Source organism: Chromobacterium sinusclupearum, assembly GCF_002902845.1.
GTDB classification, from domain to species: domain Bacteria; phylum Pseudomonadota; class Gammaproteobacteria; order Burkholderiales; family Chromobacteriaceae; genus Chromobacterium; species Chromobacterium sinusclupearum.
The window spans coordinates 394,673-445,097 of the sequence record NZ_PPTF01000073.1 but is presented as its reverse complement, the minus strand read 5'-3'; the positions used below and the strand labels follow the sequence as shown (position 1 = coordinate 445,097).

Annotated in this window: 49 protein-coding genes, 1 other RNA gene and 1 riboswitch; of the genes, 34 read left to right on the top strand and 16 right to left on the bottom strand. The window is 64.4% G+C overall.

Translation table 11 applies throughout. From position 1 onward, the window contains the following. Positions 1–224: 224 nt before the first annotated feature. The 7 genes from rfaE2 (at position 225) to C2134_RS17795 (ending at position 6,512) form a co-directional block, all read left to right on the top strand. The gene (gene rfaE2, locus C2134_RS17825; protein WP_071109711.1) at positions 225–725 is read left to right on the top strand and encodes a D-glycero-beta-D-manno-heptose 1-phosphate adenylyltransferase; all 501 of its coding nucleotides are present in this window, start codon (positions 225–227) and stop codon (positions 723–725) included. Next, positions 722–1,687, top strand: coding sequence for a biotin--[acetyl-CoA-carboxylase] ligase (locus C2134_RS17820; RefSeq protein WP_103321418.1), 966 nt, complete (start codon positions 722–724; stop codon positions 1,685–1,687). The genes rfaE2 and C2134_RS17820 overlap by 4 nt, the downstream gene beginning before the upstream one ends. Continuing rightward, on the top strand, positions 1,684–2,397 hold the full coding sequence (locus C2134_RS17815) for a type III pantothenate kinase (protein ID WP_103321417.1): 714 nt from the start codon (positions 1,684–1,686) through the stop codon (positions 2,395–2,397). Before C2134_RS17820 ends, C2134_RS17815 begins: the two co-directional genes overlap by 4 nt. Further along, positions 2,397–3,188, top strand: coding sequence for an SPOR domain-containing protein (locus C2134_RS17810; protein ID WP_103321416.1), 792 nt, complete (start codon positions 2,397–2,399; stop codon positions 3,186–3,188). The genes C2134_RS17815 and C2134_RS17810 overlap by 1 nt, the downstream gene beginning before the upstream one ends. A gap of 112 nt (positions 3,189–3,300) precedes the next feature. Next, the gene (locus tag C2134_RS17805) at positions 3,301–4,107 is read left to right on the top strand and encodes a YoaK family protein (RefSeq protein ID WP_103321415.1); all 807 of its coding nucleotides are present in this window, start codon (positions 3,301–3,303) and stop codon (positions 4,105–4,107) included. 232 nt (positions 4,108–4,339) lie between these two features. After that, the gene (gene speB, locus C2134_RS17800; protein WP_043628956.1) at positions 4,340–5,308 is read left to right on the top strand and encodes an agmatinase; all 969 of its coding nucleotides are present in this window, start codon (positions 4,340–4,342) and stop codon (positions 5,306–5,308) included. Positions 5,309–5,384: 76 nt separating this feature from the next. Beyond that, positions 5,385–6,512 (top strand): hypothetical protein, encoded by a 1,128-nt coding sequence (locus tag C2134_RS17795; RefSeq protein WP_103321414.1) that lies wholly within the window; start codon positions 5,385–5,387, stop codon positions 6,510–6,512. 12 nt (positions 6,513–6,524) lie between these two features. On the opposite strand, the gene cobS is transcribed toward C2134_RS17795, so the two are convergent. Genes cobS through cobT form a run of 3 tightly spaced genes read right to left on the bottom strand, consistent with a single transcriptional unit; the run spans position 6,525 to position 8,883 of the window. After that, a complete protein-coding gene (gene cobS, locus C2134_RS17790; protein WP_103321413.1) occupies positions 6,525–7,262 on the bottom strand; it encodes an adenosylcobinamide-GDP ribazoletransferase in 738 nt (245 codons plus the stop codon). Next, positions 7,250–7,852 (bottom strand): histidine phosphatase family protein, encoded by a 603-nt coding sequence (locus tag C2134_RS17785; protein WP_103321412.1) that lies wholly within the window; start codon positions 7,850–7,852, stop codon positions 7,250–7,252. The genes cobS and C2134_RS17785 overlap by 13 nt, the downstream gene beginning before the upstream one ends. Next, complete coding sequence (cobT, locus tag C2134_RS17780; protein WP_103321411.1) at positions 7,849–8,883, bottom strand: nicotinate-nucleotide--dimethylbenzimidazole phosphoribosyltransferase; 1,035 nt, start codon at positions 8,881–8,883, stop codon at positions 7,849–7,851. Before cobT ends, C2134_RS17785 begins: the two co-directional genes overlap by 4 nt. Before the next feature lie 379 nt (positions 8,884–9,262). Beyond that, positions 9,263–9,476: riboswitch (cobalamin riboswitch) on the top strand. 138 nt (positions 9,477–9,614) lie between these two features. On the opposite strand from cobT, the gene C2134_RS17775 reads away from it, so the two are divergent. From C2134_RS17775 to C2134_RS17745, 7 genes are all read left to right on the top strand, one after another. Continuing rightward, positions 9,615–11,468 carry a TonB-dependent receptor domain-containing protein gene (locus tag C2134_RS17775; protein ID WP_158248805.1) on the top strand — a complete coding sequence of 618 codons (1,854 nt, stop codon included), beginning with the start codon at positions 9,615–9,617 and terminating at the stop codon, positions 11,466–11,468. Positions 11,469–11,476: 8 nt separating this feature from the next. Then, the gene (gene cobU, locus C2134_RS17770; protein ID WP_103321410.1) at positions 11,477–12,004 is read left to right on the top strand and encodes a bifunctional adenosylcobinamide kinase/adenosylcobinamide-phosphate guanylyltransferase; all 528 of its coding nucleotides are present in this window, start codon (positions 11,477–11,479) and stop codon (positions 12,002–12,004) included. Continuing rightward, positions 12,001–12,873: a cobalamin-binding protein gene (locus C2134_RS17765; RefSeq protein ID WP_103321409.1), complete on the top strand. Its 873-nt coding sequence runs from the start codon at positions 12,001–12,003 to the stop codon at positions 12,871–12,873. Before cobU ends, C2134_RS17765 begins: the two co-directional genes overlap by 4 nt. Before the next feature lie 21 nt (positions 12,874–12,894). Then, positions 12,895–13,104, top strand: a complete 210-nt coding sequence (locus C2134_RS17760; protein WP_043622343.1) for a hypothetical protein — start codon at positions 12,895–12,897, stop codon at positions 13,102–13,104. Then, a complete protein-coding gene (locus C2134_RS17755) occupies positions 13,101–13,412 on the top strand; it encodes a cell division protein ZapA (protein ID WP_043622345.1) in 312 nt (103 codons plus the stop codon). Before C2134_RS17760 ends, C2134_RS17755 begins: the two co-directional genes overlap by 4 nt. 25 nt (positions 13,413–13,437) lie before the next feature. Beyond that, positions 13,438–13,620: non-coding RNA, 6S RNA (gene ssrS / locus C2134_RS17750), on the top strand. Positions 13,621–13,626: 6 nt separating this feature from the next. Then, entirely contained in the window at positions 13,627–14,238 is a 612-nt protein-coding gene (locus tag C2134_RS17745; RefSeq protein ID WP_233196496.1) for a 5-formyltetrahydrofolate cyclo-ligase, read from the top strand. 10 nt (positions 14,239–14,248) lie between these two features. On the opposite strand, the gene C2134_RS17740 is transcribed toward C2134_RS17745, so the two are convergent. Then, positions 14,249–15,802 carry a POT-type proton-dependent oligopeptide transporter gene (locus tag C2134_RS17740; protein WP_103321408.1) on the bottom strand — a complete coding sequence of 518 codons (1,554 nt, stop codon included), beginning with the start codon at positions 15,800–15,802 and terminating at the stop codon, positions 14,249–14,251. A gap of 183 nt (positions 15,803–15,985) precedes the next feature. Here C2134_RS17740 and C2134_RS17735 point away from each other — a divergent pair, with 183 nt between their 5' ends. After that, on the top strand, positions 15,986–16,258 hold the full coding sequence (locus C2134_RS17735; protein ID WP_103321407.1) for a DUF1294 domain-containing protein: 273 nt from the start codon (positions 15,986–15,988) through the stop codon (positions 16,256–16,258). A gap of 9 nt (positions 16,259–16,267) precedes the next feature. Here the strand turns inward: C2134_RS17735 and C2134_RS21595 are convergent, their stop codons facing one another. Next, complete coding sequence (locus C2134_RS21595; RefSeq protein WP_158248804.1) at positions 16,268–16,420, bottom strand: hypothetical protein; 153 nt, start codon at positions 16,418–16,420, stop codon at positions 16,268–16,270. Positions 16,421–16,549: 129 nt separating this feature from the next. On the opposite strand from C2134_RS21595, the gene C2134_RS17730 reads away from it, so the two are divergent. The 6 genes from C2134_RS17730 (at position 16,550) to holA (ending at position 22,672) form a co-directional block, all read left to right on the top strand. Next, on the top strand, positions 16,550–17,008 hold the full coding sequence (locus C2134_RS17730) for an EVE domain-containing protein (RefSeq protein WP_103321443.1): 459 nt from the start codon (positions 16,550–16,552) through the stop codon (positions 17,006–17,008). Then, positions 17,008–17,817 (top strand): sulfite exporter TauE/SafE family protein, encoded by an 810-nt coding sequence (locus C2134_RS17725; protein ID WP_103321406.1) that lies wholly within the window; start codon positions 17,008–17,010, stop codon positions 17,815–17,817. Before C2134_RS17730 ends, C2134_RS17725 begins: the two co-directional genes overlap by 1 nt. Before the next feature lie 64 nt (positions 17,818–17,881). After that, positions 17,882–18,271 (top strand): hypothetical protein, encoded by a 390-nt coding sequence (locus tag C2134_RS17720; protein ID WP_103321405.1) that lies wholly within the window; start codon positions 17,882–17,884, stop codon positions 18,269–18,271. 162 nt (positions 18,272–18,433) lie between these two features. Then, positions 18,434–21,052 (top strand): leucine--tRNA ligase, encoded by a 2,619-nt coding sequence (gene leuS / locus C2134_RS17715; protein ID WP_103321404.1) that lies wholly within the window; start codon positions 18,434–18,436, stop codon positions 21,050–21,052. An 80-nt stretch (positions 21,053–21,132) separates the two neighbouring features. Further along, entirely contained in the window at positions 21,133–21,687 is a 555-nt protein-coding gene (locus tag C2134_RS17710) for an LPS-assembly lipoprotein LptE (protein WP_103321403.1), read from the top strand. Continuing rightward, positions 21,668–22,672, top strand: coding sequence for a DNA polymerase III subunit delta (gene holA / locus C2134_RS17705; protein ID WP_103321402.1), 1,005 nt, complete (start codon positions 21,668–21,670; stop codon positions 22,670–22,672). Before C2134_RS17710 ends, holA begins: the two co-directional genes overlap by 20 nt. A gap of 44 nt (positions 22,673–22,716) precedes the next feature. Here holA and C2134_RS17700 read toward each other — a convergent pair whose 3' ends face one another. Beyond that, the gene (locus C2134_RS17700) at positions 22,717–23,892 is read right to left on the bottom strand and encodes an MFS transporter (protein ID WP_103321401.1); all 1,176 of its coding nucleotides are present in this window, start codon (positions 23,890–23,892) and stop codon (positions 22,717–22,719) included. A gap of 139 nt (positions 23,893–24,031) precedes the next feature. Between C2134_RS17700 and C2134_RS17695 the strand changes: the two genes are divergently transcribed. Beyond that, a complete protein-coding gene (locus C2134_RS17695; protein WP_103321442.1) occupies positions 24,032–24,907 on the top strand; it encodes a LysR family transcriptional regulator in 876 nt (291 codons plus the stop codon). A gap of 170 nt (positions 24,908–25,077) precedes the next feature. Beyond that, positions 25,078–26,361, top strand: a complete 1,284-nt coding sequence (locus C2134_RS17690; protein ID WP_103321400.1) for an MFS transporter — start codon at positions 25,078–25,080, stop codon at positions 26,359–26,361. Between the two features lie 26 nt (positions 26,362–26,387). Here C2134_RS17690 and rlmH read toward each other — a convergent pair whose 3' ends face one another. The 4 genes from rlmH to C2134_RS17670 form a co-directional block, all read right to left on the bottom strand. Then, entirely contained in the window at positions 26,388–26,858 is a 471-nt protein-coding gene (gene rlmH, locus C2134_RS17685; RefSeq protein WP_103321399.1) for a 23S rRNA (pseudouridine(1915)-N(3))-methyltransferase RlmH, read from the bottom strand. Positions 26,859–26,920: 62 nt separating this feature from the next. Beyond that, positions 26,921–27,289 carry a ribosome silencing factor gene (rsfS, locus tag C2134_RS17680; protein ID WP_011134073.1) on the bottom strand — a complete coding sequence of 123 codons (369 nt, stop codon included), beginning with the start codon at positions 27,287–27,289 and terminating at the stop codon, positions 26,921–26,923. Between the two features lie 76 nt (positions 27,290–27,365). Then, positions 27,366–28,004, bottom strand: a complete 639-nt coding sequence (gene nadD / locus C2134_RS17675) for a nicotinate-nucleotide adenylyltransferase (RefSeq protein ID WP_103321398.1) — start codon at positions 28,002–28,004, stop codon at positions 27,366–27,368. Next, the gene (locus tag C2134_RS17670) at positions 28,001–28,588 is read right to left on the bottom strand and encodes a beta-class carbonic anhydrase (RefSeq protein ID WP_103321397.1); all 588 of its coding nucleotides are present in this window, start codon (positions 28,586–28,588) and stop codon (positions 28,001–28,003) included. Before C2134_RS17670 ends, nadD begins: the two co-directional genes overlap by 4 nt. 311 nt (positions 28,589–28,899) lie before the next feature. Between C2134_RS17670 and C2134_RS17665 the strand changes: the two genes are divergently transcribed. Then, entirely contained in the window at positions 28,900–29,460 is a 561-nt protein-coding gene (locus C2134_RS17665; protein WP_043622392.1) for an acetate uptake transporter, read from the top strand. Between the two features lie 56 nt (positions 29,461–29,516). Here the strand turns inward: C2134_RS17665 and C2134_RS17660 are convergent, their stop codons facing one another. Together C2134_RS17660 and C2134_RS17655 are read right to left on the bottom strand one after the other, a co-directional pair. Beyond that, positions 29,517–30,275 (bottom strand): hypothetical protein, encoded by a 759-nt coding sequence (locus tag C2134_RS17660; protein ID WP_103321396.1) that lies wholly within the window; start codon positions 30,273–30,275, stop codon positions 29,517–29,519. Between the two features lie 25 nt (positions 30,276–30,300). After that, on the bottom strand, positions 30,301–31,287 hold the full coding sequence (locus C2134_RS17655; protein ID WP_103321395.1) for a DUF2804 domain-containing protein: 987 nt from the start codon (positions 31,285–31,287) through the stop codon (positions 30,301–30,303). Between the two features lie 138 nt (positions 31,288–31,425). Here C2134_RS17655 and C2134_RS17650 point away from each other — a divergent pair, with 138 nt between their 5' ends. The 6 genes from C2134_RS17650 (at position 31,426) to C2134_RS17625 (ending at position 41,218) form a co-directional block, all read left to right on the top strand. Continuing rightward, on the top strand, positions 31,426–32,871 hold the full coding sequence (locus C2134_RS17650) for a beta-barrel assembly-enhancing protease (RefSeq protein ID WP_233196495.1): 1,446 nt from the start codon (positions 31,426–31,428) through the stop codon (positions 32,869–32,871). 296 nt (positions 32,872–33,167) lie between these two features. Then, on the top strand, positions 33,168–35,831 hold the full coding sequence (gene aceE, locus C2134_RS17645; RefSeq protein WP_103321394.1) for a pyruvate dehydrogenase (acetyl-transferring), homodimeric type: 2,664 nt from the start codon (positions 33,168–33,170) through the stop codon (positions 35,829–35,831). Between the two features lie 146 nt (positions 35,832–35,977). After that, positions 35,978–37,639, top strand: a complete 1,662-nt coding sequence (aceF, locus tag C2134_RS17640; RefSeq protein WP_103321393.1) for a dihydrolipoyllysine-residue acetyltransferase — start codon at positions 35,978–35,980, stop codon at positions 37,637–37,639. Positions 37,640–37,790: 151 nt separating this feature from the next. Beyond that, positions 37,791–39,590, top strand: a complete 1,800-nt coding sequence (gene lpdA, locus C2134_RS17635; protein WP_103321392.1) for a dihydrolipoyl dehydrogenase — start codon at positions 37,791–37,793, stop codon at positions 39,588–39,590. A gap of 153 nt (positions 39,591–39,743) precedes the next feature. Further along, a complete protein-coding gene (locus C2134_RS17630) occupies positions 39,744–40,292 on the top strand; it encodes an NADPH-dependent FMN reductase (protein WP_103321391.1) in 549 nt (182 codons plus the stop codon). 140 nt (positions 40,293–40,432) lie between these two features. Next, the gene (locus C2134_RS17625; protein WP_146042198.1) at positions 40,433–41,218 is read left to right on the top strand and encodes an HAD family hydrolase; all 786 of its coding nucleotides are present in this window, start codon (positions 40,433–40,435) and stop codon (positions 41,216–41,218) included. Positions 41,219–41,284: 66 nt separating this feature from the next. Here the strand turns inward: C2134_RS17625 and C2134_RS17620 are convergent, their stop codons facing one another. Beyond that, positions 41,285–42,169: a LysR family transcriptional regulator gene (locus C2134_RS17620; RefSeq protein WP_103321389.1), complete on the bottom strand. Its 885-nt coding sequence runs from the start codon at positions 42,167–42,169 to the stop codon at positions 41,285–41,287. Positions 42,170–42,270: 101 nt separating this feature from the next. Here C2134_RS17620 and C2134_RS17615 point away from each other — a divergent pair, with 101 nt between their 5' ends. Beyond that, on the top strand, positions 42,271–43,257 hold the full coding sequence (locus C2134_RS17615) for a zinc-binding dehydrogenase (protein ID WP_199179971.1): 987 nt from the start codon (positions 42,271–42,273) through the stop codon (positions 43,255–43,257). 254 nt (positions 43,258–43,511) lie between these two features. Here C2134_RS17615 and C2134_RS17610 read toward each other — a convergent pair whose 3' ends face one another. Further along, the gene (locus C2134_RS17610; protein WP_103321388.1) at positions 43,512–44,705 is read right to left on the bottom strand and encodes a GGDEF domain-containing protein; all 1,194 of its coding nucleotides are present in this window, start codon (positions 44,703–44,705) and stop codon (positions 43,512–43,514) included. A gap of 217 nt (positions 44,706–44,922) precedes the next feature. Between C2134_RS17610 and C2134_RS17605 the strand changes: the two genes are divergently transcribed. After that, on the top strand, positions 44,923–45,567 hold the full coding sequence (locus C2134_RS17605) for an HAD family hydrolase (RefSeq protein ID WP_103321439.1): 645 nt from the start codon (positions 44,923–44,925) through the stop codon (positions 45,565–45,567). A gap of 58 nt (positions 45,568–45,625) precedes the next feature. On the opposite strand, the gene C2134_RS17600 is transcribed toward C2134_RS17605, so the two are convergent. Then, positions 45,626–45,889, bottom strand: coding sequence for a hypothetical protein (locus tag C2134_RS17600; protein WP_146042197.1), 264 nt, complete (start codon positions 45,887–45,889; stop codon positions 45,626–45,628). Between the two features lie 68 nt (positions 45,890–45,957). Further along, complete coding sequence (locus tag C2134_RS17595) at positions 45,958–46,581, bottom strand: GNAT family N-acetyltransferase (protein WP_103321386.1); 624 nt, start codon at positions 46,579–46,581, stop codon at positions 45,958–45,960. A 289-nt stretch (positions 46,582–46,870) separates the two neighbouring features. On the opposite strand from C2134_RS17595, the gene C2134_RS17590 reads away from it, so the two are divergent. After that, on the top strand, positions 46,871–48,619 hold the full coding sequence (locus tag C2134_RS17590) for an autotransporter assembly complex protein TamA (protein ID WP_233196494.1): 1,749 nt from the start codon (positions 46,871–46,873) through the stop codon (positions 48,617–48,619). A gap of 7 nt (positions 48,620–48,626) precedes the next feature. Next, the coding region (locus tag C2134_RS21590) for a translocation/assembly module TamB domain-containing protein (RefSeq protein WP_500778651.1) at positions 48,627–50,425 on the top strand (1,799 nt) is incomplete at its 3' end.

Genomic DNA, 50,425 nt, shown 5'->3' with positions numbered 1-50,425 from the left:
GACGCCCCATAAGACAAAGCCCAGCTCACACGAGCTGGGCTTTGCGCATTGTGCGCGCAGAATGCGCGAAACCCGCCCCGACAGACCCTGTCGGGGCTTTGGCGTTTCTGGGTGTTGGGCGGGAGCGGCTACGGTGGTATGCTTCGCAACTTACCCGTTTGGCGGCCAGGCGATTGATGGGGCGGTAATCTGCCGCGCCGGCCGGCTTTTACGCAAGGACATGCATGACTTATCCGTTGCCGTCGTTTGAAGACAAGATTTGCCCGCCGGAGCAGTTGGCCGACAAGCTGGCGGCCCTGCCGCGCCCCTTGGTATTCACCAATGGCTGCTTCGACATCCTGCACCGCGGCCACGTGACTTATCTGGCGCAAGCCCGCGCCCTGGGCGCCAGCCTGGTGCTGGGCTTGAATACCGATGCTTCGGTGAAGCGACTGGGCAAAGGCGATGACCGGCCGATCAACAACGAATACGACCGCGCGGCCGTGCTGGCGGCGCTGGAGAGCGTCAGCCTAGTGACTTGGTTCGATGCCGATACGCCGGCCGAGTTGATCGAGCAGGTCCAGCCCGACGTGCTGGTCAAGGGCGGCGACTGGAGCGTAGACAAGATCGTGGGCAGCGCACAGACGCTGGCGCGCGGCGGGCAGGTGCATTCCATCCCTTTTCTGTTCGATACTTCCACCACCAAGACGCTGAACAAGATCCGCGCCGCCGAGGACAAGGCGTGAGCGAGCACGCCTTCGCGGTGCTGCGCCACTTGTCGGACGGCCGTTTCCACTCCGGCGAGGACATCGCCCAGGCGCTGGGCTGTTCCCGCACGCTGGTATGGCAGGCGGTGCACGCCATCGAGAGCGAGCTGGGGCTGACGGTGTTCAGCGTGCGTGGCCAGGGTTATAAGCTGGCGCAACCGTTCGCCTGGCTGGACGTGGCGGCGGTGCGCGCCGGTTTGAACGAGGCGGCGGCCGAGACTTTCACGCTGGCGGTGGCGGAGCGGACCGACTCCACCAATAGCCAGTTGATGGCGCGCGCCGGCAATGGCGGCTTGCATGGTTTGGTGCTGGCGTGCGAATTGCAGACGGCTGGCCGTGGCCGCTTGGGTCGCCGCTGGCAAGCGCGTCTGGGCGCGGGATTGACGTTCTCGCTGCTGTGGCGCTTCAATCGCGGCATGGCCGAGCTGGCCGGGTTGTCTCTGGCGGTGGGCGTGGCCTTGGCGCGCGCCTTGCGCAGCTTGGGCGCGCCGGTGCAGTTGAAATGGCCCAACGATGTGCTGCTGGATGGCCGCAAGCTGGCTGGAATTTTGATCGAACTGTCTGGCGACGCGCTGGGGCCGGCCGCAGTCGTGATCGGCATAGGGGTCAATGTGGCCGATCCGGGCGAGGTGGATCAGCCGATTGCCACGCTGGAGCAGGCCGGCATCGCGCCTGAGCGCAACCGCGTATTGGCGGCCTTACTCAATGAGCTGGAGCCGGTGCTGATGGATTTTGACCGCCATGGCTTTGCGCCGCTGCGCGAAGAATGGTGGCAGCTGTCCGCCCATCAGGGCGCGGCGGTGAGGCTGGGCTTCTCGCATGGCGAGCCGGTGGACGGCATCGCCAGCGGTGTGGCGGACAACGGCGCCTTGCAGCTGGAGACGGCGCAGGGCTTGCGGACTTTCCATATCGGCGAAGTCAGTTTAAGGGAACGCCGATGAAATTACTGATAGACGCCGGCAATAGCCGGGTCAAATGGGCGGTATACCAGGGCGCGGATTGTGTCGCCCAGGGCGCGGCCGCGCATCATGAGCTGGCTGGCCTGGCCGACGTCTGGCGCGATTTGCCGCTGGAAGGCGCCTGGATGTCGTCGGTGGCGCGCGGCGAAGTGGCCGACGGCCTGGCGGCGGCCGTGCCATGCGCGCTGCATCGCGTTCATTCGGAACGTCGTTTTGGCGAGGTCTGTAACCATTATCGCAACACCGCGGAGCAAGGCGCCGACCGCTGGCTGGCTGTATTGGCCGCCCGCGAGATCTGCCGCGGCGATGTCATCGTCGCCTGTGCCGGCACCGCGCTGACGGTGGAGACGCTGACGGCCGAGGGCGACTACCTGGGCGGGCTGATCCTGCCGGGTCATGGCTTGATGCTGCACAGCCTGGCGCAAGGCACCGCCAATCTGAACCGGCAGGCCGGCGAAGTGGTGGCATTCCCGCAGGGCACGCCGGACGCGCTGGCCAGCGGCGCGATGGCGGCTTTGGTGGGCGCGATAGAAGGGCAGCGGCGCAAGCTGGCCGAGCGTACCGGCCGCGAGCCGGCAACGGTGATTCTGACCGGCGGCGACGCGGCGCGCATCGCGCCGTGGCTCGCGGCGCCGTTGCAGATCGTGGATAATCTGGTATTGATGGGTCTACTCAAGGTGGCGAACTCGTGATGAAGTGGTTTGTGGCGCTGGTGGTGGTGCTCAATCTGGTGGTGGCAATGTACGGCACGCTGAAGCAGCGTCCGCCGTTGGACGTGCACGCCCAGGAGGTAAGCCCCGGCCAAGTGAAGCTGTTGCCGCCAAGCTGGAAGCCCGACGCCTCCGCCGCGCAGGCAAGCGCCCCCGTGGCCGCCGTGATCAAGGCCGCCTCCGCGCCGGAAGCCAAGCCGATGGCCAGCGCGGCCAAGGCGCAAGCCAAGCCTGCTGCCAAGGCCGAGGCATCCAAACCCGCCCCAGCCAAGCCAGCGGAAAAGGCGGCGGAGCCAGCCAAAGGCAAGGCCGTGGCCTGCTACAGCTGGGGCGGCTTGAGCGACAGCCTGCTGGCCCGAGTGAAGGGCGGCGTGCCGCAGCTGAAACTGAAGTCCGGCCAGCTGGAGGAAGACAGCAAGGAGGAGAGCAAGGGTTCCGGCCGCTTCTGGGTGTACTATCCGCCGCTGGCTACCCAGGCCGAAACCAAGACGCTGTCGGCGGAGCTGAAAGACAAGGGCTTTACCAATTACATCGTCAGCAACGACGAGTTCAAGGGTAATCTGTCGCTGGGCCTGTTCAGCAAGGAAGACGCGGCCAAAACGCTGGTGGCGCGGCTGAAGGCGGCTGGTTACGACAAGGCGATGGTCAAGTCCAAGGAGCAGACCAGCAAGCAGACCACGCTGACCTTCAAGGACCTGGACGCGGCCCAAGCGGAACAGCTGAAAGCGCTGCAGAAGAAGCTGACCCCAGGCATCGCGCTGAAGGGTTGCTGAGCCAGGCAGGCTTTGTGCGCAAAGTTTGATCCGGCGGCTTGCCAACCCTTCGTGTTGCGGCGCAATATCGATAACGGCGACAACAAGTCGCCGTTTTCTTTGTCACACACATATGGCCCGACACATCCACATCACGCGGTTGCTTGACCGCGGCCGTTTCAACGACAGGGTATTGCGCCAGCTGGGCTGGGCGATGGCCTTCATTGCAGGCGCCATCAACGCCGGCGGCTTCCTGGCGGTGCATCGCTACACTTCGCACATCTCCGGCATTGTTTCCGGCATGGCCGACGCCTGGGCTACTGGCGAAATCCGGCTGGCCCTATCGCTGCTGGTGATGTTGTGTTGCTTCGTCGGCGGCGCCATGCACAGCACCTGGCTGATACTGTGGGCGCGGCGGCAGCGGTTGCGCGGCGGTTACGGCGTGTCGATGATGGAGGAGGCGCTGCTGCTCCTGGTATTCGGCCTGTTGGGCGCGGGCTTGTCGCTGCACAAGGGCTTGTTCACGCCGCCTACAGTGATGCTGCTGTGCTTCATCATGGGCATGCACAACACCATTGTGACCAAGCTGTCCGGCGGCCTGCTGCGCAGCACCCACATGACCGGCATCGCCACCGACCTGGGCATAGAACTGGCCAAGATGAGCTATTACAACCGCGAGGGACGCACGCGGGTGGCGGCGGTGCGTTCCAATCGGACCAAATTCCGCATCTATGGGCTGATTCTGCTGTCGTTCTTCCTCGGCGGCGTGGTGGGAGCGCTCGGCTTCAAGCATCTGGGCTTCGGCTTCACTTTGCCGCTGGCGCTGTTCTTGTTTCTGCTGGGGCTGCGGCCGGCCTGGTACGACGTCAAGCTGCGCTGGCGCTGGTGGCGCAGCCGCCAGTTCGCGCGCCGCATGAACACGGTGGAGCAGGGCGGCTGACGGAAATCGCCGTCGAAGCCGGAGTGCCGCCGTGGCGGCGGCGACAAATTTTCACCGTCGCGCCACGTCTTCACTTGAACGTATTGTCCTGGCACGGCACACTTCGGGTTTCCGCGCCGCGGGGCGCGGCAGCCTCAAGCCGTCGGCTGTGCAAGATGGACGGCAATCGTCGCAAAATCATGCGGAATCAATACATTGACCGCTGGCGGCGTACTCTCGCCTGGAGAGTGGCATGAGTGATGAAATGATCTACGGCGACGGCGCCATTCGCCGTCAGGGCCTGTACGGCTCCTCCATCGAAAACACCTACGCGGGCGTGCTGTCCTTCATGCGCCGCAACTACAGCCGCAACCTGGAAGGCGTAGACGTGGTGGTGTCCGGCATTCCGCTGGATCTGTCCGTAACCTTCCGTTCCGGCGCGCGCATGGGCCCGCAGGCCATCCGCGCCGCCAGCGTGCAGCTGGCCGAGCTGAAGCCGTATCCGTGGGGCTTCGACCCGTTTGACGACCTGGCCGTGGTCGACTACGGCGACTGCTGGTTCGACGCGCACAACCCGCTGACCATCAAGCCGTCCATCATCGAGCACGCCCGCACCATCCTGGCCTCCGGCGCCAAGATGCTGACTTTCGGCGGCGACCACTACGTCACCTATCCGCTGCTGATCGCGCACGCCGAGAAATACGGCAAGCCGCTGGCGCTGCTGCACTTCGACGCCCACTGCGACACCTGGCCGGACGACAGCCCGGACAGCCTGAATCATGGCACCATGTTCTACAAGGCGGTGAAGGAAGGCCTGATCGATCCGAAGAAATCGGTGCAGGTCGGCATCCGCACCTGGAACGACGACTTCATGGGCCTGAACGTGCTGGGTGCGCCGTGGGTGCACGACAACGGCGTGGATGCCACCATCGCCGAAATCAAGAAGACCATAGGCGACGCGCCGGTGTACGTGACCTTCGACATCGACTGTCTGGACCCGTCCGCCGCCCCGGGCACCGGCACCCCGGTGCCGGGCGGCCTGAGCACCGCGCAGGCGCTGAAGATCATCCGCAACCTGGGCGATCTGAACATCGTCGGCATGGACGTGGTGGAAGTGGCGCCTAGCTACGACCAGAGCGAAATCACCGCTCTGGCCGCCGCCCACATCGCCTGTGACATGCTGTGCCTGATGCGCAACAAGAAGGTGGAAGGCAAGCTGTAAGCAACCTTCGCCTTGGCTGAACCAGCGCCAGCTCCTTTGCGGGGGCGGCGCTGTTTTTTTGAATGAAAGGGAATGCATGAGGGTGTGGAAAGCGGTGGGTTTGCTTGCCGGCGGAATGTTGGCGCTGCAGGCGCATGCCGATGTGTGGCAAGGCGAAGTGGGCGGCGCGCCAGTGGTGATGGAATGGAGCGTCAATGATGATGGCACGGTGGATGGTCGCTATTTTTATCGAAAATACCACAGCGATATCGCGCTGACGGGCACGCGGGATAAGCAGGGTGCGCTGCGTTTGGGCGAGAACCTCGGCTATGACGAGAGCCGGGTCGATCTGGTCTTGCGTCCTGAAGGCAATGGGTGGGTGGGCGAATGGCGCGGGCCGAAAGCCAAGCGCGCGCAGCCGGTCAAGCTGAGTTTGCTGGCTAAATCCAAAAGATCTGGCTACGGTGCCGAAGAAGGCGCTGATGGACTCAGCGCCTACAATCGCGCCCGCGTGGCGGGCTTGCGTTTGAAACCGGCGGGAGTGAAAGTTTTCCAGGGATATCGCTTGGCGTGGTGGATAGAGCCGGAGAGCAGAATTCGCTGGTTCCGGGTTGCCAGCGGATATCCTGAAGCTACCATGGCTCGGTTAAACAAGGTGCTAGAGTATTGGCAATGGCGCGCCGTGGCTGCGTCATTTGATTGTGACGCCAATGATCGCGGTAGAGGGATGACCGAATATACGCAAGAAGTGATTCCTCGTCTGTTGACGCCAAGAGTGGTGAGCATGAGCGTGGAAACCAACTATTACTGCGGCGGGGCGCACCCCGATTTCAACGACTCACCGCTGAATCTGGATGTGGCCAGCGGACGCGATATGCGGCTTGAAGATGTATTGTGGTTAGGACGCGGCAAGCCCCAGGATGCTCGGGATGCCAAAGGGAAACTCCGGGATGCCAACTATGAAAGCAAGGTGCTGCAACCTTGGTTGGCGCAGACCTTCGGCAAACTTTATCCGAACCAGATGGAAGGGGAGGATGGCAATGAGTGCGACTATAGCAACGCAGAAGTCTGGAATCCATCTAGTTGGTATTTAATGCCGGAGGGTGTGCAAATCGGGGCTTATTTTCCCAGGGTGGAGCGTGCATGTGACAACCCCGGCTGGAGCCTGTTGCCATGGGCGCTGGTGCGCAAGCATCCCGGCACGCTGACGTCACGATTGCCTTAAGCTTGTGCTCCGTCAGAGCGCGGGAAGCTGGGCGGGCGGAATAAGCAGCAAGGCCAGCAGCGCGATCTCGCAGATTTCCACGCCCGCGCCCAGGCAATCGCCGGTCATGCCGCCCAGCCGGCGCTTGAGGAAGGCCCACCAGGCGAGGCCAGCCAGCGGGGCCAGCAGCAGGGCTGGGGCCAGCCAGGCGGATGCCGCCAGCAGCGCGGCGCCGTTGAGCGCCAGGCCGAGATGATCGCGTTGCCAGCCAAAGCGCTCGCCGCTGCCCGGCGCGATGGCCGGCAGCGTGGCCGACCAGGTCACCGCGAACCCGCGCGCCCAGGCCGGGATCAACAGCAGCCCCCATGCGATGCCGCCATGGCGGGCGATCAGCATCAGCAGCACCAGCTTGGCGACGACGGCGAGGATCAGCGACAGCGCGCCAAAGCTGCCCAGATGCGGGTCTTTCAGCACTTCGAAGAAGCGTTCGCGCGAGCGGTGGGAGGCCCCCAGCGCGTCGGCCAGATCGGCCAGGCCGTCCAGATGCAGGCCGCCGGTGACGCCCACCCAAACCAGCAGCGCCAGCAGCGCCGCCAGCCAGGGGTCGACCAGGCCGCCCAGCTGCAGGGCCGTCAGCAGCAGCGCGCCGACGATCAGGCCGACGGCGGGGAACCAGCGCGCGCTGGCCGCCAGCCATTCCGGCTGGAAATCCGCCAGCTGCGGGGTGGGCAAGCGGGTCAGGAACTGCACCGCCAGAATCAGTCCGCGCATGAGGACTCCAGCCGCAGCAGGTAGGCCGGGTGGCCTTCCAGCATCGACAGCTGGGCGAAACCGCCGCGCTGCACCGTCATCAGCTTGGCCACGGAGAAATCGGTGCCCAGCAATTCCGCCATCAGCACGGTGATGACGCCGCCGTGCGTCACCAGCAGGCGGTGGCTGCCGCGCGCCTCGCTCATCCAGTCGGCCAGGCCGGCCAGCACGCGGGTGCGGAACTGCTCGAAGCTCTCGCCGCCGGGCGGGCTGAGCCGGCCGTCCGCCAGTTCTGCTCCCCAGCCGGGATGGCAGTGTTCCAGCTCGGACAACGGCTGGCCGTCCCAGTCGCCAAAGTCCATCTCGGCGAAGCGCGGCTCCACCTTCAGCGCCAGCGAGCCGGATAGCGCATGCTTGACGGCAAACTCGCGGCAGCGCTGCAGCGGCGAGGTGGCGATGGCGGTGACCGGCGCCAAGCTGCTGATGCGGCTCCAGCTGGCGTCGAGCTGGCGTTGACCCAACTCGGTCAGCGGCAGGTCGGTCAGGCCGATCAGCCGGCCGTCGTGTTCGATGTCGCCATGGCGCAGCAGGGTCAGGGTGTAGGGGTTCATGCGGACTTGCCGCTGATGCCGGCCTCCTCGAACGTGGCCATCTCGTTGTGCAGCTTGACCGCCATCTGCAGCAGCGGCACGCAGACCGCCGCGCCGGAGCCTTCGCCCAGCCGCATGCCCAGATCCACCAGCGGCTGCAGCTGCAGCGCCGCCAGCGCATGGTCGTGGCCGGCTTCTGCCGAGCGGTGGCTGGCCAGCAGCCAGTCGTGCAGCGAGGGGTCGATGGCCTTGGCGCACAGCGCGGCGGCGCTGGCGATGAAGCCGTCTACCAGCGAGGGCACGCCCAGATGGGCGCCTTCCAGGTAGAAACCGGCCATGGCGGCGATCTCCAGGCCGCCCAGCTCGGCCAGCGTGTCCTGGCCGCTGAGGTTTTCCCAGGCCACGCGCGCCAGCGCGGTCTTCACCACCCGCAGCTTGTTGGCCAGGCCGATGTCGTCGATGCCGGTGCCGCGGCCCACCACTAGTTCCGGCGACGCGCCGGTCAGCCGGCAGATCAGCGCGGCCGACGCCGTGGTGTTGCCGATGCCCATATCGCCGGCGATCAGCAAATTGGCGCCATCCCCCACCGCGCTGCGGGCGGCTGCGCGGCCGGCCTCCAGCGCCGCCTCGGTCTCCTCGGCGCTCATCGCCGTTTCCTTGGCCAGGTTGCGGCTACCGGCGCGCACCTTGGCATGGACGATGGGCAGCGCCGATACATCGCCGGTCACGCCTACGTCTACCACCTCCAGCCGCGCGTCCAGCGCGCGCGCCAGCACGCAGATGGCGGCGCCGCCATTGGCGAAATTGCGCACCATCTCGGTGGTGACGGCGGAGGGAAAGGCCGACACGCCCTCGGCAGTGACGCCGTGGTCGCCGGCGAACACGGTGATGGCGGGGCGCAGGGCGTCCGGCCGGGCGCGGCCTTGCCAGGCGGCGAAGCGGCAGGCCAGCTCCTCCAGCTGCCCCAGGCTGCCGGGCGGCTTGGTCAGGACGGCCTGGCGGGCGCGGGCGGCGTTGCGGGCGGAAAGATCCAGGGGTTTGCTACGGTTCATGTTCTGGCCTGCTGGGATGGATGATCATGGAATGTTGTCGACGCGCATGGCTGGCCGCCGGACTCTAGGGGCTGTTGACGTTTGGTGGGCGGTCGCGCCGGGATGCATTTTGCGCCGAATCGAGGCGTTTCGCGCGCCGCATAGTCATTCTCTGCCCGCGCGGAACAACGAAGAGTCGGCGCGGAAAGGCGCCCGGCCCTGCGGGTTTGGCCGCTTTGGGCCGGAAGCCGCGTTGCCCAGCCCTTGCATAGAATGACTATGCGTCGGACTGTGCGCCTTGCTTCCGGCCCAAATCGGCGCAAACGCGATCCACTCACCAAACGTCAACAGCCCCTAAGCATATTACCGCTTGGCCGGTGCCGCCAAAACCCCGGCGGGTTATAATCGCCGCCTTGCAGGTGTCCGCGCCGCGCCTTTATCCAGGCGAGCGCGGGTGAAACGGGAAGCCGGTGTGAAGCCGGCGCTGCCCCCGCAACGGTAAGGCCTGGCGCGATACGCGCCCAGGCGACGCAGCAAGCCACTGTCCGATAGGATGGGAAGGCGCGTCGCCGGCATGGCCCAGCCCGGAGACCGGCCTGCAGAGCCCCGGCCGGAAGCCGGAGGAACACTGGAGTATCGCGGGGAGGCGATCCGACAGACGATTCCGGCTGCGCCGCGACCCGTTCTCTTGCCCTCTTCGCACTCTGACGATGTCCCCTTGCGGGAAGCTATCAATCCGTGGAGTGTGTTTCATGTTTCAGCCCCAAACTTGCGCCTTTGCCGTAGCGCTGGCCTGTGCCGGCGCGGCCCATGCCGCCGATGTGCCGGAATTCGCCGGCGATCCGGTGATTGTGACGGCGAGCCGTGTCGCGCAGCCATTATCCAAAACCTTGGCCGACGCCACGGTCATCACTCGCGATGAAATTGAAGAAAGCGGCGCGCAAACATTGCAGCAAGTATTGTCCCGCCAGGCTGCGATCAGCATCACCACCAGCGGTGGTCCAGGCTCGGCAAGCAGCATTCTGATGCGTGGCACTAATGCCAACCACGCTGTTGTTCTGGTGGATGGAGTCCGCATCTCATCGGCGACATTGGGCACTACGGCCATTCAGAATATTCCTCTTGAGCAGATCGATCATATTGAGATTTTGCGTGGGCCGGCTTCTAGCCTGTATGGAGCGGATGCTATTGGTGGTGTGATCCAAATTTTTACCCGCAAGGGCGAGGGCGCGCCGCGGTTCAATACCGGATTGGAACTTGGCAACCGAGGTACGGGAAAGTTATCGGCGGGTTTTGTGGGAAAGGCGGGTGACAGCGCTTATAGCTTACAGTTGACCCATGCCCAGTCAGATGGTTTTTCGGCGACCAATCCACGTAACGCTGGCTATTACAATCCAGATAATGATGGGTATCGTAATGATAGTTATGCCGCCAGCGTGACTCAGACGCTCTTGCCTGGGCATGACCTGACCGTTCGTTTATTCCAGACATTTTCTCGAGTGGATATCGATTACAGTAACTCATGGACGGGACAGGATAGAAGCAAGTCGCGTCTTACAGGACAAAGCGTGGAGTCGAATAATCGCTTCAACGATGTCTGGATCAGCATCTTGAGCTTTGCGCGGAGTCAGGATAAGTCAGAGGAATTCCACAATGGTGATTTCAGCCAGCGGGTTAACTTCTTTCAGACAACGCAGAATGAATGGCAATGGCAGAACGATTTGGACACCAAGATAGGTGTCTTTATCTTGGGCGTATCCCATCTTGACCAGAGAATTGCTAGTGATGGTGTTTATACCAAGAGCGCTAGAACTACTAATGCTGGCTTTGTGAATTACCAGCTTGATTTGGGTGCGCATCTATTCCAAGCCAGCATCCGGAACGATCATGATGACCAGTTTGGCAGGAAGATGACTGGCAAGGCTGACTATGGCTACCGTTTTGCCGATGGTTGGTTGGCTCGTGTTGGCTATGCCACAGGATATAAGGCACCATCTTTCAATGATCTTTACTATCCCGGCAGTGGCAATCCTAATCTCAAGCCGGAAAGCTCCAAGAATACCGAACTGGCTTTGCAATATCGCAAGGATGGACGTTCAGCCAACTTCACGTTGTTTCAGAATAACGTGGATCAATTGATTCAGTGGGCGCCGCTGGATCCGTCTAATCCCGACTCTTTTTGGAGTCCAAGCAATGTTGACCGTGCCAAGATCCGAGGTTTGACTATCGAGGCCGCGGCACAATGGCTTGATATCGATTGGCAGGGCAATCTGACATTGCTGGATGCGCGCGATGATAAGACCGGAAATTGGTTGGCAAACCGGCCGCGCCAAAGCGCAAATCTTTCGGCGAGTAAGCAGTGGGGCAAGTATACGCTAGGCGTAGAACAGCAAATTGCATCGCGCCGTGCGGGAGACCCCTTAAATACGGAGGCCAAGTTCCTGCACGGTTATGGCATTACCAATGTTTTTGCAGATTACCGTTTGGCCAAAAACTGGACTGCTACAGCACGTATAGACAACCTGTTCGATCGCGAGTACGAAACGAACTATGGTTACAATACCGGGGGGCTGGGAGCCTTCATCGGTGTACGTTACAGCCAGTAGGAACATTCATGCCTCACTTGATCACCGGCGGCGCCCGCAGCGGCAAGAGCCGCTACGCAGAAGAACTGGCCCGCCAGCACGCTGGGCCGGTGTGTTATCTAGCCACCGCCGAGGTGCTCGATCCCGAGTTCGCGCGGCGGGTGGAGCGGCATCGCGCCCAGCGGCCCAAGCATTGGGCCGTGGCCGAGTGCGGACGCGGCCTGGCGGTGGCCATTGCGGCGCGCGACATGCCGGGCGGCCTGTTGGTGATCGATTGCCTGGGCATGTGGCTGATGCGCTTCTTCGGCGCGGCCGGCCTCGACGAGAACGAGTACGTGGTGGAGCGCGACGCGTTGCTGGCGGCGCTGGGCCGGCTGGCCGGCGATGTGCTGCTGGTCAGCAATGAGGTGGGCTGGGGCGTGGTGGCGGACGATGCCGAAACCCGCCGTTTCGTCGACGAGTTGGGCCGGCTCAACCAGCTGGTGGCTTCGCGTTGCGACAGGGTCACTCTGGTGGCCTGCGGCTTGCCGCTGGCGCTGAAAGGCGGGCGGGCATGAGGTTATGGCTCCTCCTGGCTGGCCTGTTGCTGGCCGGCGCCGCGCGCGCGGCCGTCAGCGTCGAGGATGGTTCGGGACAGGCGGTCACGCTGGCCAAGCCGGCGCAACGCATCATCAGCCTAGTGCCGCACGCCACCGAGTTGTTGTTCGCCGCCGGCGCAGGCGGCAAGGTGGTAGCCACCGTCGAATACAGCGACCACCCCGCCGCCGCGAAGAAGCTGCCGCGGGTGGGCAGTTTTACCGGTTTCAGCCTGGAAGCGGTATTGCGTCTGCAGCCTGACTTGGTGGTGGCGTGGCAGGATGGCGGTTCGCCGCGCGAGTTGGAGCGGCTGAAGCGGCTGGGCGTGCCGGTATTCATCAGCCATCCGTTGCAGCCGGGCGATGTGGCGCTGGAAATCGACAAGCTGGGACGCTTGGCCGGCACCGAAGCCGCCGCCGCGCGCGCCGCGCTGCAATACCGGCAGCGTCTGGCCGCCTTGCAGCAACGCTATGGCGGCCGCGCGCCGGTGCGGGTGTTTTATCAACTGAGCCAGGCGCCGATCTTCACCGTCAGCGGCAAGAGCTATATCGATGCGCTGATCCGCACCTGCGGCGGCGTCAATGTGTTCGCCGATCTGTCGCTGCCGGCGCCGCAGGTGTCCACCGCCTCGGTCGTGGCGGCGCAGCCACAGGCCATCATCGCGACGGACAACGCCTCGCTGGCGATGTGGCAGCGCTGGAAAACCTTGCCGGCAGTGGCTGGCGGCGCACTGTTCATGCTGTCTGACGACGCCATCAGCATTCCTGGGCCGCGCATGGTGGATGGCGCTGCCGCGCTGTGCGCTCGTCTGGACACGGCGCGACAGCGGCTAGGTTTGACGGCCAACTAGCGGCCCGTTATCCTCGCCGCCATGGACAATGAACTGGAATATCTCGAATCCCGCGTCGCGGCGCTGGTTGGCCGCATTCGGGAGCTGGAAACCCAGAACGGCCGTTTCGCCGAGGCGCTGTCCGAAGCGCTGAAGGAAAACGCCGAGCTGCATTTCCGCGTCAATGAAACCCGCAACCGGGTGGCCGCGCTGGTGGCGCGCCTGCCGGCTGCGCCGGAGGATGAGCAATGAGCGACGTGGTTCAGGTCGACATCGAACTGCTGGGACGCCATTTCACCATCGGCACCCCGGAAGGCGAGCAGGAAACCCTGCGCGAGGCGGTGCGTTTGCTGGAAGGCAAGATCGCCACCATCCAGCAGCATGGCAAGGTGATGGATGCCGACAAGATCGCCATCATGGCCGCGCTGAACATCGCCCATGACTTGCTGAAAACAAAAGTGGGAGAAGGCTTGGAGATGGCGGCGTTTCAGCGTAAAATACGCGGCATGAGCGAAGCCGCTGACGAGGCGCTTCGCCAGAGTCAACAGCCGCTGTTCTGACAAGGCGGCGCACTACAGGTCAGTTTATCCCCTGCGGTGTTCGTGACGGCACACAATTCCTTTGTACCAATGCGTTCGCTTTTGGCTGCCAGCGTGAGACATGGGTGAGACGCGTCCCTTGCGGATGCGCCCGAAATGTCTGGCAGGCGGCCCCTCCTGGAAACAGGGTACAAGCGAATTTAGCCCGAACGGCACTCGCGGGGGTCTCCCCCCCATGACCTCGTCCACCACTGCAATGACTTCCATCGACAAGCAGGCGCTCAGGCGCCGGATTCGTCGCGCCCGCATGGCTCTGTCGCCCGCGTACCGCGCCGCCTCTGCCCGCGCCATCGCGCGCCACGCGTCGCGCCTGCTGAAACGCGGCAAGCGCGTCGGCGGCTATCTGGCGGCCGGTTCCGAGCTGGATCTTTCCGAGTTGCTGAATGCCGCGCTGTGGCGTAACGGGCAGGTCTATCTGCCGCAGATTCCGCGTCGCGGCCGGCGGCTGTGGTTTACCCGGCTGGGCGCCGCCGATCGCTGGTATCTGCATCCACGCTATCGCATCCTGGAATACGCCGGACAGCGCTTGCGCGCCGAGCGGCTGGACGTGATCTTCGTGCCCTTGCTCGCGGTGGACCGCGACGGTTATCGCATGGGGCAGGGCGGCGGCTTCTACGATACCACCCTGGCTTTTCGCCGCCGTCACCGCTTGAGCGGCCGGCCCTTGCTGGTGGGCGTGGCTTTCGATTGCCAATTGGTGGACGCGGTGCCGCGCGAAGCGTGGGATGTGCGGCTGGATTACTTGTTGACCGAATCCGGCCTGCGGCGGCTGCCGCTGGCCGGATAGCTCAAGCCGGTCAGGCCGCGCGGTAGTGGCTGACTTCGCGGTAGCGGCGCGCGTACAGGCCAAACAGCCCCGCCGCCAGTAGCGCGATCGCGGCGAAGAAGAACATCAGGAAGGCCTCCAGGCTCAGGCCGCTGGCCGCCACGGTGCTCTTCATCGCGGCGCTGGCCACGCCGGCGTTGATCAGCAGCACCCACAGGTTGCCGACGGTGGTGGACAGGCCCCAGAAGCTCATCAGCGTACCCTTCATCGACAGCGGCGCCTGGCTATAGGCAAACTCCAGGCCCGTGGCCGAAACCAGCACCTCGCCCATGGTCAGCAGCGCGTAGGGCAGGATCTGCCAGGCGATGGACAGGGCGTTGCCGCCGTCAATCTGCAGCTGCATCATGCCCACCACAATCCAGGCCAGCGCGCTGAATACGATGCCGGCGGTCATGCGGCGCAGCGCGGTCGGCTCCAGGCCGAAGCGGCGCAGCGCCGGGTACAACACCAGATTGTTGAACGGGATCAGCAGCATCACCAGCGCCGGGTTCAGCGCCTGCATCTGCGACGGCGCGAACCATTCCGGCTTGCTCATGAAGCCGGCCTGGATCACCCAGGTGGAGGCTTTCTGGTCGAACAGCGACCAGAACGGCGTCACCAGCGAGAAGATGATCAGGATGCGCAGCACCGAGCGCACGCCTTCTATCGCCTCTTCCGGATGCAGCGTTCGCACCGCTTCCAGCTGCCAGCGGGCGGCCAAGCTGGCGCCGGCCATCACCAATACGAAGGCCAGGCAGAAGCCGGCCACCAGGCCCAGTTCCAGATTGAAGCTGCACCACGCGGCCAGCGCCACGCTGGCGGCGAATAGCCAGCCGCCGCGGCGGCCGTTGGCCGGCGTCAGGATGGCCGACTTCACCACCTGCCAGAACGAATGCGGATCCTTGGGCGCGGGCGGCAGGATCACGTAATGCTTGCGGCCCAGCCAGAAGATGACCAGCGCGATGAACATCAGCACGCCGGGGATGCCGAAAGCCACCGACGGGCCGTAGGACTTCAGGAAGATAGGCATCAACAGCGAGGCGAACAGCGAGCCGAAATTGATGATCCAGTAGAAGGAATCAAACACGATCTTGGCCAGATGCTTGTTCGACTCATCAAACTGATCGCCGCAAAACGACGACACGCAGGGCTTGATGCCGCCGGAGCCGATGGCGATCAGCGCCAGGCCGGCGTAGAAGCCGTTCAGGTTGTTCTCGAACAGCGCCAGACAGGCGTGGCCCACGCAATACAGCGCGCTGAAGATGATGATGGTGTTGTACTTGCCCCAGAGGCGGTCGGCCAGCCAGCCGCCCAAGAGCGGGAAGAAATACACCCCGATCATGAAGTTGTGGAAGATGTGCTTGGCCTCGCCGGCGCGCATGTCTTCCGGCAGATACAGCAGCAGCGAGGTGGTGAGGAAGGCGGTGAGGATGTTGCGCATGCCGTAGAAGCTGAAGCGCTCGCAGCCTTCGTTGCCGATAATGTAGGCGATCTGGCGCGGCATGGCGCCGCTGCCGGCAGGCGCCTGCGTCGTGACGGTGGTCATGGGACGGTCTCTCCCGAGTCGGTTGAACGTGCAAGGCCCCGGACACGCCGGGGCATCATTGTTGTGCGGACCATGATAACGGCGGCGTGGCGGGCTTCTGGTGGGAATCTGGTAAACGGCAGTTACAAAATTCTGCTGTTTTGCCGTTGAGCGGCCACAATGGGATTTGGCATGGAGGGGAAGATGAAAATGGCCGTATGTAGCTGGCTGATGGCGGCAAGTTTGCTGACGTTCATCGTCTATTGGCGCGACAAACGCGCCGCGCGGACCGGGGCTTGGCGCACGCCGGAGGCGACGCTGTTGCTGCTGGGCCTGGCGGGAGGCTGGCCTGGCGCTTGGTTGGCCCGGCACGGCTTGAGGCACAAGACGCGCAAGCAGCCGTTCCGCGCGCTGTTCTGGTTCAGCGTATTGGCCAATCTGGCGCTATCGTGGTGGCTCTGGCGCGCATTGGCCTAACCCATGGCATCAGCGCCAACCATAATGCGGACCGTAGTAGTACGCCGGCGTTACCGGCACCACCACGGCCGGCCGCACCACAACCGGCGCGACGCGCGGCGGCTCCACCACGCAGCCGCTGAGGCTGCCTATCAGGGCGATGGCCAGTATCCAAGTCCTCATTTTCACGCTCTCCCGAATCGACAGATAGGGCAAAAAAACTGTCCTGCTGAAACCAGCATACGGACCAATCTTTCCAGTAAGATTGAGCAAGTCTTTCCCTTTCCCCTCAGCGATTAACAGATATTGTCCATGCGCTATTGGCTGATGAAGTCCGAACCGGACGAAACCTCGATCGACCACCTGGCTGCCGAACCGCAGCGCGGGTTTGAGTGGACGGGCGTTCGCAATTACCAGGCGCGCAACTTCATGCGCGATGAGATGCAGCCCGGCGATCAAGTGCTGTTCTGGCACTCGTCCTGCCCGGAGCCGGGCATCGCCGGTCTGGCCGAAGTGGCCGCGCCGGCGCATCCGGACTCCAGCCAGTTCGACCCCGAAAGCCCCTATTACGACCCCAAATCCGACCCAGCCCAGCCGCGCTGGCTGTGCGTGGACGTGCGTTTCGTCAAGAAGACGCGGCTGGTGTCCCCGGGCGAGCTGCGCCAGCACCCGCCGCTGGAAGGCATGACCGTGCTCAAGCGCGGCAACCGCCTGTCCATCACGCCGGTGACGGCGGAGGAGTGGGACTATCTGATGCGCGAGGTGTTGTGATGCTGACGCTGCCCTTGATCGCCGCGCTGCTGGCCTGCGGCGCGATGGCTGGTTTCATGGCGGGGCTGCTGGGCGTGGGCGGCGGGCTGATCATCGTGCCGGCGCTGGGCTGGGCCCTGGCGGCGGGGCATCTGGGCGGCGCGCATGCGCAGCATTTGGCGGTAGGCACTTCGCTGGCGGTGATGGTGTTCACCAGCGCGTCCAGCGTGCGCGCCCACCATCGCAAGGGCGCGGTGGATTGGCGCATCGTGCGCGGCATGGCGCCGGCCATGGTGGTGGGCACGCTGCTGGGCAGCCTGATCGCCGGCTGGATTTCCGGCGCGGCGTTGAAATGGTTTTTCGTGATCTATGCCTACGCGGTGGCGGCGCAGATGCTGATCGGCAAGCAGCCCAAGGGCGGGCGCGAGATTCCGGGGCCTGCCGGGCAGGGCGCCGCAGGCGGCTTCATCGGCATGGTTTCCAGCTGGGTGGGCATAGGCGGCGGCTCGATGAGCGTGCCGTTCATGACTTGGTGCAATGTGCCGGTGCATACCGCCATCGGCACCAGCGCGGCGCTGGGCTGGCCCATCGCCATCTCCGGCGCGGCCGGCTATCTGATCAGCGGCTGGCGGGCGGAGGGGCTGCCGTGGGGCAGCGCCGGTTTTGTCTATCTGCCGGCCATGCTGGCGCTGATGCTGATGACGGTGTTGCTGGCGCCGCTGGGCGCGCGGGCGGCGCACCGGCTGCCGGTGCCGCGGCTGAAGAAGGTGTTTGCCTTGCTGATGGCGACGATGGCCAGCGAGATGCTGTATCGCCTGCTGCTCGGCTGAGCGCCGGCAACCTTGTCCGCCGGTCTGTGGTCGAACCCGTTTGACCAGGATGAAAGGACGACGCGTGTTTCAATATGCGATTGTGTGTGCGGCGGCGCTGCTGTCGGCCGCGCCGATGGCTTTCGCTTACAGCGACGAGGCCAGGCTGCCTGTCGTCGGCAAGCCGGGGGAGCTGCCGCTGGAAGTGGCGTTGCGCTTCGCCAAGAACCGGCTGGGCGAGGACGGCCGTTTCGAGTACGCCGCGCTGAAGGCGATCCAGACCAGCAAGCCGGAAGCGTTCGACCAGGCAAGCATCACGCTGATCCGCGAGGGACTGATGGACGACAGCGTCAAAGGCGTGCGCCAGCGCTTCGAGCTCAGCCGCGAGGAGAATGTCTGGACGCTGCGCGCGGTGAAGGAAGACTTCTCTTGCCGGCGCGGGCGCAAGGGCTGGGGGCTCCAGCCCTGTCCTTGAGGCGGCATGCGCCAAGCAATTGTTTTTTGGGTCTTATCGCCGATGCGAAGACGCCGTTATAATGGGGCAATCATTTTGCGGACGGGCTGACCGGATGCATGCGCGCAGATCGCGCTCCGGGCAGCCCGCCTTTTGTATTTCAGAGTCCAGACAAAGATCGCCATGCAAGAACAATACAGCCCGAGCGCGGTGGAAGCCGCCGCCCAACAGAAATGGCAGAAGACTGCCGCCTTCAAGGCCGTGGAAGACGCGTCGCGTCCCAAGTACTACGCGCTGTCGATGTTCCCGTACCCGTCCGGCAAGCTGCACATGGGCCATGTGCGCAACTACACCATCACCGACGTGCTGGCCCGCTTCAAGCGCCTGCAGGGTTTCAACGTGCTGCAGCCCATGGGTTGGGACGCCTTCGGCCTGCCGGCCGAGAACGCGGCGATGAAAAACGGCGGCGCGCCGGCGGCGTGGACTTACGCCAACATCGAATACATGAAGAAGCAGCTGGACAGCCTGGGCTTCGCCCTGGACTGGGAGCGCGAGCTGGCCACCTGCAAGCCGGACTACTACCGCTGGGAGCAGTGGCTGTTCACCCGCCTGTTCGAGAAGGGCGTGATCTACAAGAAGAACGGCGTGGTCAACTGGGACCCGGTGGACCAGACCGTGCTGGCCAACGAGCAAGTGGTGGACGGCCGCGGCTGGCGCTCCGGTGCGCTGGTGGAAAAACGCGAAATCCCGATGTACTACTTCCGCATCACCGACTACGCCGAGCAGCTGCTGGCGGACCTGGACAAGCTGGACGGCTGGCCGGAGCAGGTCAAGACCATGCAGCGCAACTGGATCGGCAAGAGCTTCGGTTCCGACGTGGTGTTCCCGTACGACGAGGCCAGCATCGGCCATAAGGGCGAACTGAAGGTCTACACCACGCGTCCGGACACGTTGATGGGCGCCACCTACGTCGCCGTCGCCGCCGAACACCCGCTGGCCACCCAAGCCGCGGCCGGCCATGCCGAGCTGCAGGCCTTCATCGCCGAATGCAAGGCCGGCTCCGTCGCCGAGGCCGACATGGCCAAGATGGAAAAGAAGGGCATGGACACCGGCCTGTTCGTGATCCACCCGCTGACCGGCGACAAGCTGCCGGTATGGGTGGCCAATTACGTGCTGTGGGGCTACGGCGAAGGCGCGGTGATGGCCGTGCCGGCGCACGACGAGCGCGACTTCGAGTTCGCCAACAAATACAAGCTGCCGATCAAGCAAGTGATCGCGCTGGCATCCGGCGACGGCGAGTACGACGCCGCCAATTGGCAGGAGTGGTACGGCGCCAAGGATGACACCGTGAAGACGGTCCATTCCGGCAAGTACGACGGTCTGGGCTACCAGGCCGCCTTCGACGCCATCATCGGCGACCTGCAAGCCAAGAACCTGGGACAGAAGAAAACCCAGTACCGCCTGCGCGATTGGGGCATCAGCCGCCAGCGCTACTGGGGCTGCCCGATTCCCATCATCCACTGCGCCAGCTGCGGCGACGTGCCGGTGCCGGAAAAAGACCTGCCGGTGACGCTGCCGGAAAACGTGATTCCGGACGGCGCCGGCTCCCCGCTGGCCAAGATGCCGGAATTCTACGAAACCACCTGCCCGAAGTGCGGCGGCGCGGCCAAGCGCGAGACCGACACCATGGACACCTTCGTGGAGTCCAGCTGGTACTACGCGCGCTACGCTTCGCCGAAGTGCGACACCGCGATGGTGGACAAAAAAGCGGCCGATTACTGGCTGCAGGTCGACCAATACGTCGGCGGCATCGAACACGCCATCCTGCACCTGCTGTACGCGCGCTTCTTCCACAAGCTGATGCGCGACGAAGGCCTGGTGTCGTCGGACGAGCCGTTCAAGAGCCTGCTGACTCAGGGCATGGTGGTGTGCGAAACCTTCTATCGCGACCTGCCCAACGGCACCAAGGACTGGATCGCGCCGCAGGACGTCATCCTGGAACGCGACGCCAAGGGCAAGATCATCGCCGCCAAGCACCGCGTGGACGGCCAGCCGGTGGTGGTGGGCGGCATCGAGAAGATGTCCAAGTCCAAGAACAACGGCGTGGACCCGCAGGAGTTCATCGAGAAATACGGCGCCGACACCGCGCGTCTGTTCATGATGTTCGCCGCGCCGCCGGAGCAGAGCCTGGAGTGGTCCGATGCCGGCGTGGAAGGCGCGTTCCGCTTCCTGAAGCGCCTGTGGAAAACCGCGCGCGAGCACGTCGAAGCCGGCGTAGTGGCGCCGTACAGCGCGGGCGAGCTGAACGCCAGCCAGAAGGAGCTGCGCTTCAAGCTGCACAGCACCATCCAGAAAGTGGCCGACGACTACGACCGCCGCCAGCAGTTCAACACCGCCATCGCCGCGGTGATGGAGCTCTTGAACGCGTACGACAAGGCCGATACCGCCGGCGACATCGGCCGCGCCGTGGCGCAGGAAGTGCTGGAAGCCGTCACGCTGCTGCTGTCGCCCATCGTGCCGCACGTCTGCGACGGCATCTGGAACGCGCTGAAGCCGGGCACCGAGCTGCTGGCGCAAGCCTGGCCCAAGGTGGACGAGGCCGCGCTGGTGAAGAGCGAGATCGAGCTGATGGTGCAGGTGTGCGGCAAGCTGCGCGGCAGCGTCACCGTGGCCGCCGACGCCGCCAAGGACGCGATCGAAGCCGCCGCGCTGGCGCATGAGAACGTGCAGAAGTTCATGGAAGGCAAGCCGGCCAAGAAGATCATCGTGGTGCCGGGCCGTCTGGTGAACATCGTCGTTTAATCCTATCCTGACGCGCGGCGCGGGGCAGCCTGGCTGTCCCGCGCCGTTTTGACTGGCGGCCATCCGCCATGGGGGAAAACATGAAACACACGCTGCAACTGGCCCTGTTCGCCGGCTTCGCCTTGCTGCTGACCGCCTGCGGCTTCCATCTGCGCGGCCTGGGGGGAACGATGAAGCCGCTGCCGTTCTCCACGCTGTATCTGGAGGCCGGCGGCAAGTCGATCGAGTCTGACCTGCGCACCGTGCTGGCGCGCCAGCCCAAGCTGGCCGTGCTGGACCAGGCCAAGGGCGCGCAAGCGGTGCTCAGCGTGGTGGGCGAGAACCAGTCCAAGGACATTCTCACCATCAATACTGGCGGCCGCATCAACGAGTATCAGCTGACCTACACCGTCACGGTGCGCGTGGTGCTGAACGGCGTGCCGGTGGAGCCCGACATGACGGCGACGGTGCGTCGCAGCATGAACTACTCGGATAACCAGGTGCTGGGCAAACAACAGGAAGAAGACCTGTTGTGGACCGATGCGCGGCGCGACGCGGCCGAGCAGATCGTGCGCCGCCTGGCGTATCTGAAAGTGCCGGCAGCCGGTCCGGCCGGCGCGCAAAGCGTGAAGCCCGATGCCGTCACTCAGCCCTGACGCGCTGAACGCGGCGTTGGCCAAGGGGCTGGCGCCGCTGTATCTGGTGCATGGCGAGGAAGCCCTGCTGGCGCTGGAAGCGGCCGACGCCGTGCGCCAGGCGGCCCAGGCCGCGGGCTATCTGGAGCGCGAGGTGCTGACGGTGGAGGCTGGTTTCGACTGGTCTCAGCTGACGGATTCCATGTCCAGCGTGTCGCTGTTCGCTTCGTTGAAGCTGCTGGAAATCCGCATTCCCGGCGGCAAGCCCGGCACGGAAGGCGCGGAGGCCTTGCAGCGCTTGGCCGCCCAGCCGCCGCAGGACACCATTACCCTGATCACCTTGCCCAAGCTGGACAAGGCGCAGCAGCAGAGCAAATGGTTTGCCGCCCTGGACAAGGTTGCCATGGCGGTGGAGGCGCGTCTGGTGAGCCGCGCCGAGCTGCCGGCCTGGATTTCGCGCCGGCTCAAGGCGCAAGGCCAGCAGCTGGGCGCGGAGGCGCTGGAGTTCTTTGTCGAGCGGGTGGAGGGCAATCTGTTGGCCGCCCGCCAGGAAGTGGACAAGCTGGCGCTGTTGTATCCGAAGGGCGAGCTGAGCCTGGCCGACCTGCAGGCCGCTGTGGCCAATGTCGCCCGCTTCGACGTGTTCCAGTTGTCCGAGGCCTGGCTGTCCGGCGACACGCCGCGCCTGCTGCGCATGCTGGATGGCTTGATGGCCGAAGGCGAAGCGCCGGTGCTGGTGTTGTGGTCGCTGGCGGAGGATGTGCGCATGCTGTTGAAGCTGCGCCAGGGCCTGAAGGACGGCCGCCAGCTGCGCGACATGGCGCGCGAGCTCAGGCTGTGGGGCGAGAAGCAAAAACTGGCCGAGCCGGCGCTGCGCCGCATCGGCCCGCGCAAGCTGATGGACGCCTTGTCCGAATGCGCGCGCATCGACCGCCAGATCAAGGGCGTGGAGCCGGGCGAGCCTTGGCAGACCATGCGGGCGTTGGCGACCCGGCTGGCCGCCTGAGCCGATGTCCATCATCAAGACGGGCCGCAGATGCGGCCCGTTTTTTACGCACTGGCGAGGCGCATGCCTCGAGCGGCGCGAGCATGCAGTACTCCAAGCGTAGCCAGCAAAGTCAAGCCGGCCAGCGCCGCGGCGAGTAGGCTGAGCCGCGCCAACGATCCGCCTTGATCCAGCAGCCAGCCGGCCAGCCAGGCCCCCAGCGCGTTGCCCAGATTGAAGGCGCCGACATTGAAGGTGGAGGCGCGGGCGGCGGCCGGCCCCGCCAGGCGGATGACCAGCGCCTGCAACAACATGCACAAGGCAAACGCCATGCTTCCCCATGTCGCCATCAGCAGCAGGGCCAGGCCTAGCCACTCGGCGAGCAGATAAAAGCCGAGCAGGCTGGCGCATAGCAGCAGCAACGTCAGTACCAGGCCGCGGCTCAGGTTCCAGTCGGTCAAGCGGCCGCCCAGCCACCCCCCCAACACCAAACCCATTCCGCACAACAGCAAGACCGGGCTGGCGTATGCCTGCGGCAAGCCGCTGATCTGGTTCAACACGGGCAGCAGATAGGTGAAAAAGGCAAACATGCTGCTGGCGGCGAGCACACTGCATAACAGCGCGAACCAAACCACGCCCGGCAAGCGCGGTGGTTTGGCAGCGCTTGCCGGGCTGCCGGACTGTGCCGGGACCTGCCTGCCAATCAGCAACAGCGTGACGATGCCGAGCGCCATCACCGCGGCGAAGGATGCGCGCCAGCCGCTGACTTGACCAATCAGCGTGCCGGCCGGCACCCCCAGCACATTGGCCAGGGTCATACCGGAAAACATCAGCGCCATCGCCCGCCCGGCCATGCCGGGCGGAGCCAGCCGCGCCGCCATCACCGCGGCCGTGCCGATGAAGCTGGCGTGGCAAAACGCGGTCAGCACCCGCGCTAGCAATAAAGGCATCAGGCTGGGCGCGAGCAGGCAGGCGAGATTGCCGGCGACGAAAATCGACATCAAGCCCATCAGCGCGCGTTTTTCCTCCAAACGGGCGATAAAACTGGCCAATACCGGTCCGCCCGCCACGACGCCCAAAGCATAGGCCGATACCAGATAGCCGGCGCGGGACAGCGGGATGTGCAGATCGGCCGCCATGATGGGCAGCAGACCCATGATGATGAATTCGGCGGTGCCGATGGCAAAGGCGGCGACGGCCAGCGTCAACAGGGCGGGGCTAAGTAAGCGGGGGGAAGACATGGCGAGTCCTATCAATGATGGGATGCGCTAGCCTAAACACCGCATGACGCAGGAAACAGGTGGCCAGCCCTCCAGACTGTCCGGAGCCATTTGTCATGAATGGCGCTACACTGCCCGCAATGGAAAGGAGGACGCGGTGTTGGCTTCATTGAGTGATTTATCGGTTTTCATCGCGGTGGCGGAGCAAGGCAGCTTTGTCGGCGCGGGAAGGCTGCTGGGGGTTTCCGCGTCCGCGGTGGGTAAGCGCATCAGCCGCTTGGAAGGGGAAATGGGCATGCGCTTATTGCAGCGCAGCACTCGCGCGCTGGCCCTGACTGCGGAAGGAGAAACGGTATTGCGCCGCGGCCGGAGCATGCTGGCCGAGGCTGAAGCGATGCGCGCGGAGCTGGAGCGCGCCAGCCGCCTGCCGGGAGGCGTATTGCGGCTCAGCCTGCCGCCTATCGGCGGCGTGCTGATCGAGCCTCTGGCGGCGTTCCAGCTGCGCTACCCCGATATCGCGTTGGAGCTGGATTACAGCGAGCGCAATGTCGACCTGATCGAGGAGGGCTTCGATGCGGCGATCCGGGTTGGCGAGGAGGACGACGGCAAGTTGCGCAGCCTGCTACTGCCGGGGTTTCGCCGGTTGATCGTGGCCGCGCCGAGCTACCTGGCGCGCTATGGCTGCCCTGCTCATCCCGAGCAGTTGGCGCAACATCGGCTGATCCACTACCGCTCGCCCAATAGCGGCAAACTGGAAAGCTGGCCCTTGGTCGATGAGGATCTGCCGCGCGCGCTGGTGTGCAATAGCGTGCATGCGCGGCTGGAGTTTGTTCTGCAAGGGCAAGGCATTGCTTGTCTGCCGGACGTTTCCATCCGCCGCGAGCTGGATGCCGGCAGCTTGCTGCCGCTCCTGCGCAGCGAGGAGGGAGAAAGGGCGCCCTTGCGATTATTGTGGCCATCCTCGCGCGGAGTTTCGGCCAGGCTGGCGGTGTTTCTGGACTTCATGCGGCAGCAGGCTGCATCAGTCTGTGCATAAGTTTTGGTTTGTCCTTTCTTTGTGGATAAGTTGGCGTTCGCCTTTGATGGAAAATCTCAGAACCAGGCTCCATCTGGCTTGCTAGTCTTAAAGCGATTAAGAAAATCAGTTAAGCGTCCGACGAGAGGCAGAACCAGGATAGTCGTCGGACGCGAGACAAAGGGGGATGCATGGCCGGTTTGAGCGGTTGGGCCCGAGGACGCTTCCACTATGCCTGGATCGTCATTGCCGTCACCTTTCTGGTGATGCTGATCACCGCGGCCATCCGCGCCGCGCCCAGCGTGATGATGGTCCCGCTGGAGCGGGAGTTCGGCTGGAGCCGCTCGATGATTTCCTCGGCGCTGGCCATCAATTTGGCGCTGTTCGGCCTGATGGGGCCGTTTGCGGCGGCGGCAATGCTGCGCTTCGGCTTGCGTCGCACCGTGCTCAGCGCGCTGGCGTTGCTGGCAGTCAGCGTGGCCTTGTCCAGCCAGATGCGCAGCAACTGGCAGCTGCAGCTGTTATGGGGGCTGATGGTCGGCTGCGCTACCGGCGCTACGGCGATGACGCTGGGCGCCTCAGTGGTCAATCGCTGGTTTGTCCAGCATCGCGGACTGGCGATGGGTTTGCTGACCGCCAGCTCCGCCACGGGGCAGCTGGTGTTTCTGCCGCTGATGGCGTGGTTGACTGGCGAGCACGGCTGGCGCGGCACCATCTGGCTGATTGCCGGCTGCATTGTCTGCGTATTCCCGCTGGTGTGGTGGCTATTGCCGGAACGGCCGAGCAGCATAGGGCTGAGGCCGCTGGGCGAGCCGGACAACACGCCGCCGCCTGCCGCGACGCATCACAATCCCATCCGCATTGCCTTCGGCGCGCTGCATACGGCCAGCCGTTCCGGCGATTTCTGGCTGCTGTTCGCCAGCTTCTTTGTGTGCGGCGCCAGCACTAACGGCTATATCGGCACCCACTTCATCGCCATGTGCGGCGACTACGGCCTGACGCCGGTACGCGGCGCCAGTTTGCTGGCGGCGATGGGCATGTTCGACTTGCTCGGCACCACGCTGTCCGGCTGGTTGTCCGACCGTTTCGCGCCGCAAGCCTTGCTGTTCTTTTACTACGGGCTGCGCGGCTTGGCATTGCTGTATCTGCCGCAGGCCTTCGGCCTGGAATATTTTTACGGCCTGCCCTTGTTCACCATGTTTTACGGCCTGGACTGGGTGGCGACGGTGCCGCCCACGGTGAAGCTGACTACCGGGGTATTCGGCAGCGAGCAGGCGCCGGTGGTGTTTGGCTGGATCGTCGCGGGCCACCAACTGGGTGCGGCCTTCGCCGCGCTGGGTGCCGGCATGCTGCGCAACAGCCTGGGCAGCTATACGGTGGCGACGATGATTTCCGGCGGCTTGTGCCTGGTTGCCGCGGTGCTGGTGTTGCGTATTGGTCGCTGGCGTGCCATCGCCGCGCCGGGACGCGCCTGACGACGGCAAGCTGCAAGCAGGGTGGGCTACTCGCGGTGATACGGATGGTTGTTGAGTATGGAGTAGGCGCGGTAGATCTGTTCGGCCAGCATCACCCGCACCATGCCGTGCGGCAGGGTCATGGCGGACAATTGCAGCAGCACGTCGGCGCGCTGTTTCAGTTCGGTCGATAGGCCGTCGGCGCCGCCGATGACGAACACCACGTCGTCGCCGCCAGCCATCCATTCCTTCAGGCCCTCCGCCAGCTTGACTGAGGTCCAGTTCTTGCCGCGCTCGTCCATCACCACCAACCGCGCGCGCGGCGGGATGGCGGCCATCAGCCGCTCGTGTTCGGCGGCGATGCCTTTTTCGGCGGTGACGCCGCCGCCGCGTTTCTCCGGCTTGATCTCTTTCAATTCCAGCGTGATGTCGCGGCCGAAGCGCTTGGCGTAGTCGGAATAGGCTTCATCGACCCAGCGCGGCATCTTGGTGCCGACGGCGAGTATGGTGATTTTCATCGGGAAGGGCTTGTGCGGAAGGGGAAACAAGGGCGGGCATGATGCCCGCCCGGAGGGTCAGCTTAGACGGCAGACCACGGCTTGGCCGCGCCGACGGCGAAGCTGGGCTTCTGGCCGCCCCACAGCGCTTCGATGTCGTAGTAGTCGCGCACGGCGGGCAGCATCACATGCACCACCACGTCGCCGGCGTCCACCAGCACCCATTCGCCGCTTTCGTGGCCTTCGCTGCCGACGATGTCCACGCCGGCTTCCTTCAGTTTCACTTGCACGCTGTTGGCCAGCGCCTTCACCTGGCGGTTGGAATCGCCGGTGGCGACGATCATGCGCTGGAACAGCGAGGTGAGTTTGCTGGTATCCAGCTCGATGATGTCCTTGCCCTTGATGTCTTCCAGGGCTTCGATAGCCAGTTTGCTGATTTCTTGAATTTCCATAAGTCCTTTTCCTGTGCCGGTACTTAGCAGGCACAGGCCGGCAAGAGGTACCAAAAAGAGCGGGTAGGGCGGCGCCTTACCGGTATAGCCCCTGCCGGCGGATGTAGGCCAGCACGGCGGGGTCAATCAGGCCGTCCACCGCTTCGTCCGCGGCCAGCATCGCCCTCAGGCGGGTGGCGGACAGATCGAGCGGCGGCAGGGCCAGGGGCCGGATTGTACCGGAAGCTGTTCGATTTGAAAAATCATGGACTTGCCGAGCCCGCCACTCGTCCAGCACTGGCGACGGCAGGTGGTCCGGATCGAAGCCGGGACGCAGGGCGACGGCCAGGTTGGCCAGGGTGAACAGCTCGCGCCACGCCTTCCAACTGGACAGCTGGGCCAGCGAGTCGCCGCCGATCAGGAACCATAGCTCGGCGGCAGGGCCGAGTTCGGCGCGCAGTTCGCGCAGGGTTTCCACGGTATAGGCGGCGCGCGGGCGGCGGATTTCGCGGTCGTCGGCGCGCAGCGCGGGCTCGCCGGCGATGGCGAGGCGCACCATTTCCAATCGCTCGGCCGGGCTGGCATGGGGGCCGCTGTCGCGGTGGTAGGGCTGTCCGGCCGGGATCAGCCGGACTTCATCGAGCTGCAATTCCGCGGCGAAGGCCCGCGCCATGCGCAGATGGGCATGGTGGATGGGGTCGAACGTGCCGCCGAAGACCCCGATGCGCGGATTCATGCGGCGGGCGCAGCCTCTTCGCCATCGCCGTAACCATTGACGATGACTTCCAGCCGGCCGGTGGATGGGTGGATCACCATGCCATGCACCGGGACGTCCTTGGGCATCAGCGGGTGGTTGCGTATGGTCTGTACCGAATGGCGCACGCTGTCGGATACGTTGTCGAAGCCCTTGAGCCAGGTGTCTAGGTCGATGCCGGCCGCGCGCAGCGTGGCGATGGTGTCTTCGCTGATGCCGCGCTCCTGGGCGCTGGCCAGGATGGTGTTCGGATCGATGGCGCGCATGCCGCAGTCGCGGTGCGCCACCACGCAGATTTCTTCGGCCCGCAGCTGGTATACGGCGACCACCAGGCTGCGCATCACCGAGCCCCATGGGTGGGTAATCAGCGCGCCGGCGTTCTTGATCAGTTTGGCGTCGCCGTTTTTCAGGCCCATGGCCTTGGGCAGCAGCTCCACTAGGCGGGCATCCATGCAGGCCAGGATGGCCAGGCCTTTGCCGGGAAACTTGTCGGTTTTGTATTGCTCGTACTCGCGGCTTTCCACGAAAGCGCGGTTGTGTTCGAGCAGGGTATTCAGTCGGTCCATGCGGTCTATATTCCTGTGCGGATGACGTGTACGGGACGTATTCACGTTCATTCTCCCGCCCTGCTTCAGGGAAAATAAAGGTCAATACGCCCTGGTGCTTTTACTCCATTTCGGGCGGCATGCTATCACCAGTCGGCAAAGTCGGGACAGAAATTCGCAGCGGGCGGGTCTGTTCGGGGGCGGGACCATGCGATGGCTGGCGGAGGCACTCTAATTATACAGAGTTTGATGAATCTCCTTGCCGTAGCCGGTGGGCTTGCCTAGAATCGCGCCTCCTTAAATATTAATGCTTGCTTATTCTGGAGCGCTTTGTGAACGAAAAACTGGCCAACCCGGCCCCGCTGGGCCTGATGGGCTTCGGCATGACCACCATTCTTTTGAATATCCATAACGCCGGCTTTTATCCGATCAGCGCGATGATCCTGGCGATGGGCCTGTGCTATGGCGGCGTGGCGCAGATCATTGCCGGCATCATGGAATTCCGCCGCGGCAATACTTTCGGCGTGACCGCCTTCCTGTCTTACGGCCTGTTCTGGCTGAGCCTGGTTGTGCTGCTGGTGCTGCCCAAGATGGGCCTGGCCGATGCCACGCCGGAAGGCTACATGGCCTGGTATCTGTTGCTGTGGGGCGTGTTCACGCTGTTCATGCTGCTGGGCACGGTCCACTACCCGCGCGTGAAGCAGTTCGTGTTCGCCTCTTTGACCGTGCTGTTTTTCCTGCTGGCGGCGCGCGACTTCACCGGCAGCGCCGTGATCGGCATGATCGCCGGCTTCGAAGGCATCGTCTGCGGCGCCAGCGCCATCTATCTGGCGATGGCTACCGTGCTGAACGAACAGCACGGCCGCACCGTGCTGCCCATCGGCGCGCGCTGATTTCAGTCCGCCGGTTTCGAACCGCCCCGCAGGCGCCTGCCGCGGGGCGTTTTCTTTTAATGGCGATGGCGTCCCAGCCACATCAATACGATTTGCACCAGCACCGCCAAGGCCAGCGCGCTGCCGAAGGCCAAGGGTGTAGGCAGCGCGTTCAAGGCCAGGGCGAGGATGATGCAGAACGCGACAAAGGCGTAAAAGCCGCGGATCATGCCGCGCAGTAGCCGAATGGTGACGGCGGGGCCGGCGCTGACGTGGCTGAACACCGCCAGCACCGAACCCAGCACCGGAAACACCGCCAACAGGCCGCTGAGGCTAGGGCCTAATCGGGATGACAGGCTGGTGATGGCAAGCACCAGGGCGGCGCCGGCCAGCATGCGGGCCGCCATGCCGGCGTTGCGCGGCGGTCGATCAGGCGTATTGGGCGGCGCGGGAAAGCACTTGTCCGCCAGCGGCAGAAAAAGCAGGCCGAAAGCGGCGCATTGCCAACCGGACGGCTGCGCCCAGTGGCTCAATGCCACCGCCAGCGCGTAAGCCGCCAAGCCGGCCAGCAAGCTGAGCGGCCATGATTGGTTTCGAGCCGCCCAGCTATACGCGATGCCGAACACCAGATTGGCGCTGGTGCCCAGCGCGGCCGCCAGCGACGCTTCGCGCACGAATGCCGCGTCATGCTCCAGGCTCAGGATGAATAGGATGGAACCGGTGATCACCGGGAAGCCCGCCAGCGCGCCGGCCACGCCCGGCCCCCATTTCTTCGCCGCCAGGCTGATCAGCCAGATCAAGGCCGGCACCAACAATAATTTCAACAGCAACAGCATGTCTTGCCCCGCGATGAGTCGCGCCTTACCAGCGCGATAAATGATCCTCGGTCACGCCGACCAGCTCCCGCACCGCGTGGCGCTCGCCGCTGTCCGGGTCGATCAGCGTGCCGTTGAAACGGCCTATCGGCTGCACGTAGCGGCTGGCGGCGATGAGCAGGTTCTTGTCTTCGCGCCGCGCGCCTTCCGGCGTGAACAGCAGATCGACCCGGCCGTCCGCGCTGGCGACGCGCCACGGCGCCAGCGGATCGTTTGGCTGGTAATCGAACGAAGCGGCGCCTACGCGGAAGAGTTTGCCATTCAGCCACACGGCGTTTTCGGCATCGGCCATGAAGCCCTGCTGCAGATTGAAGCCGATGTCTCTGCCGTGGGCGCTGGCCCAGCGCCAGCGCGTCTCGCGCGCCAGCAGGCCGTTGGAGTAGTCCAGCGAGGCCACCGCCCCCGCCAGGTCGAAGCGGCCGCCGGCGCAGCGCGCCTCGCCGCTCACCGGCAGGCCGCCGCTCTTGTGCGTGCTGTGCGCCAGATAGTTGGCCGGCGCGATGGCGGCCAGCACCGGCGGCGCGGCGCTCAAGTCGACAACGGCTTCCAGCGTCAGTTTGCGGCTGCTTAGGCTCAACCGCAGCGCGTCGCCGTCGCGCTGGAAACGGAAGTCGTGGCCGGGCAGATGGAAGCGGGCATGGCCGAACACGCGGTCGTTCACCTGCGCGCCGAGGCCGGGCAGGCCGTTGGCGCTGGCGGCGGCGATGACCTGGCACCGGCGGCGGTCAAACAGATAGGCGAAGGCGGTGCCGTTCCAGCCGACATCGACGATGGCGAAGCCGATGAAAAAGTCGGCATGCGCCAGCGCGGCGTATTGCCAGCGTTTGTGGTGCAGCGGGCGGGTCAGCCGTTGCCGGGGCGTCAGGGCCAGCGCCTGCCAGCTCAGATCGTCGACTATGCCTTGATAGACGCCGAAAGCGGGGCGGCCGGGGGCATCGATCAGGCGCGGCGGCGCGGCGGGCAGCAGGGTCATGGCGGTAGGCAGGCAGTGAGGACGAATCGAGTCTAGCCGGAATCCTGTCGTCATGAATAGCGGCGAACAACAAATGTTTAGCAATGCGCACAACTTGTCCAATGCAACTTTCATGGCTTCCCGGCTATCATAGGGTCCATGATGAAACGTCGTCTGTTGTGCGCGCTGCTGGCCTCGACCCTGGCGCAGCCGCTGTCCGTCCGCGCCGATCTGCCCGATCTGGGCGAAGTCTCCGATGCCTCCCTCTCTCTGTCTGACGAGTCGCGCATTGGCCGCAATGCCCTGCGCGCGATGCGCGAGGCCGGCGACGTGCTGGACGACCCGGAAATCAACAGCTATCTGAACGACATCGGCGGGCGGCTGTCCGCCTCGGTGTCGCTGCAAGGCGTGCGCTTCACTTATTTCTGCGTCGCCGATACCGGCATCAACGCTTTCGCGATGCCCGGCGGCTATGTGGGGGTCAATATCGGCCTGATCCTGGCCACGCAGAGCGAAGGCGAGCTGGCCGGCGTGCTTGGCCATGAAACCGCTCACGTCGCCCAGCGCCATATCGCGCGGATGCAGGCCGCCAACAGCGCCACCAACCCCTTGCTGCTATTGGGCACCATCGTCGCCGCCGCGCTGGCGGCCAAGGCCGGCAGCGGCGAGGGCGCGATAGGCGCGGTGTCGGCCGGCATGGGCTTGTCGATTGCGCGCCAGCTGGCGTTCTCGCGCGATGCCGAGCGCGAGGCCGACCGCATCGGCATGCAGTACATGAGCAACGCCGGCTACGACGTGCGTAATATGGCCTCGTTTTTCCAGCGCCTGGAGCAGGCCAGCCGTTATTCCGACAGCACCGCCTACGCCTTCCTGCGCACCCACCCGGTGACGGTGGAGCGGATCAGCGAGGCGCAGAACCGCGCGCTGGATTACCCGGTGCGGATGCGCGCCGACAGCACCGACTACCTGCTGGTGCGCGAGAAGCTGCGCAACCTGACCATGACGCCGGAGGAGGCGGTGGCGTATTACAACAGCACGCTGAGCCGCGGGCTGTACCTGAGCGAAGGCGCCAACTGGTATGGCCTGGCGCGCGCCAAGCTGCAGCAGCACGACCGCGCCGGCGCGCGCGAGGCGCTGGCCAAGGCCCGCGCCAAGCTGCCGGATAACCCGATGCTGTACGGCTTGGAAGTGGAGATCGCCCGTGATGGCGACGATTGGGCCGCGGCGGCCAAGGCGGCGCGCGCTGGCCTGGAAGCCTTCCCGCGCAATGCGGCCCTGCAGCTGGCGCAGCTGGATGTGGCGCTGGACAGCGGCGACCGCAAAACCGCGCAGGCGCTGCTGCGCCCGTTGCTGGACAGCAAGCGCGACGATCCGGCGCTGTACCGGCGCGAGGCCAAGCTGTACGCCGACAAAGATCCGCTGCGCTACCACGCCGCGCTGGGCAATGCTTTCTATTACGAACAGCGTTACAACGCGGCGATGGAGCAGTATCAGCTGGCCAGCAAGGCCAAGGGCGATGATTTCTATCTGCGCTCCATGATAGAAGCCAGACTGCGCGAAGTGGCGCCGCTGGCCAAGGAGGAACGCAAGGCTGACCGCAATTGAAACAAATGTTTCAAATTCGATCGTTTATCGCAAAAAAACAACATGATGCGTTGCACCATCGATTGTTTTTGCGACTTCCTGCTGTCATCGGTCGTTACGCCTATTCCTTTACGAATGTAACCAGTCGTACACTGGCGTAGTCTCGCAATATCAATTCGCAAATGAACATTTTTATTTGCGAATCTGTTCGTTTATAATCGCAAATCAAATAATTGGCTCGGTTTCGAGCCGATTGCATAAACGCGGGGCCGGCACCACGACGCGGTCCCCGATGTCACCCGCTGTGAGGACCAGAGATGGCTGCAACTTTCCCTGACGATATCGATCCGTTGGAAACCCAGGAGTGGACTGAAGCGCTGGAATCGGTGCTGGACAACGAAGGCGCAGAACGCGCGCACTTCCTGCTGGAAAAAATGGTCGAGCGCACCCGCCGTCGCGGTGCCCACCTGCCGTTCGACGCTACCACCGCGTATCAGAACACCATCCCGGTCGGCAAAGAAGTCAAGTCGCCGGGCAACCACGAGATGGAGCATCGCATCCGCTCGATCAACCGCTGGAACGCCGCCGCCATGGTGCTGCGCGCCGGCAAGAAGGATCTGGAGCTGGGCGGCCACATCGCTTCCTTCCAATCCTCCGCCACGTTGTACGACGTCGGCTTCAACCACTTCTGGCGCGCCCAGAACGACGAGCAAGACGGCGATCTGATCTACTTCCAAGGCCACATCGCGCCGGGCGTGTACGCTCGCGCCTTCATGGAAGGCCGCCTGACCGCCGAGCAAATGGATAGCTTCCGCCAGGAAGTGGACGGCAAGGGCCTGTCCTCGTATCCGCACCCGTGGCTGATGAAGGACTTCTGGCAGTTCCCGACCGTTTCCATGGGCCTGGGCCCGCTGATGGCCATCTACCAAGCCCGCTTCCTGAAGTACCTGGAAAGCCGCGGCCTGGCCAAGACCCACGGCCGCAAGGTGTGGTGCTTCTGCGGCGACGGCGAAATGGACGAACCGGAATCGCTGGGCGCCATCGCCATGGCCGCGCGCGAAGGCCTGGACAACCTGGTGTTCGTGATCAACTGCAACCTGCAGCGTCTGGACGGCCCGGTGCGCGGCAACGGCAAGATCATTCAGGAACTGGAAGGCGACTTCCGCGGTTCCGGCTGGAACGTGCTGAAAGTGATCTGGGGCTCCCGTTGGGACCCGCTGCTGGCCATGGACACCAAGGGCCTGCTGAAGAAGCGCATGGACGAGTGCGTGGACGGCGACTACCAGACCTTCAAGTCCAAGGACGGCGCTTACGTTCGCGAACACTTCTTCGGCAAGTACCCGGAGCTGCGCGAAATGGTGGCCAACATGTCCGACGAAGAGATCTGGAATCTCAACCGCGGCGGCCACGACCCGCACAAGGTGTACGCGGCTTACCACGAAGCCACCCACAACGCCAACGGCCGTCCGACCGTGATCCTGGCCAAGACCATCAAGGGTTACGGCATGGGCGCGTCCGGCGAGGCGATGAACATCGCTCACCAGGCCAAGAAGATGGACCTGGACAGCCTGCGCAAATTCCGCGACCGCTTCGGCATTCCGGTGTCCGATGAAGAGCTGCCGAACGTGCCGTACTACCTGCCGCCGGAAGACAGCCCGGAAATGAAGTACATGCGCGAACGCCGCGCCCAGCTTGGCGGCTACCTGCCGGCCCGCAAACCGGTCAATACCGTGCTGGAAGTGCCGCCGCTGTCGGTGTTCGACGGCCAGCTGCAATCGTCCGGCGAGCGCGAGTACTCCACCACCATGGCCTTCGTGCGCATGCTGGGCACGCTGCTGAAGGACAAGAACATCGGCAAGCGCATTGTGCCCATCGTGCCGGACGAGTCCCGCACCTTCGGCATGGAAGGCATGTTCCGCCAGTACGGCATCTGGTCCACCCAGGGCCAGAACTACGTGCCGCAGGATGCCGACCAGCTGATGTTCTACAAGGAATCCAAGGACGGCCAGATCCTGCAGGAAGGCATCAACGAGCCGGGCGCCATGGCCGACTGGATCGCCGCGGCGACCAGCTACGCCAACAGCAGCCAGCCGATGATTCCGTTCTACATCTACTACTCGATGTTCGGCTTCCAGCGCATCGGCGACCTGGCCTGGGCGGCAGGCGACATGCGCGCCCGCGGCTTCCTGCTGGGCGGCACCGCCGGCCGCACCACGCTGAACGGCGAAGGCCTGCAGCATGAAGATGGCCACAGCCACATCCAGGCCGGCCTGATCCCGAACTGCATCAGCTACGACCCGACCTTCGCCTACGAGCTGGCGGTGATCGTGCAGGACGGCCTGCGCCGCATGTACGCGGAACAGGAAGACGTCTTCTACTACCTGACCCTGATGAATGAAAACTACGCCCACCCGGCCATGCCGGCAGGCGCGGAAGAGGGCATCCTGAAGGGCATGTACCTGCTGCAGGACGGCGGCGACGCCAAGATCAAGGTTCAGCTGATGGGTTCCGGCACCATCCTGCGCGAAGTGATGGCCGCGGCCGAACTGCTGAAGAACGACTTCGGCATCGGCGCCGACATTTGGAGCGTGACCTCCTTCAACCAGCTGCGCCGCGACGGCATGGAAGCCGAGCGCCACAACCTGCTGAACCCGACCGCCGAGGCCCGTTCCTCCTACGTCGAGCAGCAGCTGGCCGGCCGCTCCGGCCCGGTGGTTGCCGCAACCGACTACATCCGCAACTACGCCGACCAGATCCGCGCCTACGTGCCGGGCCGCTACGTCGTGCTGGGCACCGACGGTTTCGGCCGCTCGGACAGCCGCGCGAACCTGCGCTCCTTCTTCGAAGTCGATCGCTACCACGTGGCGCTGGCCGCCCTGTCGGCCCTGGCCCGCGACGGCAAGATCGACGGCGCCAAGGTGGCCGAGGCCATCGCCAAGTACGGCATCAAGACCGACAAGCTGCCGAGCTGGAAGGTCTAAGCGCGACAGCGTAGGCGGATGCCCAGGCTGAGGCTTGGGCGTTCCGATGTAGACAAATGTAGGGCGGGCTCGCCGACAGGCGATGCCCGCGCCACCCCAGGCGGGCATGGCCGTAGGCCAGCCCGCCCTACAGCGGATAGAGAACCATGAGCAATCTGATCGAACTGAAAGTGCCCGACATCGGCGGGCACAGCAATGTAGACATCATCGAAGTATTCATCGCCCCGGGCCAGACCGTGTCCGTGGACGATTCCCTGATCACCCTGGAAACCGACAAGGCCACCATGGAAGTGCCGGCCGAAGCCGCCGGCGTGATCAAGGAAGTGAAAGTCGCCGTGGGCGGCAAGATTTCCGAAGGCGACGTGATCGCCATCTTGGAAGTGGGCGCCGCCGCGTCCGCTCCGGCCCCGGCTGCTGCTCCCGCCGCCGCGCCTGCTGCGGTCCCGGCCCCGGCTCCGGTGGCTGCGGCTCCGGCAGCCGCCCCGGCCGCAGCTGCGGCTTCCGGCCGCAGCGAAATCCGCGTGCCGGACATCGGCGGCCATAGCGGTGTCGACGTGATCGAAGTGACTGTCAAGGTCGGTGACCAGATCGCCATCGACGACAGCCTGATCACGCTGGAAACCGACAAGGCCACCATGGAAGTGCCGGCCACCGCCGCCGGCAAGGTGGTGGAAGTGAAGATCAAGGTGGGCGACAAGGTCAGCGAAGGCGACCTGATCGTGGTGGTAGAGGGCGCTGTCGCCGCTTCCGCCCCGGTTGCTGCCGCTGCGCCGGCTCCGGCAGCCGCTCCGGCCGCTCCGGCTCCGGTTGCCGCCGCGCCTGCAGCCGCGCCGGCCGTGGCCCCGGTCGCCGCTGCCGTGTCCGCCGCCATCGACGAAATCGCCTTCTCCAAGGCCCATGCCGGCCCGTCCGTGCGCCGTCTGGCGCGCGAGCTGGGCGTGGACCTGGGCAAGGTCAAGGGCAATGGCCGCAAGGGCCGCATCACCGAAGACGACGTCAAAGCCTTCGTCAAGGGCGTGATGCAGAACCCGGCCGCGCTGGCCCCCGCCGCCGCGCCGGCAGGCTCCGGCGTGGGCCTGGACCTGCTGCCGTGGCCGAAGGTGGACTTCGCCAAGTTCGGCCCGATCGAAACCAAGCCGCTGTCCCGCATCCAGAAGATTTCCGGCGCCAACCTGTCGCGCAACTGGGTGATGATCCCGCACGTCACGTTCAACGACGAGTGCGACATCACCGAACTGGAAGACTTCCGCAAGACCGTGGGCAAGGAATGGGAAAAGTCCGGCCTGAAGATCAGCCCGCTGGCCTTCATCATCAAGGCCGCCGCCGAAGCGCTGAAGGCTTTCCCGACCTTCAACAGCTCGCTGGACGGCGACAATCTGGTGCTGAAGCAGTACTACCACATCGGCTTCGCCGCCGACACGCCTAACGGCCTGGTAGTGCCGGTGATCAAGGACGCGGACAAGAAGGGCCTGCGCCAGATCGCGCAGGAACTGACTGATCTGTCCAAGCTGGCCCGCGAAGGCAAGCTGAAGCCGACCGACATGCAAGGCGCGACCTTCACCATCTCGTCCCTGGGCGGCATCGGCGGCACCAGCTTCACGCCTATCGTCAACGCGCCGGAAGTGGCCATCCTCGGCGTCTGCAAGTCGCAGATCAAGCCGGTGTGGAACGGCAAGGAATTCGCGCCGCGCCTGATGTGCCCGCTGAGCCTGTCCTTCGATCACCGCGTGATCGACGGCGCGGCCGCCGCGCGCTTCACCGTGCACCTGGGCAAGCTGCTGTCGGACGTGCGCCGTCTGATCCTGTAATGGTAGGGCGGAAGCCCCTTCGGGGCGTTCCGCCTTCTGTCGCAGGATATAGGCGGAACGCCCGCATGGCGGGCTTCCGCCCTACGGAATCAAGCCCAGACTCGAGGCGGCCGGCCCCGCGCCGGCCTCCCAATATTGCGGATGGAAAACCATGAGCAATCTGATCGAATTGAAAGTCCCGGACATCGGCGGCCACAGCAACGTGGACGTGATCGAAGTGTTCGTCAAACCGGGCGATGTGATCGAAAAAGAAGCCAGCCTGATCACGCTGGAAACCGACAAAGCCACCATGGAAGTGCCGGCCGAAGCTGCAGGCACCGTCAAGGAAGTGCGTGTTGCCGTGGGCAGCAAGGTCTCCGAAGGCGACCTGATCGTGGTGCTGGAAGCGGGCACCGCTGCCGCAGCCGCGCCGGCTGAAGTGAAGCCGGTGGAAACCGTGGGCGTGGCTTCCGCCACCACCCAAGCCGGCTTCGCGCCGCAAGCCGCGCCGATCGCCGCCAGCCATAGCGGCGGCGCCGACATCGAGTGCGACGTGATGGTGCTGGGCGGCGGTCCCGGCGGTTACTCCGCCGCCTTCCGCGCGGCCGACCTGGGCCTGAAGGTCGTCATCGTCGAGCGTTATTCCACGCTGGGCGGCGTGTGCCTGAACGTGGGTTGCATCCCATCCAAGGCCCTGCTGCACAACGCCGCGGTGATCGACGAAGTGAGCCACCTGGCCGCCAACGGCATCAAGTTCGGCAAGCCGGAAGTCGATATCGACATGCTGCGCGGCTACAAGGAAAAAGTCATCGCCAAGTTGACCGGCGGCCTCGCCGGCATGGCCAAGGCGCGCAAGGTGGAAATCGTGCGCGGCAACGGCCGCTTCATCGACCCGCACCACATCGAAGTGGCCTCCACCACCGGCAAGGGCCGCGAAGAGTCGGGCGAGAAGAAGATCGTCAAGTTCAAGAACGCCATCATCGCCGCCGGCTCCCGCGTGGTGAAGCTGCCGTTCATTCCGGACGATCCGCGCGTGGTGGACTCCACCGGCGCGCTGGAACTGAAGGGCGTGGCCGACCGCATGCTGATCATCGGCGGCGGCATCATCGGCCTGGAAATGGGCACGGTCTACTCCACGCTGGGCGCGCGCCTGGACGTGGTGGAAATGATGGACGGCCTGATGCAAGGCGCCGACCGCGACCTGGTCAAGGTATGGCAGAAGTGGAACGCCCACCGCTTCGACAACATCATGCTGAACACCAAGACCGTGGCCGTGGAGCCGAAGGAAGACGGCGTGTGGGTGACTTTCGAAGGCGCGCAAGCCCCGAAGGAACCGCAACGCTACGACCTGGTGCTGTACGCCACCGGCCGCGCGCCGAACGGCAAGCTGATCGGCGCGGAAAACGCCGGCATCGCCGTGACAGACCGCGGCTTCATCCAGGTGGACAAGCAGCAGCGCACCAACGTGCCGCACATCTTCGCCATCGGCGACATCGTCGGCCAGCCGATGCTGGCGCACAAGGGCGTGCATGAAGGCCACGTGGCGGCGGAAAACTGCGCCGGCATGAAGTCCTACTTCGACGCCCGCGTGATTCCGGGCGTGGCCTACACCGATCCGGAAGTGGCCTGGGTGGGCGTGACCGAAGACGAAGCCAAGAAGCAAGGCCTGAAGATCGAGAAGGGCGTGTTCCCGTGGGCCGCCTCCGGCCGCGCCATCGCCAACGGCCGCGACGAAGGCTTCACCAAGCTGATCTTCGACGCCGAAAGCCACCAGATCATCGGCGGCGGCATCGTCGGCCCGCACGCCGGCGACATGATAGGCGAAGTGTGTCTGGCCATCGAGATGGGTTGCGACGCGACCGACATCGGCAAAACCATCCACCCGCACCCGACGATGGGCGAGTCCATCGGCATGGCCGCGGAAGTGGCGCACGGCACCTGCACGGACCTGCCGCCGCAGCGCAAGAAGTAAGGTTTGGTCGGCGGTTGATTGATCGCCATCAGACGAAGAAAGGGCAAGCCTTGGGGCTTGCCCTTTTTGTTTTGTCGGGTGACGCACCCTACGCGCTGACAGCGCGTCCGATGCCTCCTACAATGGCGTTGTTCTATCCCAAAAGGATCCACCGTGAGCACGATCAAAGTACTGGGCATTTGCGGCAGCCTGCGCCGCGCTTCCTCCAATATGGGGCTGCTGCGCCATGCAGCCAGCCGCCTTCCGGCTGGCATGGAACTGCAGATTGCCGATTTGTCCGAGGTGCCGTTTTACAATGCCGACCTGAGCAGCAAACCGGCGGCGGTTGCGCGTCTGCTGGAGCAGATCGGCGAGGCCGACGCCTTGCTGCTGGCCTGCCCGGAATATAACTATTCCATGGCGCCGGCACTGAAAAACGCGCTGGATTGGGCGTCGCGCGAGCCGGAAAACAAGCTGTTGGCGGGCAAACCGGTCGCCATTATGGGGGCTGGCGGCGGCATGGGCACCTCTCGTGCCCAGTACCATCTTCGGCAGACCTGCGTGTTTCTCGACCTGCATCCGCTGAACAAGCCGGAAGTGTTTGCCAACGCCTTTGCGGGTGCTTTTGATGGCGACGGCAACCTGACCGATGAGCGTCTGCAAGGCCTGGTGGCGCAACAGCTGGAAGCGCTGCGCGACTGGACCTTGCGCCTGAAAGACTGAGGTTAAAGCAAGGGAGCGTTTTGCCCGTGCTACACCGTGTTTTTATGCGCATGACTGGCTGGATGAACGGTGCGTCGCCCCTTTGGGGTGACGCACCCTACGCGCTTGAGCCGCATTTCCTCACGCGATAAGCCAAGGTTTTGGCGCCCCTGGCTTGGGGCGAATGGATTTCAATCGTTAATCCAAGGCGCAGGACCTTAACAATGAGGTTTCCAAAAGCCGTTTTCTTCGATCTGGACAACACCCTGGTGCATAGGGACAGAAGCATAGATCTCTATGCCAGCCAATTCTGGCGGGACTTTGGCCACGCAATCGGCAGTGGCGGCGAGGGGAATGTCGCAGCGGTGATCAAGCGTTACGACAATGGTGGCTATTTGCCAGCCGACTCGTCCTTCAAAACGATCAAACAAGCGGTTTCCCATGGTTTATTGACGGAAATGGATTGGCGGCAGGCTCAGGAGCCGGAAGGGCTGTTGCGGCACTGGGAGCGCTACAATGCCATTTGTACAGCGGCGATGCCGGGCGCGGCTGAGGCTGTGGCGGCGCTCTCGGCGCAGGGCGTGCGTGTGGGCGTGATCTCCAACGGCAGCCATCGGACCCGGCTGGAGAAAGTAGCATGCTTGCCGTTCGCATCGGCCATTGAACTGACCGTCAGCTCGGAGTCCGCCGGCGCGAGCAAGCCGGATGCGGCGATTTTCCGGCTGGCGGCTGAAGCCCTCGGCGTGCCGCTGGGGGCATGCTGGTATGTGGGCGACAACCCATTCAACGATGTATTGGGCGCGTCGCGCGCGGGCATGACGCCGGTTTGGCTGAGCGGTTTTCACGCTTGGCCAGAGGGGGAGGAAATGGCGTATCGGCAGATTTCATCACTGGAGCATTTGGCCGGGATGATGGCTGCGGTGCCTACATGTTATCTGTTTGAATGATGTGGTAAGCCGATTGCGTGGGGCCGAACGGATAATGGTCCAAAGGATACGGGGATGAATGCCCCCTCACTGGCTTTGCGCGTTCGACAGATAATCCCATAAGGCGGCTGCCACCGGCCCTGGGGCGCGGCTGCTGAGCCTTGCCGCGACGATGTCCAAACGGCTGCGATGGAAATGGCGTCCTTCCAGCGACAGCAAGGCCCCGCTGGCCAGCTCATCGCGCACCAGATGCAGCGGCATATGGCCCCATCCCATGCCCTCCAGAATCAGGCCCTTCTTGGTATGCTGGTCCGCCACGGTCCAGTTGGCGGCATCCTTGATCAGAAAGTAATCCCTGCCCGGCGCGCGGGCGGAGTCCCGGATGATCACTTGAACGAGTTCGCGCATCGCGTCCGGACTCATCTCGGCAGGCGTTCGGCCCGCCAGCAAGCTGGGCGCGATCACCGGCACCACGTCCACCGGAAACAGATCGCTCCATTCAAAGCGGGTATCGGATTTGTCGATATGGTGCAGGATCAGGTCCGCTTCTTCTGCCAGCAAACGTTCCCACGGTCCGCCAATCACCTCGAAGTGCAAATGCAGCCGGGTGCGCGGCCAGTTCTGGAAAAAACGCTTCAGCAGGCTCAAGGCCTCCGTCGTCGGGGTCAAATCGCCGATGACCACGCGCAGGTCGGTTTCCTCGCCTCGCTGCAGCTGCTCGCATATCGCATTCAAGCCGGCGGCTTGACGCAACAGCGCCTGCGCTTGCCGATGAAAAGCCTCGCCGGCCGGCGTCAGCCGGACGCGATAGTGGGACCGATCCAGCAAAACCAGGCCGACACGCTGTTCCAGATTCTTGACCGCAGTATGTATGGCGGGGTGGCTGCGATGCAGTTTCTGCGCAGCCGCCTGAAAACTGCCCTCGCTCAGCACCGCGTCCAGGCACGCGAGTTCATGTAGGGTAAAATCCATTGTTATTAGATCTTACATTCTTTTGCCAATCTTTTAAATTTTTATAAAACAAAGGCCTCGCTAAACTGCCCTCACCATCCATTGAACACAGAGGAGCAGACATGATGCGCGCCATCGTGAGACAGCAATACGGCGGACCGGAACAATTGCAGATTCAGGACGTGCCCAAGCCTATCGCCGCAAACGGCGACGTGTTGGTAAGGGTGCGCGCCTTCGGCTTGAACCGTGCGGAACAGTATTTCCGCCAAGGCGTATGGGGCGAGGTTGCCGCCATTTCCGGCATTGAGTGCGCGGGGGAGGTGGAGCATGACCCCAACGGGCGGCTCAGCCATGGCCAAGCGGTCATCGCCTTGATGGGCGGCATGGGGCGCAGCCGCAACGGCAGCTACGCGGAATGGGTCTGCGTGCCGGCCAGCAATGTCGTGCCGATCCAGACTTCGCTGAGCTGGGCCGAATTGGCGGCCTTGCCTGAATCGTACGCCACTGCCTGGACATGCTTGCATGACAATCTGGCGCTGCAAGAGGGCGATACGCTGCTGATCCGCGGGGCGCTCTCCGCGCTGGGGCAGGCTGCGCTTGCGCTGGCAAAGCAGCGCGGCGCCAGCGTCATCGCCACCGTCAGGCAGGCATCCAGGCTGGAGGCCGCGCGCCGCTTGGGCGCGGATGAGGCCTGGGTGGAATCGCCTTCGCTATCCAGCCAGATGGCGGATGCCAAGGCCCAAGGCGTGGACAAGGTGCTGGATCTGGTCGGCACGTCCACCATGCTGGATTCGCTGCGTTTGGCCAAGCGGAACGGCCGCGTGTGCGTGGCGGGCTTTTTAGGCGGGCATGAGCCGATTGCCGCATTCGATCCCATGGCCCACTTGCCTAGCGGCCGCCATCTGAGCTTCTTCGCCAGCGCCCTGGTTTTTGGCGGCGCGGAATATCCGCTTGGCGAGATTCCGTTTCAGCAAATCATCGAGTGGGCGGAAAACGGCGACATTCCGGCCAAGCCCGCTAGCGTGTTTCCTTTCGAAGACATTCAGGCCGCGCATCGGCTGCTGGATGAGCAGGCTGCCGGCGGGAAAATCGTGGTAACGCTGGACTAAGCGGAGTCGGGTCCGTTTCTCTTGTCTCGTCGAATGAAATGAGAAAAGGCGTCCCGCGGATAATCATTTCATAGACGGGCGGCCCGGCTTGCGGGGAGGGAATATGGCTTGAGCGCTGCAATATGTCCAGGCCTCCCGCCCACCCAGCAAGCCTGCCACGCGGTTTCCCGCCGGCCTCCGCCAGTTCAGCGACGCATGGCAAACGTGCATTTCTCGCCAGCCAAGTTCAAAAGCCAAAGATCGTGAACGTGCGCTTAGTTTTCCGCGTGGCCCGGTGCGGGGGGCGGAATGCTCACCACCCGGTCCCGTCCGCTATTCTTGGCCAGGTATAGCGCCTTGTCCGCGCGGGCCAGCGTGCTGTGTATCCGCTCGTCCTCCAGCCACAGCGTGACGCCGACGGAGAACGTCTGCTGGTCCGGCAGGTTGCGGCGCAGCGATTCAATGCGGATCACGGCCTGCGGCAGGTCGCAGTCCATCAAGGCCAGCACGAATTCCTCGCCGCCAAAGCGGGCGAACAGGTCCGATTGCCGCATGCGCGATTTGATCAGCAAGGACGCTTCCCGCAATAGCCGGTCGCCCTCGGGGTGGCCGTAGGTATCGTTGAATTGCTTGAAGTGGTCCAGATCGAACAGCGCGATGGCGAGGGGCTGGCGGTAGCGTCGGGCCGTCGCCAGCATCATTTCTATTTGCAAATCCCAGGTGCGGCGGTTGGGCAGCTGGGTCAACTCGTCGGTGCCGGCCAGCGACTCCAGCTTCTGCATCAGGCTGCGCATCTGGCTCAGCCACTTGTGCAGCAGCCGGACCAGCAAAAAGCCCATGGCGCTGGCGATGATCCACATCACCAGCATCATCCAGCGGGCGACGATGCCGTAGGAGTTGGATTGCGCCACTTTCTTCATCAGGTCCAGGGTGATCGATACCGCCAGCGTGTTGGCGCTTTCCGAGATGTGGTTGAAGATGCGGATTTCCTCGTTCATGACCAGGTTCGATGCCTTGTCCTGCGAAGCGGCGTCCGGGGCGCGGTACAAGGCGATGATCTTGCGATCCAGGGCCATGAAGCGGTTGAAATCTTCCTGCACGCTATTGAGCTGGCTGCGTTGGTCATTGGCGAGGCGCATCGCGCGCAGCTTGCCGAGGTCCCGGCTGAAGTTGTCGGCGGAGCGTAGAAACTCCGACCGGCTCATCGAATCGTTGCTGCTTGCGCCTGTCACGTGGCGGACGATGTCCAGCGCGTAGCCGTTTTGCCAGCCGTTCAGGTCCGCCGCGTCAAACTTCACAGCCATGGCCGCCTGGGCTATGGCGATGTATTCCACAATCTCCGCCCTGCCGTCCTCTTCCAGCTTTTCGATATAGAAAGACAAGACCGGCAGCAGGCCCATGCACAACAGGATGGGCGCGGCAACCATGATGGCCTTCAGCAGAATGCCTTTGTCGTTTCTGTCAAACATGCTTGCTTCGCCGCAGTGGAATGGGAGGATGGGCAAGCATCAACAGCCCCTGGGGGCTGGCGGACGCCGGCTCTGCTTCAGAATAGATGGTTTTGATAAGGACAAATACGTATCCGCCGCAGCGAGCCTGGAATGGCCGGCGCTTGCGCCTGACGCGGGCTGGTTTGCCTGGATGCGAAATATCAATGGCATAATATGGCTTTGCGAGGAGCCGCGGATGTCTCGATTTGACCTGATTATTTTCGACTGCGACGGCGTGCTGGTGGACAGCGAGCGCGTGACCAATGCCGTGTTCGCCCGCATGCTCAATGAGCTGGGTTTGCCGGTGACGCTGGACGATATGTTCAGCCACTTCGTCGGCCTGTCCATGGAGCAATGCCTGAAGCAGGTTGCGGAAATGCTGGGCCGGGCGCCGCCGCCAGGGTTTGAGGCGGAATACCGCCGCCGCTGCCAAGCCGCGCTGGAAGCGGAGCTGAAAGTGGTGGCCGGCGTGCCGCAGATGCTGGAGGCCTTGCGTCTGCCGTACTGCGTGGCGTCCAACGGCAGCCATGACAAGATGCGCGCCACGCTGGGGCTGACGGGTTTATTGCCGCGTTTTGCCGGCCGGATGTTCAGCGCGCAGGAGGTGGCCGCGCCCAAGCCGGCGCCGGACGTGTTTCTGCATGCGGCGCGCAGTCTGGATGTCGATCCTGCCCGTTGCCTGGTGGTCGAGGATACGCCTACCGGCGTGCGGGCCGGCGTGGCTGCGGGAATGACGGTGTGGGCTTATGCGGCGCTGATGCCGGCCAGTCGGTTGATCGAGGCGGGAGCGGCGAGCGCGTTTGCGCAGATGGCGGACTTGCCGTTGCTATTGCAGGTTTGAACAGTGAGCGCAGGATCAGCGGGAGCCGTTGCCGGCGGGCGCCGCTCCTGCGGCGTCATCAGTGCAACAGCAGATCTTCGTGGTCTTCGGGATAATCATTTTCCGGCGCGCGGCGCCAGGCATAACAGCGCGGCGGGGCGCCAGCTTCGGTTTGGAACTGCTTCAGCCAGTAGGCCAGGCGGCGCCAGCAGCGGCGCTCATGAGTCAGGAAATGCAGCAGTCGGTTGCGGCTTCCAGGCTCCGGTTCTGCCGGCAGGCTGTGATCGTTCATCATCGCGGTCATGATGTTATCGCTCCAGATCGGTTGACGGGTGCTATCCACGTTTCGAACTGTAGCGATGGCGAAATCAATTTCGCGCATAAAAAGCGGCCGGACGCATCAAAATCTCATCAAAGCCTTTTATCGCCGCATGCGGGGTGGGCGTCGAGCTGCAGCCGGTACAACCAAGCTTCCACATTGCCGTATTCCGGGCCGGCATTGAATGGCCGGACCCGCTTGGCGCCGGCGTTTTCGGCGGTGCGGATGGACGCGGCATTGTCTCTGGCCATGGCGATGTCCAGCCATTCCAGGCCCAGATCGCGGGCGATAGGCGCCAACTCGCGCAGCGCCGCGGCGGCGAGGCCCGCGCCGCGTTTCCAGGGCACCACGGCATACCCGACATGGCCCAGGCAGTAAGGCGGCAGCGCCGAGGCGCCGTGCTGCCAGCGCAGGTTCAAGTCGCCGGCATATTGGTTTTGCGCGTCGATGATCCAGTAGCGCAGCCAGGGTAGCCGCGGCACGGCGCGGCCGTCTTCCAGCACAACCGCTTGGCCGCCGCCTTGCGGATTGCCCAGGGAGGCAATATAGGCGGCGGGATCGCGGGCGATGGCGGCCAGCATTCGGCCGGCGCCGACGGGGTCGTGATCATCGTCCGGCGTCCAGCCGCGTTGCAATGCCCCGATCAGACCAGGCAGTTTTCCGGCGTTGGGCATGATCAGTTTGACCGATGCGCGGGAGGGGGTTGCAGACGGCATGAATTTCTCCGAATGGGCGATTCATTGAGTAATCCACCGGAAACCGCATTTCCGGCTGGCGCATGCGGCTAGCTCTTGGCATAGCGGGGCAGGCATGAATATGCCTGCAATTTAAGCTATTTGGCATTTTTGGTCGACAATGAACTACCCGCCTTAGGCGCATGTCTGATAGGGTTTGTTTACAAGCGTTTACTGGTCGCCAGCCTTGGTGACATCCGTTACCATGCTGCATCCCCCTACGAATCCGACCATGCCGAGCGTTTTTTTTCACTCAGATTGGCTAAACCGATTGAGCCGCCGCTGCCTGCGCAGCGGGCGGCCGTTGGCTTTGGCCGCCGCCTTGCTGGCCGCGCCGGCCTTTGCCGCCTTGGACTACACGGTGGATATTCAGGCGCCGGGCAATCTGACGCCCTTGCTGCGCGACAATCTGGAACTGCTGACCAGCCAGAAGGACCCGGATATCGACCAGGCCTGGCTGGAGCAACTGGTCAAGGGCACGCCGGACGAGGCGAAGAAGCTGCTGGAGACTGAGGGCTATTTCCACGCCAATGTCGAGGCTAACCTGCAAGAGGGCAACCGCATCGTGGTCAAGGTGGCGCCGGGCAAGCCGGCGCAGATCACCGACCTGACCATCCGGCTGGATGGCGCCATCCGCCAGCAGGACGATTATCAGCAACGTTTTGCCCAAGTGCTGGAAGCGTGGTCCTTGCCGCTGGGCGCGCCCTATCGCCAGGATGACTGGGACGCCAGCAAGCGCGCCATTCTGCGCAAGGTGCAGGCCGACCGCTTTCCCAGGGCGCGCATCGTCAAGAGCGAGGCGAAGATCGACCCGGCCACCGACAGCGCCGTGCTGGAAGTGACGGTGGACAGCGGCCCGCTGATCCGCTTTGGCCGGATCAAGGTCAACGGCTTGCAGCGCTATCCGTGGAAGCTGGTGGTGGGGCAGGCGGACTTCAACAATGGCTCGCCTTACACCCAGGACAAGCTGCTGGCGTATCAGGCGGCGCTGGAGCAGTCGCCGCAGTTTTCCTCGGTGATCGTCAGCGCGGATTTCGACCACATCGTCGACGACAAAGTGCCGGTCAATGTCGATCTGGTGGAGTTGCCGCGGCAGAAGGCGGAGCTGGGCCTGACCTATGACTCCGACGTCGGTCCCGGCGTCCGCGTCGGCTACGACCATTACAATATTTTCAGGCGCGGCTATACCGGCTCGATGCTGATCGACTGGAAGCGAGACCAGCAGTCGGTCAGCTTTGGCCTGGGCTTCCCGCGCGAGCGCGACGGCTACTCCCACTCCCTCACCAGTTCCTTCAAGTCTGAAAACATCCAGGGATTGAAGACCGATACCATCGACGCCGGCGCCTGGCGCGTGCGCAGCCGCGGCAATATCGAATCGCGCATGGGCGTGGAGTTCCTGAAGGAAAGCGAGGAGGCCGGCGGCGTTTCCTCGCGCGACACCCACGTCACCCAACTGGTGTATGGCTGGACCCAGCGCGCGGTGGACGACCTGATGCGGCCGCGCAGCGGCTATCTGCTGGATGCGCGGGTGTCCGGCTCGCTGGGCCTGCTGGGTTCGTCCACGTCCATCGTGCGCGGCTACGGCCGGGCGGTGGGCTACTGGTCGCCGTTCCCCAAGTACGGCACCTTCGTCGGCCGGCTGGAGCTGGGCCAGGTCTGGGCCAAGGAGGGCGCGCAAGTGCCGTCGGCCCTGCTGTTCCGCGCCGGCGGCGCCAACAGCGTGCGCGGTTACGATTACCAGAGCCTCGGCCTGCCCGGCCCCAACGGCTCGGTGCTGGGCGGCCGCGTGGTGGCCACCGGCAGCATCGAATACCAGATTCCGATCAAGCCGGATTGGTACTTTGCGCTGTTCACCGACGCCGGCAACGCGGCAGATAGCTGGAAAGGCTTCCAGACCATGCACGCCAACGGCGTGGGCGTGCGCTGGATGAGCCCGGTGGCGCCTTTGTCTTTCGATATCGCCAAGGCGGAGAGCGACGGCAAGATCCGTTGGAATCTCAGCCTCGGCCTGGCCTTCTAGATACCCCATGAGCGAGAATCAGAATCCCCATTCCGAGCCGGCGTCGACGCCGGCTCCGCCTGGCAAGCCGCGGCGCTGGCGTTATGTTTTCGGCGCGCTGGGCGTGCTGTTCGCCCTGCTGCTGGCGGCGCTGGGCTGGATCAGCGCCAGCCCGGCCGGATTCGCCTGGGCCTTGCAGCAGGCGGGCAAGCTCAGCGGCGGCCAGTTCAGCGTGGCGTCGACCCAAGGCGCGCTGTGGCAAGGCTTTGAGCTGAAAGACCTGCGCTGGCGCAGCGCGGGCGACGACATCGATATCGAATCGCTGCGGCTGGATTGGCAGCCGGCGGCGCTGTCGCGCGGTGAAATCAAGATAGACCGCTTGGCCTTGGGCCATGTGCGCGTCAACAGCAAACCCGTGCCGGAGAAAGCGCCGACGCCGCTGGAAGCGCCGCATTCCTTGAAGCTGCCGATCAAAATAACGGTGGGCGAGTTGTCATTGGCCAGCCTGACGCTGGAGCCGGCCCATCTCAGCCTGTACCGGCTGCGCGCCGGCTACGACTACGACGGGGCGCGCCACCGCCTGCAGCTGCGCCAGCTGGAGACGCCGTGGGGCGAGGCGCGCGCCGGCCTGACGCTGGCGGCGGCCTCGCCGTTTGCCTTGTCCGGCGAGCTGCGCGCCAGCGGCAAGCTGGAGCAGACGGCGGTGAAGGCGCGGCTGGACCTGTCCGGCAACCTGATCAAGCCGGCTTTCGCCGGCGAGCTGGACGGCTCCGGCATCAGCGTCGATCTGGCGGGCGCGCTGCAGCCGTTCGATCCCAATCCGTTCAACCGCCTGGTGCGGCTGGACGCCCGCGTCGGCAACATCAATCCGCAGGCCATCCTGGCCAGCTGGCCCAAGGCGCGGCTCAGCTTCGCCGTGTTCGCCGAGCCGGACGCCGGCCAGCGCATCAAAGGCGGCCTGACCCTGGTCAACGCCGAGCCGGGCCCGCTGTCGTCCCACAAGCTGCCGTTGTCCTTGCTGGCCGGCGAATTCCGCGCCGACGAGCAGGCGCTGGAGCTGTACAACAGCCATGCCTCCTTGGCCGGCGGGCAGTTGGGCCTGTCCGGCGAACTGAAGCCGGACCACGTCAAGCTGGCCTTCGATCTGGACAAGCTGGCGCTGCGCCAGCTGCATGCCGACGCGCCTGACGACGCCATCAGCGGCCGCGTCACTATCGAAGGCGCGCCGTCCGCGCCGCGCTTCGCCGCCGCCTTGAAGGGCAAGCTGCTGCAGGCGAACGCGCTGGCGGAGATCAGCGGCGGCAAGCAGCCGACGCTGCTGCTGAAGAAGCTGGAGCTGGGCGCCAATGGCGGCGTCGCCAGCCTCAACGGCAAGCTGGGCCTGTCCGGCCGCCAGCTGTTCGAGCTGAACGGCAAATTGGAGCGGGCCGACCCCGCGCGGCTGCTGCCCAGCCTGCCCAAGGGCGATTTGAACGCCACGCTGAAAATGGCCGGCCAGCTGGCCGAGCCGATGGAAGTCGGCGCCAAGCTGCAGTTCGCGCCCAGCAAGCTGTCCGGCGCGCCGCTGTCCGGCAGCGCCAATGTCTTGTTTGGCCAGGAGCGGCTGAAACAGCTGCTGCTGGACCTGAAGCTGGCCGATAACCGCCTGCAGGCCAACGGCAGCTACGGCGCGCCCGGCGACAAGCTGAAGCTGGCGATCAACGCGCCCAATCTGTCCTTGCTGGGGCCGGGGTTCGCCGGCACCGTGCAGGGGCAGGGCGAGCTGGCCGGCGTCCCCAAGGCGCCGGTGCTGGACGCCAAGCTGCAGGCCGACAGGCTGCGGCTGCC

Coding starts and splice junctions, on each gene's coding strand:
- aceE (WP_103321394.1), top strand. CDS start 33,168: ATGGCTGCAACTTTCCCTGACGATATCGATCCGTTGGAAACCCAGGAG.
- cobU (WP_103321410.1), top strand. CDS start 11,477: ATGCCTCACTTGATCACCGGCGGCGCCCGCAGCGGCAAGAGCCGCTAC.
- nadD (WP_103321398.1), bottom strand. CDS start 28,004: ATGAATCCGCGCATCGGGGTCTTCGGCGGCACGTTCGACCCCATCCAC.
- rsfS (WP_011134073.1), bottom strand. CDS start 27,289: ATGGAAATTCAAGAAATCAGCAAACTGGCTATCGAAGCCCTGGAAGAC.
- C2134_RS17745 (WP_233196496.1), top strand. CDS start 13,627: ATGACCTCGTCCACCACTGCAATGACTTCCATCGACAAGCAGGCGCTC.
- C2134_RS17670 (WP_103321397.1), bottom strand. CDS start 28,588: ATGGACCGACTGAATACCCTGCTCGAACACAACCGCGCTTTCGTGGAA.
- C2134_RS17710 (WP_103321403.1), top strand. CDS start 21,133: ATGAAACACACGCTGCAACTGGCCCTGTTCGCCGGCTTCGCCTTGCTG.
- C2134_RS17785 (WP_103321412.1), bottom strand. CDS start 7,852: ATGAACCCCTACACCCTGACCCTGCTGCGCCATGGCGACATCGAACAC.
- C2134_RS17740 (WP_103321408.1), bottom strand. CDS start 15,802: ATGACCACCGTCACGACGCAGGCGCCTGCCGGCAGCGGCGCCATGCCG.
- lpdA (WP_103321392.1), top strand. CDS start 37,791: ATGAGCAATCTGATCGAATTGAAAGTCCCGGACATCGGCGGCCACAGC.
- C2134_RS17805 (WP_103321415.1), top strand. CDS start 3,301: ATGGCCCGACACATCCACATCACGCGGTTGCTTGACCGCGGCCGTTTC.
- C2134_RS17735 (WP_103321407.1), top strand. CDS start 15,986: ATGAAAATGGCCGTATGTAGCTGGCTGATGGCGGCAAGTTTGCTGACG.
- cobS (WP_103321413.1), bottom strand. CDS start 7,262: ATGCGCGGACTGATTCTGGCGGTGCAGTTCCTGACCCGCTTGCCCACC.
- C2134_RS17660 (WP_103321396.1), bottom strand. CDS start 30,275: ATGCTGTTGCTGTTGAAATTATTGTTGGTGCCGGCCTTGATCTGGCTG.
- C2134_RS17755 (WP_043622345.1), top strand. CDS start 13,101: ATGAGCGACGTGGTTCAGGTCGACATCGAACTGCTGGGACGCCATTTC.
- C2134_RS17760 (WP_043622343.1), top strand. CDS start 12,895: ATGGACAATGAACTGGAATATCTCGAATCCCGCGTCGCGGCGCTGGTT.
- C2134_RS17615 (WP_199179971.1), top strand. CDS start 42,271: ATGATGCGCGCCATCGTGAGACAGCAATACGGCGGACCGGAACAATTG.
- C2134_RS17725 (WP_103321406.1), top strand. CDS start 17,008: ATGCTGACGCTGCCCTTGATCGCCGCGCTGCTGGCCTGCGGCGCGATG.
- C2134_RS17795 (WP_103321414.1), top strand. CDS start 5,385: ATGAGGGTGTGGAAAGCGGTGGGTTTGCTTGCCGGCGGAATGTTGGCG.
- C2134_RS17775 (WP_158248805.1), top strand. CDS start 9,615: ATGTTTCAGCCCCAAACTTGCGCCTTTGCCGTAGCGCTGGCCTGTGCC.
- C2134_RS17690 (WP_103321400.1), top strand. CDS start 25,078: ATGGCCGGTTTGAGCGGTTGGGCCCGAGGACGCTTCCACTATGCCTGG.
- C2134_RS17655 (WP_103321395.1), bottom strand. CDS start 31,287: ATGACCCTGCTGCCCGCCGCGCCGCCGCGCCTGATCGATGCCCCCGGC.
- leuS (WP_103321404.1), top strand. CDS start 18,434: ATGCAAGAACAATACAGCCCGAGCGCGGTGGAAGCCGCCGCCCAACAG.
- cobT (WP_103321411.1), bottom strand. CDS start 8,883: ATGAACCGTAGCAAACCCCTGGATCTTTCCGCCCGCAACGCCGCCCGC.
- C2134_RS17765 (WP_103321409.1), top strand. CDS start 12,001: ATGAGGTTATGGCTCCTCCTGGCTGGCCTGTTGCTGGCCGGCGCCGCG.
- C2134_RS17610 (WP_103321388.1), bottom strand. CDS start 44,705: ATGTTTGACAGAAACGACAAAGGCATTCTGCTGAAGGCCATCATGGTT.
- speB (WP_043628956.1), top strand. CDS start 4,340: ATGAGTGATGAAATGATCTACGGCGACGGCGCCATTCGCCGTCAGGGC.
- C2134_RS17815 (WP_103321417.1), top strand. CDS start 1,684: ATGAAATTACTGATAGACGCCGGCAATAGCCGGGTCAAATGGGCGGTA.
- C2134_RS21595 (WP_158248804.1), bottom strand. CDS start 16,420: ATGAGGACTTGGATACTGGCCATCGCCCTGATAGGCAGCCTCAGCGGC.
- C2134_RS17730 (WP_103321443.1), top strand. CDS start 16,550: ATGCGCTATTGGCTGATGAAGTCCGAACCGGACGAAACCTCGATCGAC.
- C2134_RS17700 (WP_103321401.1), bottom strand. CDS start 23,892: ATGTCTTCCCCCCGCTTACTTAGCCCCGCCCTGTTGACGCTGGCCGTC.
- aceF (WP_103321393.1), top strand. CDS start 35,978: ATGAGCAATCTGATCGAACTGAAAGTGCCCGACATCGGCGGGCACAGC.
- rfaE2 (WP_071109711.1), top strand. CDS start 225: ATGACTTATCCGTTGCCGTCGTTTGAAGACAAGATTTGCCCGCCGGAG.
- C2134_RS17595 (WP_103321386.1), bottom strand. CDS start 46,581: ATGCCGTCTGCAACCCCCTCCCGCGCATCGGTCAAACTGATCATGCCC.
- C2134_RS17620 (WP_103321389.1), bottom strand. CDS start 42,169: ATGGATTTTACCCTACATGAACTCGCGTGCCTGGACGCGGTGCTGAGC.
- C2134_RS17605 (WP_103321439.1), top strand. CDS start 44,923: ATGTCTCGATTTGACCTGATTATTTTCGACTGCGACGGCGTGCTGGTG.
- C2134_RS17650 (WP_233196495.1), top strand. CDS start 31,426: ATGATGAAACGTCGTCTGTTGTGCGCGCTGCTGGCCTCGACCCTGGCG.
- holA (WP_103321402.1), top strand. CDS start 21,668: ATGCCGTCACTCAGCCCTGACGCGCTGAACGCGGCGTTGGCCAAGGGG.
- C2134_RS17810 (WP_103321416.1), top strand. CDS start 2,397: ATGAAGTGGTTTGTGGCGCTGGTGGTGGTGCTCAATCTGGTGGTGGCA.
- rlmH (WP_103321399.1), bottom strand. CDS start 26,858: ATGAAAATCACCATACTCGCCGTCGGCACCAAGATGCCGCGCTGGGTC.